Source organism: Pseudomonas sp. 313, assembly GCF_000316965.1.
GTDB lineage: Bacteria > Pseudomonadota > Gammaproteobacteria > Pseudomonadales > Pseudomonadaceae > Chryseomonas > Chryseomonas benzopyrenica.
On record NZ_ANBZ01000009.1, the window covers coordinates 1 to 46,378 of the forward strand.

Here is a 46,378-nt window from a genome sequence, read left to right on the forward strand (position 1 = left end):
ATTGGCGCTGAGTAGCGGTTGTTACACCGGATATCCATTTAAGCGAAACTTTTAAAAACAGCCCTATGTGTTAACAGCCGTTGGTGTACGTCCGCTTTTGGCCGCTAGCCGCTCTTTACCAGCGGCAGCTTCGGGCCCATCGCTATCTGACCAGTAGCTGCCCTTCGGCGAGGACAGCAAACGACCAGAAGCAGGCAGTAGTTAAATACCGCTAGAAGACCGCTTTTGGCCGTAGCCCCACAAGAGCCATGACGTCACCAGCTCCCGCCGTCGTTGGCACGCCGTCAGAATCTTTCATTTGATCACGATCATCATCCCGTACTCGTCCTCTAGGGTCACTAGAGTCACGTCGCTGGATGTATCTGACTGCTACCGGCCAACGACCCAGCCAGCAATCCGGGGCGGCTGGGCATGGCGCCTTCCTCGAGCTAATGCCGTACTCAGCTCGATCAGTCGTTCACGATATCGATATCCCTTGTTTCGGCAGAGAGGTAGACGCAGGTTGCGGAGATCACTGCGAGACTTATGGTCAGTATCGAAATAGCGTAGGGCGAGCCGTAATGGTTTAGTAGGTACGCCCCGAGGATAGGTGCGGTTCCGCCGCCGATAATGCCCCCAACGTTGGTCGCCATTGCAAAACCTGTAAACCGAGCACTAGGACCGAATGCCTCACCGGTAAATGACGGTACCGCACCGTAGACCAGTCCGTATCCCGTCATGAACAGGCACGAGCCTAGGACCATTGGTAGAAACTGGCCCATGGAGAATAGGTACCAGAAGGGAAAGGCGACCAGCGCTGTGAACGCGAAGCCAATAAGCATCGTGGTACGTCTGCCTATTCGATCCGCCAAAGCGCCGGCGCAAGGCACGACCACCAGGTGGGTGCAGACCGCGACCATAGCGACCGATAGCACGAAGGCGTTGGATAGCCCTAGTTCCCGCTGGCCGTAACTCAGCGCGAAGACGGTGAACAGGTAGAACGTGGAGAAGTGGCAGATGTTGGCGCCGGCGACCAGCAGCAGTTGCTTGGGATAGCGCTTGAAGAGGCGCATAGCGGGTGACTGGCTAGGGGTCACGTTCGCCGAACGCTTCGCGGCGGTCTCCAGGAATACTGGAGATTCGGGCACCTTCGAACGAACGAAGACCCCAACGATCAGTAGTACGAGGCTGGCGACAAACGGAATGCGCCATCCCCAGGAGTAAAAATCCTCCTTGGATAACGCGCTGCTGACGATCAGGAGCAAACCAGCCGAGGCGATGAATCCGAACACCGGGCCAATATTGTTGATCGCGGCGTACAGTCCACGTTTTCGCCTGGGCGCATGTTCGAGAAGCATGAGCACGGCGCCACTGTATTCGCCTGCGAAAGCAAAGCCTTGGATGAAGCGCAGGACACACAGCATGATCGGCGCCCAGATACCGACGCTTGCATAGGTCGGCAAAAGGCCGATACCTACGGTGCTCAACCCCATGACTATCAGCGTGAGGTAAAGCAACTTCTTCCGACCGATACGATCGCCGAAATGCCCGAGCACTAGGGAGCCTAGGGGTCTGGCGATAAAAGAAATGGCAAAGGACGCAAGGGAGGCCAGCCGCGAGACAGCCTCATCATGCCCAGGAAAAAACAGGGGAGCGAAGATCAGAGCCGCGGCAGTTCCATAGAGGTAAAGATCATAAGTTTCGAGCGCCGTACCGAAAAGGCTGCCGGCGACCACATTCTTCATGGACTTCTGCTTTTCCGCGTCCACGTGTTCAAGGGGGGTTTCACTTATGCTGGATATAGAGGTCTGCATGGTTTCACCTGTTGTTATTGTAGATGTGCCAGTGCTGTACTTGACGTTGCTCGATTACTAGCCTCTTAAAGCCCTGACGAAATAATCCCGGTCTCCCATTTGCCCGCCTTTCAGAGCGATTTCCAAGGACTTCAGATAGGGCTTTTCCGAATGCATCTGGCACAACGGTGCGCCGGGCGAGAGATAGGACTTGATAACCAATGCATCTGGATTTAGGACCTTGGTTATTTGGCTGGAGGTATCCCCTCCAGAAATCACGAGCCGCTTCAGCGGATAGGCTTCGAGAATGGCCAAGACCACATGACCCAACTCGAACGCCAGTCGTTTGCCGCCGTAAGTTCTTGCGTTGTCACGATTGAGGCCTTCGGCGACCATGGCTTCGATCATCTGCTCGATGCGTGGATCGGCCGTACCCTTGGCGGTATGCATGACGACAGATTTTCCCGCTGCGAGATAAGCGAGTGCAGCTGTCACCAGTTCCTGGAGTATGGCGCCACGCCGGGCGTCGCTTATGAGTCCTGTAGTGTCTACTGGCAACTCGACGAAGCCATCGGCGAGCGCTGTATCGATCTGAGCCTGGCTCAGCGGTGAGGCGCTACCCGACACCACGAGCACCTGTGCAACAGGATGCAACGGAGCGACTTGGGCTTGGTGGTTACACGTCCGGCCGCCTGCGTGCCAGTGTTGTGTCAGTCCGTACTCCACACCGGACGAGCCCACCACGAACACGGAAGTGCTGCCGATGGCGAGTTCGGTAAGGGCCCGACCCGCTGCGGTTAGGTGTTCGTCAGTGACGCCGTCGAACAATACTGCATCATGCTCACGACCCACCTCACGGGCCAGAGCGGCAAGATCCTCCGTTTCTTCAATATGCCGGATGGTTACCTTGGCAATGTCTAGGTTCGCCTGCTGGCCGATGTGCACACTGAGGTCGGCTTCCTGCATCGGCGTGATCGGATGAGCCCGCATGATCGGATGACGGTCGATCCGGTGAACCTGGTGATCCGTCTTGGACAGGGCGAACAGATTGCCGAAGGCACAGTACCGACCTAACTTGGGATTGCCAGCAATGATGGGAATGCCGGTGACGTCGAAGATCGCCGATGCCAGGCCGATCACGTGGCCGATGCTGCCAACGCTTGGCGCGCTGTCAAACGTCGAGCACACTTTGTAGTGCACCACTGACGGTGACAGCTGTTTGATCGCGTGGAACACCGCGGGTAGGGCGTCGTCCATTTCTGCGTTGGACATCGCACGGCTATCACCGGCGATGCCAATGGCATCAAAGCCGCCAAGCTCCGCGATCAGTTGTGACGACGGTGGCTGGAGGAACAGCGCGCACTTGAGTCCGGCCCCGGTCAGCACTTCCAGAGCATCCGTCGAGCCAGTGAAGTCGTCGCCATAGAAGACAAGCGGAAGTTTCGAATTGGCATCCTCAGCCATCTTCAGGCCCCCCCGAATTTCTTTAGCGCGGCACTCAAGGCTGGACGGCCTTCGGCGTACTGATGCAAAGGCACATGCTGCACTGCAGCCTCCCAGCCCTCGCGCATGCTCTGCACGCCAGCCTCGATACCTTGCGGGTGACCGATGATGCCTCCGCCCGCCAGATGCATGAGGTCGACCGACTTGAGTGCGTTGTAAAGAATCGGGGCCTGCGCAGCCCACTGGCCGGAAGAAAACACGGGCAGCAACGGCTGTATGCCGGCGAAGGAGCGCAAACAACTCTGTGCCGATGAAATAACGGACTCGTCCGGCTCCCAGAACTTGCTCTGGACTCCGTTGACATGCAGATGGTCGATGCCCGCTAGGCGCCATACCTTTTGGTAGACGTCGAAGGAAAAACCCAGGTTAGGGCTTCGCGTGAAAGCGCCCCACCCATTTCGATGGCCATGGATAGGCAATTGGGAATGCTTGCGGATGTGTTCGACGGCAGAGTGGCCAACCCAGTTCAGGCACAGCATCACGCAGGTGCCACCCGCCTCACGCACGGCATCGTGCCGCCGCAGCATTTCGTCCACACCGCCTGAGATATTGATGGCATACATAGGCATCCTGCCTAGCCGATCAGCATGACGGTGTAGCACCTGCATGACAGCGCTGAGCCGGGCATCGAAAGACGCATAGGTCGGGTCAATTAACAGCTCATCATCCTTGAAGAACTCGATACCACCTGCGCAGAGGGCATCGACCGTCTCAGCAGTCTGCTCAGGGGTCAAGCCGATGCTGGGCTTGATGATCGTGCCGATGATGGGCCGATCGTGTACGCCACAGAGGGCACGCGTACCTTCGATGCCAAATTGAGGCCCGAGGAACGTAGAAGCGAAGCGCTCGGGCAGTTTCAGATCCAAGACCCTGAGAGCGCTCACTTCGCCTAGCTCGAAGAGGTTTCCCGCTATGGTTGTCAGCAGCGCGGGAATGTTGGTGCCAATGTTGGCGATAGGGAATGCAATCGTGACCTCGCCACGATGGAAGTGATTTGACGGGTTGTGCCTTGTGAGATAAGCGCTGTGCAAGGAGGCTGTATCTACAGCTGGCAGCGTCTTGATGGATACGACCCGCGCACGGGAGCGCTCTTTCAACTCCGCAGACTCACCTGGAACGGAGATGAAGGTGCCACTCGATTGTTCGCCGGCGATAATCTCCCCGACTTTCTCGATCGGAAAGTTACTTTCAACAAAGAAGCGAGCGCTGAACTCTTCCCTGCCTGATGGATAACCGGACATAAAGTATTCCTCGAGCTAATTATTGTTGTCGATCTTCAGCAAAAAGCGTCTGCAGATGTACTTTCAATATACATTGACCACTCACCTGGCCAATCGATATGATTTCCTAAGCGTGCGACAAAAACTCACACTCAGCGCGGGTTGCCGTTAAAAGCGGCGCGCCCAGTCGGCTAGCGAGGTACCAAGCGATGCCCTCTACCCCACGGCCATCCCTAAATGCTTTGAGAGCCTTCGAGATGACTGCTCGAAAGGGCACGTTCAGCGAGGCGGCCGAAGCCCTGTCGGTGACGCATGGCGCAATCAGTCGGCATATTCGGAGCCTGGAGGACTCACTTGGCGTGGTGTTGCTGACGCGCAATGCGCATGGCACCACGCTCACTTCAGAAGGCGCCAAGCTTGCAGCCGGCCTCAGGCGCGGATTCGCATTGATCCAGGAAAGTGTGGAGCAGGTGCGGCCTCAACCGCTGGAGCTTTCTTGCTCTGCCTCAATCATGATGCACTGGCTACTACCTCGGCTGGCAAAGTTGCACAGTCGCTTTCCCACGATGGAGCTTGGGCTCAAAACTGGACATGGTCCTATCGACTTCATTCAGGAAGGCGTCAGCGTCGCGATTCGACTAGATAGCATCCAGCCACCCGCAGGTACCGTTCCCATCCCGCTCACACGTGAATGGATAGGAGTGATCTGCTCGCCGGAGTATCAGGCTGCCTCTGGAGTGAACGACGTCGGCCAGCTAGGCCGGGAACGCTTGCTGGCCACCAAGACTCGGCCACACGCGTGGAGTGATTGGTATGCGGCGGTGGCGCGCCCACCGATAGAAACGCTCGGTATGGAGTACTTCGAGCATTTTTACCTGCTGATACAGGCGGCGAAGGTTGGACTCGGAATGGCCTGCGTTCCCAGAATGCTGGTGCAGTCCGAACTCGACAAAGGGGAACTTGTGGCGCCTTTTGGCTTTGCCGAGGGTCCAGCCCACTTGGTTCTCTGGGTATCTCCAAGCGCTATGCAGCGGCCTGATACCGCGAACCTCGCACAATGGCTTCGAGAAGAAATGGCAAGCAGTTGAGGCGCGATCTGAGTGTGATAGCGCCTCGGAACTAAGGGATTAGATATCACCTGCGCCCCAAGCCAGGAAGCCACCGTCCACAGGCAGGACGATGCCATTCACATAAGCTGCTACGTCAGATGCTAAATAGCTGACCGCTCCAGCCATCTCCTGAGTGGTGCCGTAGCGCTTAGCCGGAATGGCGTTGCTATAAGCCTTGCGGAAACTGTCGCTGTGGAGCTCTCGAGTCATGGGGGTATCAACTGGCCCAGGCGCGATCGCGTTAGCAGTGATGCCATAGTCAATCAATTCGACGGCCATTTGACGAGTCAGCGCGATCACCGCGCCTTTGGATGTGCCATAGGCCGTACGACCTTTGCCGACGGCACGCAGGCCGGCTACTGAAGCGATATTGATGATCCTGCCAAAGCTATGCTTGCGCATGAGGCGAGCGGCCATTTGGCAGCATAGGAAGGTGCCGGTGACGTTGATGAGCAAGGTCTTGTTGAAGACCTCGAGATCGAAGTCGAGAAACGGCATTGTCTTCGCGATCCCGGCAGAATTAACCAAGACGTCGCATCGGCCTAGTTCACGCTCGATCCAGTCGAAGCACTCGGTTATGGATGACGGTGAGCTGACATCAACCTGGCAGGCGAAGGCAGAAAAGCCCTGGTCTTTGAGGTGGTCTGCGAAGCGCTCAGCCTCATCAATTTTGATATCACAGATGACGATCTGATGACCGTCTTTCGCAAGGGCCAGCGCAGCTGCAGCGCCGATACCCATGGCCCCACCTGTGACGACGGCAACTTTTTGATCGGTGGCTTGCATTGATTTTTTCTCTTGTTCTAAACGCCTGGGTGGCTGAGCTTTGGAGATTAGGAAATAGCTCGCTAGAGATGCAATCGATTAAATCTCCCGCTCAAGTGATAAAATTTCACAATCACGAAAGGGCAAGTCGAGTCAGTAATTACAGCCGGCAAAGCAAATGGGGAAGTCATCGGTTCAGCAGGTCCATATCCTTTTGCCTCATCTGGAAGTAGATGCTTTTTGAGCCGGTATCGTGAGAGAGGGAGTGCTCCGAAAGTAATCGTCCGACAGTCAGTAGTTTAATCAACGAAAATCTCGACTCCGGGTGTCGAGCCCCTGCAGCAGCTCGCTGATGTCCTCAAGTCGGCCGGCTACGACGTGCAGTAACCCGTCGCGCGTCTCCACGGCCCCATCCACCCATAGCAGCTGTGACGCCACCAGATCCCACCGCTGGCGCTCCGCCAAGGTACGCCACACCACCACGCTCACCATCCCAAACTCGTCCTTCAGCGTCACGAAGGTCATGCTGGTAACGGCGCCTGAGCGCCGCGTCCCCAGATTTAATTAGCCCGGCTATCCGGGCTGGCTGGCCATGGCAGCGTTCTTTCAAGTCACGAGAGATTATTAGGCGGTGAGCCACAAGCTAAGGTCGTAGTAACGTAAGAGACAACGGCCTAAGGTGTTACCCAGCGAGGCATAGTCGTAATAAGTGTCTACGCCCACGGTAGGTGCGACCAGTTCCTGGAACTCCTCTGCAACGATGGGGGCCCTCAGCAATGAGCGGCGGCTGCGGTTCGTTAGCTGCCCTACGCCAACGGCTGCTTTGGGTCGTTAGCGGTCAGTCATGAATGACTGCTTTCGTCCCTGAGCCGTGGGTGCAACCGCTTACGTCAGATGCAAACGACTGGCCAGCACCTATGAAAATTGTTCCGGTAGAGGACAATTTCCCATCAAGCTACCAGCTGTAATGAATGGCTACGATGCAACCTACCCAATAGCTTTTCCAGGTTGCCGGAGCGTCCATCCATCAACCACATTGGTCCAACCCTGCCACATCGCAGGACGCTGATACCGCCACGACCTTAATATAAACGGCGCGCACGCCCCTTCGCTGACGAGCTAGCTACTTCTCGATCCAGTCGGAGTTGTAACCCACCGCGTGCAAAAGCTGCTGACCGTGCGGCGCAAGTCGTGGAGACTGCCAGGATTCACCCTCATCAAAAAGCCAGAAGCCCGTAATTACGCGGGCTTCTGGCTTTTTCTGCTAGACGTACCGGTCTATCCCGGACGCGGGATCACTCCCACTCAATCGTCGCCGGCGGCTTGCTCGAGACGTCGTAGGTGACGCGGGAGATGCCGTCAATTTCGTTGATGATGCGGTTGGAGACCTTTTCCAGCAGCTCGTAGGGCAGATGGGCCCAGCGGGCCGTCATGAAGTCGATGGTTTCCACCGCGCGCAGGGCGACGACCCAGGCGTAGCGGCGGCCGTCGCCGACCACGCCGACGGATTTCACCGGCTGGAAGACGACGAAGGCCTGGCTGACCTTGTGGTACCAGTCGGCCTTGCGCAGTTCGCTGATGAAGATGTCGTCGGCGCGGCGCAGCAGGTCGGCGTATTCCTTCTTCACTTCGCCGAGGATGCGCACGCCCAGGCCCGGGCCGGGGAAGGGATGGCGGTAAACCATGTCGTAGGGCAGGCCCAGTTCCAGGCCGATCTTGCGCACCTCGTCCTTGAACAGTTCACGCAGCGGCTCGACCAGCTTGAGGTTCATCTCCTCGGGCAGGCCGCCAACGTTGTGGTGGGACTTGATGACGTGGGCCTTGCCGGTCTTGGCGCCGGCCGACTCGATGACGTCGGGGTAGATGGTGCCCTGGGCCAGGAACTTGATGTTGTCGAGCTTGCTGGCTTCGGCGTCGAAGACGTCGATGAAGGTGCGGCCGATGATCTTGCGCTTCTTCTCCGGGTCGGCTTCGCCTTCCAGGTTGGTCAGGAAGCGCTGCTCGGAGTTGGAGCGGATCACCTTGACGCCCATGTTCTCGGCGAACATGGCCATCACCTGGTCACCCTCGTGCAGGCGCAGGAGGCCGTTGTCGACGAAGACGCAGGTCAGCTGCTCGCCGATGGCCTTGTGCAGCAGGGCCGCGACCACGGAAGAGTCGACACCGCCGGAGAGGCCCAGCAGCACGTTGGCGCTGCCGACCTGGGCGCGCACCTGGGCGATGGCGTCCTCGACGATGTTGGCCGGGGTCCAGAGGGCTTCGCAGCCGCAGATGTCCTTCAAAAAGCGCGAGAGGATGCGACCGCCCTGCTTGGTATGGGTCACCTCGGGGTGGAACTGCACGCCATACCAGCCGCGCTCGTCGTCCCCCATGGCGGCGATGGCGCAGCTGGGGGTGCTGGCGACGATGTGGAAGCCGTCCGGCAGCTTGCCGACCTTGTCGCCATGGCTCATCCAGACGTCCAGGCCGAGCACGCCGTCATCGTCGATGTGATCCTGGATGCCTTCGAGCAGGCGGCTCTTGCCGACCACGTCGACCTTGGCATAGCCGAATTCACGGATGTTGGAGCCTTCGACCTTGCCGCCGAGTTGCTCGGCCATGGTCTGCATGCCGTAGCAGATGCCGAACAGCGGTACGCCCAGGTCGAATACCGCCTTGGGCGCGCGGGGGCTGCCGGCCTCATGGACCGACTCGGGCCCGCCGGCGAGGATGATGCCGCGCGGAGCGAAGGCGCGGATGTCGGCGTCGTCCATGTCGAAGGGGTGCAGCTCGCAATAGACGCCCAGTTCGCGCACGCGGCGAGCGATGAGCTGGGTGTACTGGGAGCCGAAGTCGAGGATGAGGATGCGGTGGGCGTGGATGTCTTGGGACATGGCCAGGTCTCGATAGCGCTAGGTTCAGACGATTCGGGGCTGTAAGACAGCCCCGAATCGCAACGTAAGAACTAAGAGCCTGTTAGAAGTCCGCTGCGCGTCGGCCAAACCGCGTTGAAAATGGCTTCGGAATGCTCATTTACCCTTTGTAAACTCCGCTTCCTCAGCCATTTTCGCCTTGTTTGTCACTAGCTCGCGGCGCTTTTAACAGGCTCTTGAATCAGGAATCAGCTAACGCGGTAGTTAGGCGCTTCCTTGGTGATCTGCACGTCGTGGACGTGGGATTCGGCCATGCCGGCGCCGGTGATGCGCACGAATTGTGGCTTGGTGCGCATCTGCTCGACGGTGGCGCAACCGGTGTAGCCCATGGAGGCACGCAGACCGCCCATCAGCTGGTGGATGATCGCCGCCAGCGGGCCCTTGTAGGGAACGCGGCCTTCGATGCCCTCGGGGACCAGCTTCTCGGCGCCGGAGGCGGAGTCCTGGAAGTAGCGGTCGCTGGAGCCCTGGGTCTGGGACATGGCGCCCAGGGAGCCCATGCCGCGGTAGGACTTGTAGGAGCGGCCCTGGAACAGCTCGACCTCGCCCGGAGCCTCTTCGGTACCGGCGAACATGGAGCCCATCATCACGCAGTAGCCACCGGCGACGATGGCCTTGGACAGGTCACCGGAGAAGCGGATGCCGCCGTCGGCGATCAGCGGAACGCCGGTGCCTTCAAGGGCGGCGGCGACGTTGGCGATGGCGGAGATCTGCGGAACGCCGACACCGGCGACGATGCGGGTGGTGCAGATGGAGCCCGGGCCAATGCCGACCTTGACCGCGTCGGCGCCGGCGTCAGCCAGGGCCTTGGCGGCTTCGGCGGTGGCGATGTTGCCGCCGATCACCTGCACCTGAGGGTAGGTCTGCTTGACCCAGCGCACGCGCTCGATCACGCCCTTGGAGTGACCGTGGGCGGTATCGACCACGATGACATCCACACCAGCGGCGACCAGGGCGGCCACGCGCTCGGGGGTCTCGGCACCGGTACCGACGGCGGCGCCGACGCGCAGGCTACCGGCGTCGTCCTTGCTGGCGTTGGGGTAGGCCTTGGCCTTCTCGATGTCCTTGACGGTCATCATGCCCTTGAGGGCGAAGGCTTCGTCGACGATCAGCACCTTCTCGATGCGGTGCTTGTGCAGCAGCTCGCGGACTTCCTGCTTGTCGGCGCCTTCGCGCACGGTGACCAGGCGATCCTTGGGGGTCATGACTTCGCGCACCGGCACGTCGAGACGGGTCTCGAAGCGCACGTCGCGGGAGGTGACGATACCCACCAGGTCACGGCCAGAGATCACCGGTACACCGGAGATGTTGTGCAGGCGGGTCAGGTCGAACAGATCGCGCACGCTGGCGTCGGCGTCGATGGTGATGGGGTCCTTCACCACGCCGGCCTCGAAGCGCTTGACCTTGCGGACTTCCGCGGCCTGCTGCTCGACGGTCATGTTCTTGTGGATGATGCCGATGCCGCCTTCCTGGGCCATGGCGATGGCCAGACGGGACTCGGTCACGGTGTCCATGGCGGCGGACACCAGGGGAATGTTCAGCTCGATGCCACGGGTCAGGCGGGTCTTGAGACTGACGTCTTTCGGCAGGACATCCGAATAGCCGGGGATGAGGAGAACATCGTCGAACGTCAGGGCTTCTTGGCTGATGCGCAGCATGGCGGGCGCTCCCGGGCGGGAAAATTTAGGAGCGCGACATTATACCTGCGCTTGGGGATGGGCGGCAACGCACCCGAGCATCAACGGTAAGAGGATTCGATTTACGTGAGAATGACTATCACTTTAGAATCGCCGCCACTTTTCCCGCCCTCCCGAGAACGCCCTTGAACACGCCGCCCAGAGCCCTTCGCCGTTTCGCGCCCTTCGCCTTCAGCACCCTGGCCCTGGCGACCAGTTCGGATCTGCTGGCAGCGGAAAACGCCAGTCTCGCCCCCATGGACATTTCCGCCACAGCCAGCGAGGCGGACGACAGCTATCGGGCGGCTACCGCTTCCACGGCGAGCAAGAGCGACGTGCCGATCAAGGAAGAGGCGCAGTCGGTGCAGACCGTGACTCCGCAACTGATCCAGGACTACGAGGTGCGGACCCTGGACGACGCCTCTAAATTTGTCAGCGGCGTGGCCCAGAGCAACACCCTGGCCGGGACCAAGGATGCCTTCGTCAAACGCGGCTTCGGCAGCAACAACGACGGCTCCATCTTTCGCGATGGGGTGCGCTCGAATCTGTCGCACAACTTCGATGCCACCGCCGAGCGCGTGGAAGTCTTGAAGGGCCCCGCCTCGCTGCTCTATGGCGCCCTGGAGCCTGGCGGCCTGATCAACGTGGTCAGCAAGCAGCCGCAGTACCAACAGCGCACCACCCTGAGCGGCTCGGCCTATAGCGAAGGCGGCGGCAATCTCGGCGTCGACACCACCGGCCCCCTGGGTGACAGCGGCTTCGCCTATCGGCTGATCGCCGAGCGCCAGAGCGAGGACTATTGGCGCAACTATGGGGTGGATCAGCACAGTCTGGTGGCGCCGTCGCTGTCCTGGACCGGCGAGCGCGCCAGCCTGACCCTGGCCTATTCCTATAACGATTACAGCGGCCCGGTGGATCGGGGGACGGTGTTCGTCAATGGGCATCCCAGCAGCGCCAGCTACGACAAGCGCCTCGACGAGAAATGGTCCGAGAGCAAAGGCATCACCGAGACGGCTAGTGCTCGCTACGAGTACCAACTCAGTGACGATTGGAAGACACGGCTGATCTACGCCTGGAACAACGACCGCTACAGCCTGGACTTCGCCCAGCCGGTCTCCTTGGCCGCGAATGGCAATCTGCTGCGGACGGCCAATGGCGCCCATTACGATTACGAGACGACGTACGCCAGTTGGGACTTCATCGGCCGGCAGGATCTGCTGGGCCAACGCCATGATCTGCTGGTGGGCCTCGATCACGAGGATAACGACCAGTACCGTGGCAACACCTACCGCAACAACAATGCCTCGCGCCGCAACATCAATATCAATGCGCCGGTGTACGGCGGCCTGGCAGCACCCAGCCTCCTGAGCACGACCCAGAGCGATCAGGACAGCAGCCTGGAATCCACTTCGCTGTACTTCAAGGACAACTGGCACCTGAACGATCGCTGGATCCTGGTGCTGGGCGGCCGCTACCAGAGTTTCAAGCAGTACAGCGATCAAGGCCTGGGCCGGGATTACGTCGTCAATCTGGACAAGCGCGATCACGCGGCCCTGCCGCTGGCCGGTGTGGTGTTCCAGGCCACCGATACCTTGTCGCTATATGGTAACTACAGTCGATCCTTCGTGCCGAACACCACCGTCGACGACCGCGGCAACACCTTCGATCCCGAAGAAGGCCGCAGCTTCGAGGTGGGTGCCAAATACGACCTGACGCCTGGTCTGAATCTGAACGTGGCGCTGTACGACATCCAGAAGAAGAATGTGGTGACCACCAGCAACGTGGCGGGTGTGAGCGTGAGCGAAGCCGCCGGTAAAGTCGGCTCGCGGGGCCTCGAAGTGGACCTCACCGGCCATCTGGCCGAGCGCTGGGACATGATTGCCACCTATGCCTACGATCACACCGAGGTGCTCGATGATCCCACCAACGAGGGCAATCGCCTGACCCAGGCACCCGAGCACAGCGGCAGTCTCTATCTGACCCATCACCTGCTGGTACCGTCCAACCTGGGTGGCTGGCACGTCGGCGGCGGCGCTCGCTACGTCGGCGAGCGCGCCGGCGATGCGGCCAACAGCTTCTACATGAGCAGCTACACCGTGGCCGACGCCTTCCTGCGTTGGGACCTGCCGGTGACCGGCTACCAGACTCGGCTGCAGCTGAACGTGGATAACCTGTTCGACAAGGAATACTACCCGTCGAGCGCCAACAGCCCGCTGCAGGTGGCCGTGGGTGAGCCGCGGACGGCGCGGCTGAGTGCCACGGTGAGCTTCTAAGCCAAGCGGTCTGCCCTCTCCCCAACCCTCTCCCAGGGGGAGAGGGGGCGGATCGCTACGTGCAACCCGGCGGAAAACGCTTCGCGGTTTTCCACGCTACGCCCAAGGTTGCATCACCTGCAGGAGCGGCCCATGGCCGCGATCCGCTAGCAGCCTGCGCTCACACCAAAGGGAGAGGGAACGGCCCGGCGTCCTTAGCGGGTGCCAGCCCTGCGCTGATGCTCTATCCTAGCCGCCCCGCTCGGGGCCTCGGCCCGCCTGGCGGGCCTCTTTCCGTCTGCAGTCAGTCCCCGTCATGCTCGATCGCCGCTCCCTTCTGCACTTCGCCGCTGGTACCGCGCTGCTCGCCGGACTGCCGGGTCGGGTCTATGCACGCGCGTCGGCGACCGATGGCGAGTTCCCGCGGCAGGTGGAGCATGTGGTGGGCAGCACCCTTATCCCACGCCAACCCCAGCGGGTGGCCGTGATCTCCACCGGCCAGCTGGACGCCGCTCTGAGCCTGGGCGTGATCCCAGCGGGCACCACCCGGGTGGACAATCGCGAACTGGCCCCCGGCTATCTGCGCAGCGCCCTTGCCAGCCGCGCCGGCGAGCTGGACGCCATGGTCGATCTGGGCAGTCGCCAGGCGCCGGATCTGGAAGCCCTAGCGCGCCAGGCGCCGGATCTGATCGTGCTCAATCGCACCGTGCTCAAGGCCGGTGGCCTGGAGCTGTTTTCGCGCATCGCCCCCACAGTGGTGGCGCGCGGCACCGGTGGCAACTGGCGGCCGGACTTCCTCGTGCTGGCTGATGCCCTGGGGCGGCGCCAACAGGCCGAGCGCCTGCTGGCGGAGCTGGATCGGGATCTCGCCGGCCTGGCGCAGCGCTTCGGCGCCCAGCCGCCCTCCGCCTCCCTGTTGTTTTCCAGCGGCGCCCGGCTGCGCCTGATGGGCGTGGATTCCTTTGCCGGCGGGCTGCTGCAGGCGATGGGCATGACCCGCCCAGCGGCGCAGCGCTTCAAGGGCACCTCGCGGGATGTCAGCGCCGAGTTGCTGGATCTGGCCGATGCGGACTGGCTGTTCTATGCCGAACAGGGCACCGCCCTGGCCAGCCTGGCGCGGCAACCGCTGTGGCCGCGGCTGACTGCGGTGCGTCAGTCCCGGGCCGTTCGCGTGGATACCGACGCCTTCTATCTCAACGCCGGGCCCCTCGCCGCCCGCCAAGTGATCGGCACAGTCGCCGGCGCCCTGGGGATGACATGACCCCGCCGGCCCGCCCCGCGCCTCTTGCGCAACGGGCATCCGCCGCCCGGGGTGGCCTGGTGCTGGTCCTGCTGCTGATCGTCCTGGCGCTGGCGGTGGTGGCGAGTCTGGGCATAGGCGCACGGTCGCTGTCGGCGGCGCAGATCCTGCACCTGCTCGTCGCGCCCGATGACTCCACCGAGGCTGTGGTGCTCTGGCAGCTGCGTCTGCCACGCACCCTGCTCGGACTGCTGGTGGGTGCGGCCCTGGGCCTGGCCGGTGCCCTGATGCAGGCGCTGACGCGCAATCCTCTGGCCGACCCCGGACTGCTGGGCATCAACGCCGGGGCGGCCTTCGCCGTGGTGGCCGGGCTGTCGCTGCTGGGGCTGGACGATGCCCCGACGCGCCTGGCCTGTGCCCTGCTGGGCGCGGCCCTGGCCGCCGGCCTGGTCTATCTGCTCGGTGGCAGTGCCCCGGCCCGCGGTCAGCCCATACGGTTGATCCTGGCCGGCATCGCCCTGAGCGCCAGCCTCAACGCCTGCACCGGCATCATCACCCTGTTCGACAGCGCGGTGTTCGACAGTTATCGCTTCTGGGCGGTAGGCGCCCTGAGCGGCCAGACTCCCGGTGGTGTCCTCGGCATCCTGCCGCTGCTGCTGATCGGCCTGGCGCTGGGCCTGCCCTTGGGCAGCCGCCTCAATGCCCTGGCCCTGGGCGACGACCTGGGTCGTGCCCTCGGCGCCCGCCCCGGGCAACTGCGGCTGTTGGCCTTCGTCGCCATCGTGCTGCTGTGCGGCGCCGCCACTGCGGTGGCCGGACCCATCGGCTTTCTCGGCCTGGTGGTGCCCCACGCCTTGCGCCTGCTGGTGGGCGCCGACTGGCGCTGGATCATGGCGCTGGCGCCCCTGGCCGGAGCCAATCTGCTGTTGCTGGCCGATACCCTGGGCCGCCGCGTGGCCCTGCCGGGCGAACTGGAGGCGGGAATCGTCTGCGCCCTGCTCGGCACCCCGGTGCTCCTCGCGCTGATCATCCGTTCCGCCCGGCGGGTGCGCCCTTGAGTCGCCATCGCTTCGCCCCCCGCCGCTCGGCGCGCTTCAAGGCCTGCCTGTTGCTGCTCCTGCTGGCGGCCATCGGTATCTGTGCCCTGACCCTCAGCGGCGGCGCCTTCGCTCCGGCGCCGCACCGGGTGGCGGCCACCCTGCTCGGTCGGGGCGACGCCCTGGCCAGTCTGATCCTGCTGGAGCTGCGCCTGCCGCGACTACTGGCGGCCTTTGGCGTCGGCGCGGCCCTGGGTGCCAGCGGTGCCATCTTCCAGCGGCTGGCGCGCAATCCCCTGGCCAGTCCGGATCTGGTGGGCTTCACCGTCGGCTCGGCCAGCGGTGCGCTGATCACCCTGCTCTGGCTGCAACTGGGCGGCGCGGCGCTGATGCTGGGCGCCCTCAGCGGCGGTCTCCTGGCCGCGGTACTGGTGGCCGGACTCGCCGCCCTGGCCGGTATCCGCGGCGAGCGGATGATCCTGCTGGGCATCGCCATCAGCGCCCTGCTCGCCTCGCTCAACGAATACCTGCTGACCCGCGCCGAGCTGGACGAAGCCCAGGAGGCCCGGCTCTGGCTGTTCGGTAGCCTGGACATGCTGACCTGGAGCCGCACCCTGACCCTGCTCGCCGGCTGCCTGTTGCTGCTGCCGCTGGCCGCCTGGCTGGCGCGCCGGCTGCGCCTGCTGGAGCTGGGCGACGACCTGGCCCGCGCCCTGGGCCTGGCCGTGCTGCCCAGCCAGAATCTGCTGTTGGCCGTCGCCGTGGCCCTGGCCGCCCTGGCCATCGCCACCGCCGGCCCCATCGGCTTCGTCGCCCTGGCGGCGCCCCAACTGGCCCGTCGCCTAACCCGCAGCGCCGATCTGGGTATCCTCGCCCCCGCCCTGCTCGGCGCCTGCCTCACCGCCCTGGCCGATCTGCTGGCCCAGCGGTTGCTGGCGCCCTTCCAGATTCCGGTCGGGTTGCTCACCGGCGCCCTGGGCGGCCTCTATCTGATCTTCCTGCTGAGCCGCGAATGGCGGCGGACCTCATGAGCCAAGACGCCCCCTCCAGCCGCCTCGCCGCTCACGGCCTTACCGTGGGCTACGGCGGCCAGCCGATCTGCGCCGACCTCGATGTGCGGCTGCCCGATGGCCGCTTCACCGTCATCATCGGTCCCAATGGCTGCGGCAAGTCGACCCTGCTGCGCAGCCTGGCGCGGCTGATCCGCCCCAGTGCCGGCGAGGTACGCCTGGACGGCCGGCTGATCCAGGAGCTGCCGACCCGTGAGGTGGCGCGGCGCATCGGCCTGCTGCCGCAAAGCGCGGTGGCGCCGGACGACATCCTGGTCAGCGACCTGGTGGCCCGCGGGCGCCATCCCCATCGCCAGGCCTTCTCCGGCTGGACGGATGCCGACGAGCGCGCGGTGCAGCACGCCCTGGAAGCCACCAATACCCTGGAACTGGCCGAGCGGGCGGTGGACAGCCTGTCCGGCGGCCAGCGCCAACGGGTGTGGATCGCCCTGGCACTGGCCCAGGAGACCCCGCTGCTGCTGCTCGACGAGCCCACCACCTACCTGGACATCGCCCACCAGGTGGAGCTGATGGAGTTGCTCTGCCGGCTCAATCGCGAGGGTGGTCGCACGCTGGTGGCAGTGCTGCACGACCTCAACCAGGCCTGTCGCTACGCCGACCACATCATCGCCCTGCGCACCGGGCGCATCCTCGCCGAGGGGCCATCGGCGGAAATCGTCACGCCCGAGCTGATCGAGGCGCTGTACGGCCTCAAATGCGCGGTGATCGAGAATCCCCTGGCGGGCACGCCGCTGGTGATTCCTTATTAGGCTCTGAACGTTGGGTTTTGACGGTGAAGCGGTCTCAGCGGCGCCCGAGCTTGTCGGAGGACCTTGCAGGTGCTCCACTGGCGGTTCAGAACAACAACGGAGCCCGCCATGCATATCGTCATCCCCGACGACTACCAGCACGTCGTCGAAACCCTGGATTGCTATCCCCTGCTCCAGCGCGCCGGGCACCAGGTGACGCTCTATCACGATGCCGAGCGCGATCCCCAGGTGCTGGTGGAGCGCTTCCGCGATGCCGATGCCCTGGTGCTGACCCGCGAGCGCACCCGTATCGACGCCGAGCTGCTGGCGCACCTGCCGCGGCTCAAGCTGATCAGCCAGACCGGCAAGGCCACCGCCCATCTCGACGTGGCCGCCTGCACTCACCAGGGCGTGGCGGTCTGCGAAGGCAGCGGCTCGCCGGTCTCCACCGCCGAGTTGACCTGGACCCTGATCCTCATGGCCCGCCGCCGGCTCAAGCCGGCCATCGACGCCCTCTATGCCGGGCGCTGGCAGGTCAATCTGGGCGAGCGGCTGGATGGACAGATCCTCGGTATTTGGGGCTATGGCAGGATCGGCCAGCGCCTGGCGCGCTACGGCCAGGCCTTCGGCATGCCGGTGCTGGTCTGGGGCAGCGAGGCCTCGCGCGCCCGTGCCGAAGCCGACGGCCACCGCGCGGCGGCCAGCCAGGAGGCCTTTTTCGCCGAGGCCGATGTCATCAGCCTGCACCTCAGATACAGCGAGCGCAGCCGCGGCTGCGTGCGCGCCGAGGACCTGGCGCGGATGAAGAAGAGCGCCCTGCTGGTCAACACCGCCCGCGCCGGCCTGATCGAACCCGGCGCCCTGCTCACGGCGCTGGAACGGGGTCATCCCGGCCAGGCGGCGCTGGATGTCTTCGAGCAGGAACCCGTGGCACCGGATGACCCCTTGCTCGCCCACCCCAAGGTGCTCTGCACGCCGCATCTGGGCTATGTGGAAAAGCACAGTTACGAGCTCTATTTCGGCGAGGCCTTCGCCAACCTGGTGGGCTTTTTCGCGGGTGAACCGACGGGTGTCGCCAACCCGGAGGTATTGGGGCGGTAGCTTCGATACACACGCCAAGGCGGCGTTTTCACCACCTTGGCTTAGTCGCATCCGTTGGGCTTCGACGATGGAGCCGTCTCAGCACCAACCTACGGCAGCCGTTCCCTTACCGCGGCGGCGAAGGCGGCCGGGGCTTCCTGGGGGATATTGTGGCCGCAGCTGGGTAGCACCTCGTAGCGCAAAGGCCCACGGAAATGCCGGGCTACAATGGCTTCGCCCTGTACCTTCGTCACGCCGTCGTCGGCGCCGGCCAATACCGTGGTGGGCACGCTGATGGGCGGCTGCGCGGCGAGCCGGCGCTCGGTCTCGGCATAGGCTGGATCGTCCGGCGCCAGGCCGTAGCGGTGGCGATAGGAGTGGATCACGGTGTCGACGAAATCGGGATTGTCGAAGGCCGCGGCGGTAAGCGCGTAGGTGGCGTCGCTGAAGCGCCAGCTGGGCGACCACAGTGACCAAAGCAGTCGACAGAAGTCGCGGCGATGTTCCGCGAGGCCGGCCCGACCTCGCTCACCGTGGAAGTAGTACTGGTACCAATAGCGCAGTTCCGCCTCCGGGGAACCGGGCTGGGTAGCGGCAGTGGCGATGTCCTGGATCGGATAGCCGTCGCCCAGCACCAGCCCCGCGACCCGCTCGGGCCAGAGGGCGGCGACGATACCGGCGGCGCGACCGCCCCAGTCATAGCCAGCCAGGGTCGCCCGCTCCAGGCCCAGGGCATCGAGAAGCGCCAGGACGTCATGGGCCAGGGCGGCCTGCTGGCCGGAGCGCGGGGTGTCGGCGCTCAGGTAGCGGGTGGCGCCGTAGCCACGCAGAAAGGGCACATAGACGCGGCAGCCAGCGGCGACCAGTTCATCGGTCACCTCGGCGTAGGCGTGGATGTCGTAGGGAAAGCCGTGCAGCAACAGGACCGGCGGGCCATTTTCCGGTCCTTGGACCTGATAGGTCACGTCCAAGACGCCTGCCTGAAGGGAGGTCAGCATGGAGGGTTCTCCGCTGTTGGTGTTCTAGAGCGGAGAGCCATGAGGGATGGGGAGTTCCCGCCGTTGAAGCATCGCGCGGAAAACGCCGGCGGTTTTCCTCGCTACGACGTTCGAGCGCATCGCAGCCATGGCCGCGATCAGCGACGTAGGTTGGCGCTGAGCGCAGCGAAGCCCAACAGTCCAGGGTTTGGTCTAACGTTGGGCTTCGACGATAGAGCTGTCTCAGCCCAACCTACGAGTCTTCCGCCCAGGATGACTTGACTACCCCGCCAGATACCGTCCGATCAGGGTCACGCCGGAGACCAGCACCAGCCAGGTCACCAGGCGGGTGAAGCGTTCGCGGGACAGGCGCCGCTGCAGGTGGCGACCGATCCAGCCGCCGAGCAGCATGGCGGGCAGCAGGCAGACGGCCAGCAACAGCAGGCTGCCGTCGCTGTAGGCGCCGGCGATCAGCAGCAGGACGATGCGAATGGAGGCACTGCAGCCGATGAGAAAGCTCTGGGTGCCGCGGATGGCGTTCTTGTCTTCCAGGCGGCCATTGAGATAGAGCGCATAGAGAAAGCCGCCGCTGCCGAACAGGGCGCCGCACAGGCCCCCGACGCCGCCCGCCGGGATCGACCAGGCCGGCGCCAGTTGGCGAAAGCCCTTGGGCGTGAGCAGGCTGTAGGTGGAATAGGCGACCACGAAGAGCCCCAGCCAGAGCATCAGCAGCCGGGCATCGGTGCGCATCAGCAGGTAGGTGCCCAGAGCGGCGCCGAGCAGCAGCATGGGCAGCAATCGCTTGAGTTCGCGCCCGGCGATGGCGCGGCGATCCGGCAGCCAGTTGTGGAAGGACGCGAGGAAATCCAGCATCACCAGCAAGGGCACGATGCGCGATAGCGGCATCCAGCTGGTGAGCAAGGGACCGGCGACCAGGGCACTGCCGAAACCGGCCACGCCGAAGATCAGATAGGCCAGGACCACGATGGCTTCGATGAACAGCCAGTCGAGAGGGCTAAAGGCGGGAACGAAGGCAGCGAGGGTTTCGAGCATGGGAGCGCATCCTGCGACAGGAAAGCGCATTCTGCGCCCCGGGAATGGCCTATGAAAACCGCCGGCTGCCCGCGTTCACGGGAACCGGCGATCCAGAGCGACTCAGGGAATCAGGCGCTGGGCTCTGAGGCGGGTGAAGAGGTCGAGAAAGCTCGCGCGGGTGTCGCGATAGCCGAAGAAGCCCAGGTCGCGGCTCTTGGTCATGTCGTTGAGGCACTCGATCTCGCGGCCCAGGTCGGCGTCGCTGTGCCACCAAGAGGCAAGCTTGTCGACATCGGCCTCCACCAGGCCATGTTCCTCGGCCAGCTTGCGCCACTGCGCCGGGGCCGTGTCCTTCATCCGTGCTTCCAGCGGCATGGGCTGCTCGGGATAGGGTGCCGGCTCCAGGTCGAAGAAGGCAGCGATCTCGCTCCACAGCCAGCGCCAGCGGAAGACGTCGCCATTGACGGTGTTGAAGGCCTGGTTGCGCGCCGCCGGCGCCAGGGCCGCCCACTCCAGCTGCTCGGCGAGCAGGCCGGCGTCGGTGACGTCGGTCAGGCTGTCCCACTGGGTACGGGAGCCGGGAAAGACGAAGGGTTGGCCGGTGGCCTTGCACAGCGAGGCGTAGACCGCCAGGGTCAGGCCCATGTTCATGGCGTTGGTGCCCTTGGCCTGGCCGATCATGCTGTGGGAGCGGTGCACGCTCCAGCCGAAGCCGTGCCGCTCGGCGGCGGCGAAGAGGATGTCTTCCAGGGTGTAGTAGAAGTTGGCACCGGGCTGGCGCGGCTCGCTTTCGCGGAAGGGCGTCTCGGCCTTGCCGCTGCCGTATTCCTCGAAGGAGCCCAAGTAATGCTTGGTACCGGTGACCAGCGCCAGATGCTGCAGCGGCGCGCCGTCCAGGGCCTGGCAGAGGTTGTTCATCATGGCGCCATTGGCCTCGACGTTTTCCTTCTCGGTGTCACGGCGGGTCCAGGTGCAGAAGAACACGTGGCTGATCGGCAGGCCGGCCAAGGCCTGGCGGGTGGACTCGGCGTCGAGCAGGTCGGCGGCCACCGGGATGACGCCTTCCTGGGCCACGGGTTTGCGGGCCAGACCATAGACGGTCCAACCCGAGGCCACCAGGGTATGAGCCAGGTTGTAGCCGGAAATGCCGGTGACGCCGACGATAAGAGCGGTGCCCTTGCGCATGAAACCTCCAGATAGGGAAGAAAAGGGGCCTGCGGCAGTGCAGGCGCTGTAGATAAGGGAGTGCCTTGTCTCAGGGTTGATTCCAGCCTATTGGAGAATTAACGGCGTATCCTGGGTATAAATTCCTATTTAATAGGAATCAGATTCCATAATAGGAAGCCAGCCTTGTATTCCTCTGAACGTCTCAAGGGCCTCGACGTCTTCGTCACCGTGGCCGATCTCGGCAGCTTCACCGCGGCCGGCGAGCGCCTCAACCTCACCGGTTCGGCCATCGGCAAGAGCGTGGCGCGACTGGAAAGCCGACTGGGCGTGCGGCTGTTCCAGCGCACCACCCGCCGTCTGCGCCTGACCGAGGCCGGCGCCAGTTTCTATCGCACCTGCACCGGGGTGCTGGCCGAGCTGGAACAGGCCGAGCTGGGGCTGACCGCGCAGGACGGCGAGCCCCATGGCCGGGTGCGCATCGACCTGCCCGCCTCCTATGGCCGCCTGCACGTACTGCCGCTGATCCTGGAGCTGCTGCATCGTTACCCCCTGCTGCAACCGGATCTGTCGCTGTCGGATCGCTTCGTCGATCCGGTCCACGAGGGCATCGACATCCTGGTGCGCATCGGCGGCTCCGATGCCTGGCCAGCCAGCCTGGGGCATCGCTTCCTGGGCACCCAGCGCCAGGTCTTTTGCGCCGCCCCGGCCTATCTCGCCCAGCATGGCCGACCCCAGACCCCAGCCGACCTGGTCGAGCACCAGTGCATCGGCTTTCGCCAGGCCGACGGCCTGATCAGCCCCTGGCAGTTCCGCGGCGAGCAGCCGGGCGACAGCGAACGCTGGATCTTCCAGCCACGCCTGGTGGTAGGCGATGGCGAAGGCGAGGTGCTGGCCGCCCTGGCCGGCCATGGCATCGCCCAGTTGCCGACCTGGCTGATCGGCACGCACCTGGCCAGTGGCGCCCTGGTCGATGTGCTGCCCGAACATGGCGTCGAGGGCTCGCCGATCAACCTGGTATGGCCACGCAGTCGCGAGACCCTGCCACGGGTCCGGCTGCTGCTCGATCACCTGGCCACCCGGCTGTTGCCCACCGTGGCGCCCAGGCTGTCCCGCTAGGCACGACCGGTCGACGGCGGGCCGTGGCAAGGGCGGGAACATCTGCTCTGGCACCCCGGTCGTAAGACCTCGTGCCCTGCCCGCCCATGAGTTCCATCGATGGGCGGCATGACCGATATCGAGACGATCGATTGGTGCCGCCGTGCCTGGCTGCGCAGGATCGACGGTTTGCTAGCTGGCCAGGCCCGCCTGGCCGCCCCGCTCCACCCTGCAGTTCCACCATCTAGATGAGGTATCTCATGAGCCAAGCCCAAGGCTACGCTGCCCAGTCCGCCGACCAGCCCCTGGCGCCCTTCTCCTTCAAGCGGCGCGAACCCGGCGCCCACGACGTGCAGATCGACATCCTCTTCTGCGGCGTCTGCCATTCCGACCTGCACACCGCGCGCAACGAGTGGAACAACACCCTCTATCCGTCCGTGCCCGGCCACGAGATCGTCGGTACCGTCACCGCGGTCGGTGCCCACGTGAAGAACTTCAAGGTCGGCGACAGCGTCGGCGTCGGCTGCATGGTCGACAGCTGCCAGCACTGCGCGCCCTGTGATGCCGGCGAAGAGTCCTATTGCGAGAACGGCTTCACCGGCACCTACAACGGCAACCTCTACGGTGGCAGCGAAAACACCCAGGGCGGCTACTCCGACCACATCGTGGTCAACGAGAAGTTCGTGCTCAAGGTGAGCCACACCGAGAACCTGGCCGCCGTGGCGCCGCTGCTCTGCGCCGGCATCACCACCTACTCGCCGCTGGCCCACTGGAAGGTCGGCCCGGGCAAGAAGGTCGGCATCGTCGGTCTGGGTGGCCTTGGCCACATGGGCGTGAAGATCGCCCACGCCATGGGTGCCCACGTGGTGCTCTTCACCACCAGCGCCAACAAGAAGGACGACGCCCTGCGTCTGGGCGCCGACGAGGTGGTGGTGTCGAAGAACGAAGACGAGATGGCCGCGCACGCCAACAGCTTCGACTTCATCCTCAATACCGTGGCCGCGCCGCACAACCTGGACGCCTTCCTCACCCTGCTCAAGTGGGACGGCACCATGACCCTGGTCGGCGTACCCGCCGAGCCGCACCCGGCGCCCAGCGTCTTCAACCTGGTGATGAAGCGCCGCCAGCTGGCCGGCTCGCTCATCGGCGGCATCCGCGAGACCCAGGAGATGCTGGACTTCTGCGCCAAGCACGGCATCGTTTCGGACATCGAGCAGATCGCCATCCAGGACATCAACGACGCCTATGAGCGCATGCTCAAGAGCGATGTGAAGTATCGCTTCGTGATCGACATGCAGAGCCTCAAGCAGGGCCAGACCGCGGCCTGATCCCGCGCTCCGCTCCGCTGACAACGCCCGCGCCCGTCGCGGGCGTTGTCATTTCCGGTAACGCATTTTTGCTGTGACCTGCGGTCTTAGCGATAGCAAAGATCAGGAGGCAAGCGCCATGCAGTGGGACAAGGGACAACGTAGCGACAACGTGCAACAGGCCAGCGGCGGACGCGGCATGAAGATCGGCGGCGGCCTGGGCCTGGGTGGCGTGGCCCTGGTGGTGGTGTTCGGCCTGCTCAGCGGCCAGAGTCCGACGCAGATCCTCGGCAACCTGATCAGCCTCAGCGGCCAGAGCGCGCCCAGCCAGCAGGAGACCACCGCCCCCGCCGACAATCGCCAGGTGGACTTCGTCCGCGTGGTGCTGGGTGAGACCGAAAACACCTGGACGCGCATCTTCCAGGCCCATGGCGAGCAGTACCAGCCGCCCAAGCTGGTGCTGTTCAACGGCCAGGTGCAATCCGGTTGCGGTGGCGCCACCGCGGCCAGCGGCCCCTTCTATTGCCCGGTGGACAGCAAGGTCTACCTGGACCTGACCTTCTTCCAGGAACTGCAGCAGCGCTTCGGCGCCGACGGCGACTTCGCCCGCGCCTACGTCATCGCCCACGAGGTCGGCCACCACGTGCAGAACCTCACCGGCACCACCAACAAGATGGAAGCGGCGCGCCGTCGCGGTATCCCCACCGAAGGCGCCACCGGGTTGTCGGTGCGGTTGGAGTTGCAGGCCGACTGCTATGCCGGGGTCTGGGCCAACGACGCCCAGAAGCGCTTGAACTGGCTGGAGCCGGGTGACCTGGAGAAGGCGCTGAACGCCGCCAACGCCATTGGCGATGACCGCTTGCAACGCCAGTCCCAGGGTCGCGTGGTACCGGATTCCTTCACCCACGGCAGCTCCGCGCAGCGGGTCAAGTGGTTCCGTACCGGCTTCGACAGTGGCAAGGTGGAGAGCTGCGATACCTTCGCCGCCAAGGCACTCTAACGTCACCGGGAGCCTCCCATGCGTCGCCTGCTCGCGCTGTGCCTGGCCTTGGCCTGGGGCCCCGCCCTGGCGGCGCCTCATGAGGGGGTCGCCCGTATCGTCGGCGACCGCTTGCCAATCGGTCAGGCGCAGGCCGCGTTGCAGCTATCCACCGACTGGAATCAGCCGCACCCGGAAATTCGCCGCGCGCTGGTGATCGTCCATGGTCGCCTGCGCAACGCCGCCACCTATTTCCGTTCCGGCGAGACGGCCACGGCGGCGGCCGGCGCCGCGGCAGACACCCTGGTGATCGCTCCGCAGTTCCTCAACGAAAAGGACGTCCACCGGCATCGGCTGCCGGACGACCTGCTGCGCTGGCAGGGCAATGCCTGGATGGGCGGCGAGCCCGCCCTGGGCCCGCAACCCTTGAGCAGTTTCGCCGTGTTCGACGCCCTGCTCGCCCGCCTGGCGGACCGCCAGCGCCTGCCCAATCTGCAGGAGGTGGTGATCGCCGGGCATTCCGGCGGTGGCCAGGTGGTGCAGCGCTACGCCGTGCTCGGCCACGGCGAGCGCGCCCTCGCCGCCACGGGCATCCGCCTGAGATACGTGGTGGCCAATCCGTCGTCCTATGCCTATTTCGATGCGCGTCGCCCGGATGCCCAGGGCCAACCCGTGCCCTTCGCCGGCGCGGCCAGTTGCCCGGATTTCGACACCTGGAAATACGGCATGCAGGGCCTGCCGGCCTATGCCGAAGGACGCCCGGCGGCCAGCCTGGAGCAGCACTATGCGGAGCTCGACGTCACCTACCTGCTGGGCGCCGAGGACACCGACCCCAACCATCCGGCGCTGGACAAGGGTTGCGCCGCCGAGGCCCAGGGCCCCTATCGCCTGGCCCGCGGACTGAACTACTACCGTTACCTGCAGGGCCGTCATCCGGAGCTGCGCCAGCCGCTGGTGGAGGTGCCGGGCGTCGGTCACAACGGCGATGCCCTTTTCACCTCGCCCGAGGGTCGTCGGGCGCTGTTCGGCGCTGGCGGCTAGCGCTCAACCTTCCAGGGTTTCGGGCTTGCCCAGCAGCTCCTGTACCCGGTCGACCAGGACCTCCAGGGTGAAGGGCTTGCCCAGCACGGCCATCCGCTCGCCGACCAGGGGCACGGGTGGCGCGTTGCCCGCCGCATAACCGGTGATAAAGAGGATCGGCAACTGCGGTCTGAGGGTACGGGCCGCATTGGCCAGCAAGCGGCCGTTCAGTCCCGGTAGCCCGACATCGGTGATCAACAGGTCGAAGCCTTCGCCTTCGCGCAGCGCTGCCAGGGCCGCTTCGGCATCGACGGCGTCGCGATACCGCCAGCCCAGTTCGACGAACAGCTGCACCAGCAACGCGCGGATGACCGCGTCGTCTTCCACCAGCAGCACCCGGACGCTGGGTAGCGCACGGCCGGTCGTGGCGCTGGAGAGCGCAAGCGGCGCGCGGATCGGCGGGGCCGGATGACGCGGCAGCAGCAGGCTCACCCGGCAGCCCTGTCCTGGCGCACTGGTCACGCTCACCTGGCCACGGGACTGCCGCACGAAACCATAGATCATGGACAGCCCCAGCCCGGACCCCTGGCCCACGGGCTTGGTGGTAAAGAAGGGTTCGAACACCCGCTCCAGCACCTCCGGAGGCATGCCCACGCCGTCGTCAGCGACCTCGATCAGCAGGTAGTCACCCGCTGGCAGCGCCGGGTCGGCGTCGCGCTGCACCCAATTGCGCGCGCTGATGGTCAGGGTGCCCCCTGCGGGCATGGCATCGCGGCTGTTGATGGCCAGATTGAGCAGGGCGTTTTCCAGCTGGTGCGGATCGGCGTCGACCGGCCAGATCTCGGCGTCCAGTTCGAGCTGGCAGTGGATCTGCGGCCCCAGGCTGTGCCGCAGCAACTCCTGGAAGTCGCCGATCAGCCGGGCAACGTCGACCGCCTGGGGATTGAGCGTCTGGCGCCGGGAGAAGGCCAGCAGCCGATGGGTGAGACTGGCACCCCGCCCTACCGACTGGGTGGCGGTGTCGAGCAGGTTGCCGACCCCGGCCAGGACCTCCGGCGCCAGGCGGCGGCGCAGGAGATCCAGGCTGGCCTGGATGCCGGCCAGCAAGTTGTTGAAGTCATGGGCGATGCCGCCGGTGAGCTGCCCCACGGCTTCCATCTTCTGCGCCTGGCGCAGCAGCTCCTCGGCCTGGGCGCGACTCTGCATCTCTTCGCGCAGCTGGCGATTGGTCTCTTCCAGCTCGGCGGTACGCGCCTGCACCTGGACCTCCAGGGTGGCGCGCTCGCGGCGCAAAGCCTCCTCGGCCTCGCGACGGTCATCGATGTCTTCGCTGGTGCCGTACCAGCGGATCACGGCGCCCGCCGCATCGCGGCGCGGATAGGCACGGGTACGCAGCCAGCAATGGCTGCCATCCGCCACCCGCACCCGGTGTTCGCGGTCGTAGGCCTGACCGGCGCTGCACGCCACGTCCCAGGCCTGCCGGGTCGCCTGGCGATCGTCCGGATGCACCACCGTCCAAAAGCTATCGGCTTCCAGCATCGGCTGGCCGGTCAGCTGCTGCCAGCGCGGCGAAAAGACCATGTGCTGACCGCTGGGATCGCAGGTCCAGGTGTATTGGGGATTGAGTTCCACCAGGTGCCGATAGTGGTCTTCGCTCTCGCGCAGCTGCAGATCCGCCTGATGGCGCTCGATGGCCAGGGCGGCGGTCTCGGTGACCAGGCGGAAGGCGTCGCGCTCGGCGGCCAGCGGGCGCCGCGGCTCGAGGAAATAGTTGGCGAAGGTGCCCAGCAACCGACCGTCCAGGGCCAACAGTGGCATCGACCAGCAGGCCCGCAGGCCATAGCGCAGCGCCAGGTCGCGCGCGCCGGCCCACAGCGGATCGCCGGCGATGTCCTCGACATAGACGGCTTCCCGGCGGTAGGCGGCGGTGCCACAGGAACCCGCCAGCGGGCCGATCTCCAGCCGCCCGAGATCGCGGCTGTAGGCGTCCGGCAGACTCGGCGCGATGCCGTCCTGCAGATAACGGCCATCCTCGCTGAGCAACAGGATGCAGGCGTGCAGGCGGACCTGGGCCAGGACCTCCACCCGTTGCAGCAGCGTGTGCAGCACCTGGGTCAGGGGCAGGCCGGTGGCAAGGCTTTCCAGCGTCTGGCGCTCGTACTGGCGCAGATCGCCGGAGGCTGGCTGATCGCTCGAAGGCGTGTGGAGGCTCATACGGCTGGCCCGACCTGAATCCGAAGCCGGCATCTTAGCCAGCGGCCAGGCAAACAACAGACTATTTACGCCTAACGGACAAATTTCCAGCGTCAGAGCGCCGCCAGGATCTCCGCACAGGTTTCGAAGCGCTGGTCACGCGCCGCGGGCCAGGGATCGCCGGGCTGATTGACCTGCAAGGTGCGACACCCCACCGCCCGCCCACACTCCAGGTCGTAGCGGTGATCACCGACCATCACCAGGCTGGCGGGCGCCACCTGCCAGCGTTCGGCCAGCCGCAGCAGACCGCCCGGATCGGGTTTGGGCGCCGCTTCGTCGCGGCCCAGTACGGCAGGCGGATCGAAGCAGTCCTCCAGGCCAATGGCGGCCAGGGTCAGCAGTGCCAGGTCGCGAGCATTGCGGGTGAGGATGCCCAGGTGGCAGCCGCGCTCATGCAGCGCGCGCACCAGCCCCACCGCGCCCGGCGCCGGGCGGGCGGCCACCGCCAGTTCGCGCTCGTGCTCGAACAGCCAGGCGTGCTTGGCCTCGCGCTCGGTGGCGGGCAGCTCGGCCAGGTGGTGGAGGATGTCGGCCTGCTCGGGAATGCCCAGGTGTCGGCGAATGGCGGCGAAGTCGTGTACCGCCAGGGTCAGGGTGCCATCCATATCGAACACCCAGTGGCTGAGGTGGCGCAGCGTCATGCAGAGATCCTTTGGCGAGGGTGACCTTCGGGCACTTTGGGGGAACCCCCGTCACCCGTGATCCGTCTGGTGGAGACAACCTTCTGCAGGAGTCTACCCATGACGACGACCGTTCGGGCGCTACTTTTCGATGTCTTCGGCACCGTGGTGGATTGGCGCGGCAGTCTGGTCACCGGTCTGCAGGGACTGTCCGCCAAGCACGGCGTCCAGGGCGACTGGGAGCGGCTGGCCGATGCCTGGCGCGCCGAAGCCTATGAGGCCATCCTGCCGCAGATCGCCGCCCGCAGCCTGCCCTGGTTGCCCCTCGACGAGGTCCATCGTCTGGCGTTGGACGAATTGCTGCCACGCCACGGCCTGGTCGGCCTGACCACCGCCGAGGTGGCCTGGATCAATCGCCTCTGGCACCAGCTGACGCCCTGGCCCGATGCCGTACCGGGTCTCACGCGGCTGCGCCAGGGTTATCCGGTCTGCGCCCTGTCCAATGGCAATGTCAGCCTGCTGCTGGACATGGCCCGCCACGCCGGGCTGCCCTGGGACATGCTGTTCGGCGCCGATCTTTTCAAGCGCTACAAACCGGCCGCGGAGGTCTACCTGGGCGCCTGCGCCCTGCTCGATTTGCAACCGGAACAGGTGATGCTCTGCGCCGCCCACAATGGCGACCTGCAGGCGGCCAAGGAGCTGGGCCTGGCCACCGCCTTCATCCAGCGCCCACGGGAAAAGGGTCCGGCGGGTGGCGAGGTGTCCAGCGGCGGCTGGGATCTGGAAGCGAGCGACCTGCAGGACCTCGCCGACCAGTTGGGCATGGCGGCCATCGAGCGAGATCCGGCGGAGCCCGAGCCCGGCGATTGAGCACGGCCCGGGCGCTTCGGTATCCTGCCGGATACCTTTCGCCAGGGCACCGCCATGAGTTTTCTCGACAAGCTGCGCAAGAAACGTGAACGCCAGGCGCTGGCCGCCCTGCCCCGCCTGCACCAGCGCACGGCGTGCCTGCGCCGCGAGCTGCCCGACTATGAGATCGGTGCCGGCACCTACGGCGCGCCCAGGGTGTTCGATCTCAAGGAAGGCGCCACCCTGCGCCTGGGACGCTACACCTCCATCGCCGAGGGCGTGCGCATCCTGCTCGGCGGCCTCCACCGGCTGGACTGGGTGACCACCTACCCCTTCCCTGCCTTCGTCGACGACCTGGCCCACATCACCGACTACGGCGGTACGCGCGGCGATGTGGTGATCGGCAGCGACTGCTGGATCTGCACCGATGCGCTGATCCTCTCCGGCGTCACCATCGGCCATGGCGCCGTGGTGGCCGCCGGCGCCGTGGTCACCCGCGACGTACCGCCCTATGCGGTGGTGGGCGGCAATCCGGCGCGCTTCATCCGCTGGCGCTTTCCCGAAGCCACCTGCCAGGCGCTGCTCGACATCGCCTGGTGGGACTGGCCCGAAGCCGAGATCCTCGCCGCCGGCGAACACCTGTGCAGTGCCGATATCGAGGGCTTCATCGCCTACGCGCGGGCGCGCCATCCGGCGCCCTGAAGCCGTCGCCTGGAACTCGGAACCGCTCCCAGGGTTCACCTTCATTAGTCACTCCGTTGAAGGTTCTCCATGGAAGCGCTCGATCTGTTGCAATGGCCGGCCATGGCCATCACCCTGCTCGCCGCCTGGCTGGTGGCCTCTCAGCGTCAGGGCCGGCGCAATCTGGGCTTCTGGGTGTTCCTGCTCAGCAACGGCCTGTGGATCGCCTGGGGCCTGCAGGCCGAGGCCTATGCCCTGATCGTGCTGCAGCTGGGCCTGGCGGCGATGAATCTGCGCGGGGTGCGTCGCAACGCCGGCGAAGCACCGGCTGCTGCGGTCGCGGAGGCCTCGGGCAGGGCATAATGACCGGCCCTGCGTCAGACGGCCCCCGCCCATGCAGTACAGCGTCACCCCCATCGGCCACGTCCGCTCCTGCTTCAAGGAGAAATTCGCCATTCCCCGGCAACCCGCGCTGGCCCCGGCCGCCCGTGGCGTGCTGGAACTGCTGCCACCCTTCGACCGGCCCGAAGCGGTCGCGGGCCTGGAAGGCGTCAGCCATGTCTGGCTGCTGTTCCTGTTCCACCAGGCCCTGGAAAGCCAGCCGCGGCTGCGGGTGCGGCCACCACGGCTGGGTGGCAATCGCTACCTGGGCGTCTTCGCCACCCGCGCCACCCACAGACCCAATGGCATCGGCCAGTCGGTGGTACGCCTCGACGGCCTGGAACCGGGACGGCTGCTGCTCTCGGGGATCGATCTGCTCGACGGCACCCCGGTACTGGACATCAAACCCTATGTGCCCTATGCCGACAGCCCCCCGGGCGCCCACAACGCCATCGCGGAGGCCCCCCCGCCGGCCCTCGCGGTCAGCTGGACAGACACGGCGCGGGTCCAGGCCGAGACTCATAGCCAGCGCCTGGGCGAGCCCCTTGCCGAACTGATCGAGCAGTGCCTGGCCCAGGATCCACGCCCGGCCTACCAGACGCCGACGCCCGAGCGGCGCTACGGGGTGCGGCTGTGGGATGTGGAGGTGCACTGGCACTATCCAACCGCGACCTCCATCCAGGTGCTGGACGTCACCGCCGCGGTCTGACACAGCCCCGTTTGCATTCCGGCGCCCGCGCCCCCAACAATGACAGTGCCGGATCGCATGAAGTGGTCCGCACCCGGCTACGGCCGCCGTTCGGCCGTATCACCGATAGGGAAGCATCTATGGCTCCAAGCAGACAGGTCATCAACGCTCAGGTCAGCCCCAAGGGCAGCCTGGAGACCCTTTCCCAGCGCGAGGTCCAGCAGCTCAGCGCCGCCGGCTCGGGCAACCTCTACCAGCTCTTTCGCCAGTGCGCCCTGGCCATCCTCAACACCGGCGCCCACAGCGACAACGCCAAGACCATCCTCGAGGCCTACCAGGACTTCGAGATCCGCATCCATCAGCAGGACCGCGGCGTGCGCCTGGAGCTGGTCAACGCCCCGGCCGATGCCTTCGTCGACGGCGAGATGATCGCCAGCACCCGCGAGATGCTGTTCAGCGCCCTGCGTGACATCGTCTACACCGAGAGCGAGCAGAGCAGCCTGCGCATCGATCTGGAGAGCTCCGAGGGCATCACCGACTACGTCTTCCACCTGCTGCGCAATGCCCGCACCCTGCGCGCCGGCGTGGAGCCGAAGATGGTGGTCTGCTGGGGCGGTCACTCCATCAGCACCGAGGAATACAAGTACACCAAGAAGGTCGGCCACGAACTCGGCCTGCGCAACCTGGACATCTGCACCGGCTGCGGCCCGGGCGTGATGAAAGGCCCGATGAAGGGCGCCACCATCGCCCATGCCAAGCAGCGCCTCCAGGGCGGTCGCTACCTGGGCCTCACCGAGCCGGGGATCATCGCCGCCGAGGCACCCAATCCCATCGTCAACGAACTGGTGATCCTGCCCGACATCGAGAAGCGCCTGGAAGCCTTCGTCCGCGTCGGCCACGGCATCATCATCTTCCCGGGTGGCGCCGGCACGGCAGAGGAATTCCTCTACCTGCTGGGCATCCTCATGCACCCGGACAACACAGGCATCCCCTTTCCGGTGGTGCTCACCGGACCGCAGAGCGCCGCCCCCTACCTCGAACAGTTGCACGCCTTCATCGGCGCGACCCTGGGCGAAGCTGCCCAGCGGCACTACCAGATCGTGGTCAACGATCCGGTCGAGGTGGCCCGGCAGATGGCCCAGGGCCTCAAGGCGGTCAAGCAATTCCGCCGCGACCGCCACGATGCCTTCCACTTCAACTGGCTGCTGCGCATCGAAGAAGGCTTCCAGCGGCCCTTCGATCCCACCCACGAGAACATGGCCGCCCTGCAGCTGACCCATGCCGTGCCGCCCCATGAACTGGCCGCCAACCTGCGCCGCGCTTTTTCCGGCATCGTCGCCGGCAACGTCAAGGCCAAGGGCATTCAGCTGATCGAGGAACGCGGGCCCTACGAGATCCATGGCGATCCCGACATCATGCGGCCACTGGATCGGCTGCTGCAGGCCTTCGTCGAGCAGCACCGCATGAAGCTACCCGGCGGCGCGGCCTACGAGCCCTGCTACCGCGTGGTGAGCTGATCCGTTCGACCGGCCGTTCTGGCCGGTCTTCCCTCTCATGGGACCGTTCATCCCTCCTCCTATCGACGAACGGTCGCATTACTGGCGATATGCTATCGATAAGTCGCTAGCCAGCTATCTAGAGCGCTTCTTCTGGCGATTTTCCACTGCGTTTCCAGATGCGCTCGTCTGAGAAAAAAATCTCGCGCACTAACTGTCGAGGCGCCTGCTAAAGCCCCTCTTCACCACGCCGATAGGGCAAGGCAAGCTAAACTCAACGCGCAGGCTGCCGCTGTGAAATCCCCCGGACCGGAGATCCCGCCGGGCCGTCTTCACCCAGTCGCGCCAGACTTCCTGCCGAGGCCATGGAATGAACAACTGGCTGGGACTCGACTTTCTCGTCGCTCCTCTCGACCACACCCAGATCCACCTTCACGGTCAGCACGACGGCTGGCTGGTCGCCCTCGCCTATCTGGTCGCGGTCAGCGCCTGCTACGTGACCCTGGTATTCGCCGAGCGCATCGGCCAGACCCGCACCCTGGCGCGGCGGCGGGCCTGGAGTCTGATGGGCGCCCTGAGCTTCGGCTTCGGCGTCTGGGGCATGCACTTCATCGCCATGCTGGCCTTCACCGTGCCCACCCGGGTGCACTACGACCTCTTCATCACCATCGCCTCGCTGCTGATCGTGGTGCTGGCCGGACTCATGGCCATGCCCGCCCTCAGCCAGCCCGACCTCACCCTGGGGCAGCGCCTCAAGGCCGGTATCGTGCTGAGCGTGGGCATCGTGCTCATGCACTACACCGGCATGGCCGCGGTGCACACCGAGGCCGTGGTGCTCTATCGCCCTCTGCCCTTCCTGCTGTCGATCGGCATCGCCGTGGGGGCGAGCTTCGCCGCCCTGCAACTGATCCAGATCTTTCGCCGCCACTACACCGGCATCTATCGCTGGCTGCGCATCGCCACCGCCCTGGTGATGGGCCTGGCCATCGCCGCCATGCACTTCACCGGCATGTGGTCCATGGTGCTGGTCGCACCGGCCCAGACCGAAAGCACCCTGCAAGGCGCCAGCAATTCCTGGCAGCTGGGGGTGGGCATCGCCATCATCGCCCTGCTGCTGGGGGTGGGCGGCCTGGGCGCGGCCTGGGCTGATCGCCAGCTGCAGCGCAAGGAAAACGACCTGGAGCGGGTCAATTCCCTGGTCGGCCAGCTCGACGAGGCGCGCGCCTCGCTGCAGCAGGCCGCGCACTATGACCCCCTCACCGACCTGCACAATCGCCGCGCCTTCAACCAGGCCTTCGCCGAGATCCTCGAGCGCCACGCCCAGCAGGGGCGCAGCCTGGGGGTGATGTTTCTCGACATCGATCACTTCAAGCGCATCAACGACAGCCTCGGCCACGACGCCGGCGACCAGTTGCTGGTGGCCATGGCCAAGATCATTCGCGAGGCGGTACGCGAAGGGGATCTGGTGGCCCGCTTCGGTGGCGACGAATTCTGCATCCTGGCCAGCCTCGCCGGCCCCGAGGAGGCCCGGCACCTGGCCCAGCGCATCCTGGAACGCCTGCGCAATCCGGTCACCATCGGCAACCGCACCCTGGTGATGACCACCAGCATCGGCATCAGCCTCTATCCCCGCGACGGCGGCTGCTGCGAGGAGCTGCTCAAGAGCGCGGATCTTGCGCTCTATCTGTCCAAGGGCAATGGCCGCAACACCTTCAGCTTCTTCGACGAGACCCTGCGCGAGAAGATCTCGCTGCAACTGGAGCTGGAAGCCGAATTGCGCGAAGCCCTGACCGAGGAGCGTGGTCTGCAGCTCTACTATCAGCCGATCCTGGACGTCGCCAGCGGTCAGCTGGACAAGGCCGAAGCCCTGATCCGCTGGGACCATCCCCGCCTCGGCATGCTGGCGCCCAACTGCTTTCTCGGCGTGGCCGAGGCCAACGGCTTCATCGAGGACCTGGACGCCTGGGTGCTCAGACGTGCCTGCCACGACCTGGCCGAGCTGACCGCCGCCGGCCTCACGGAGCTGCGCATCGCGGTCAACTGCTCGGCGCTGAGCCTGAGCAACGACGCCCTGCCCGGGCAGATCGCCTGGCGGCTGGACGACCACCGGCTGTCGCCGCGGCGCCTGGAACTGGAGGTGACCGAGAATGCCCTGGTCAAGAACGTGCAGCCCACCGCCGAGCTCCTGCAACGCATCCGCGACCTGGGCGTGACGGTGTCCATCGACGACTTCGGCACCGGCTATTCCTCGCTGGCCTATCTCAAGCGCCTGCCGATCGATACCGTGAAGATCGACCGCTCCTTCGTCACCGGGCTGGCCGAGGGCAACGCCGATCACCAGATCGTCCAGGCCATCATCGGCATGGCCCGACCGCTCAAGCTCAAGGTCACCGCCGAGGGCGTCGAACACCTGGAGCAGCTGCGGCTGCTGTGCGCCCTGGGCTGCGACTTCATCCAGGGCTATCACATCAGCCGACCGGTGCCCCTGGCCCAGGTGCCCGAGGTGATCGCTCGCTATGCCAGCGGAGTCTGCCCGCTGCAGGCCCAGGCGGAGGCGGATGCCGACGCCCTGGCGCTGGCCAGGGCGCTCGGCTAGCCGCGCCGATAGCGCAGCCAGACGCTGCCGTCGTCCTGGGCTTCGGCCGTATCCAGCTTGAGGTACAGCGGCTGCTGCCAGGCCTGCTCGGCGATCTCGAAGGAGGCCGGATGGGCGCCGCGGCCGTCCACCAGGGGGATGATCAGTACGCTGATCTCGTCCACCAGACCGGCGGCGACAAAGGAGCCGCTGACGTGGGGGCCGCCCTCCACCACCAGTCGCTCGATGCCCAGCTCGGCGTTGAGCAATTCCAGCACCGCCGCCAGATCCAGTTCGTCCTTGCCGCCGAAGACGTAGGAGGCGCCGATGTCTTGCAGGTGCACCAGATAGTCGTCGCTGACGCCTTCGGTCAGCACCGCCACCACGTGGGAATCCAGGGCTTCGTTCTTTTTCCAGGCCACCTTGCCCTGGGGATCGATGGCGATGGCGTACTTGCTGGCGTCACGCTTGGCGAAATGATGGGTGCGCGGGATGGGCGCCTGGGCGACGCCGGTGGGATAGCCTTCGCCGTGGGCGATCTCTTCCATGGTCACCCGGCCGCAGGCCCAGGCATCGAAGGCGAAGCGCTCGGCCAGGCGCTCGTAGGTGGCATCGGCCTGTTTCTTGACGGCGCGATCCCAGCCATCGGTGAGGGCGTGACCGTCGACCGACGACATCATATGGCAGATCACATAGGGCTTCATGGGGACTCCCGGCAGTGGCGTGTCGCCATGACACGCCTTGCAGCAACCGACCGGTCCGGCGCCGGGGGAGTTCAGCCCGCCGGGCCGCGGAAACGAAAAACCCGCCGGAGGGCGGGTTTTCGATGAGCCTGCTCGCGTTACTTCTCGACGAAGGCGCGCTCGATCAGGTAGTCGCCCGGATCGCCCATGCGCGGCGAGATGGTCAGGCCGAATTCGTTCAGCACGGCACTGGTCTCGTCCAGCATGCTCGGGCTGCCGCAGATCATGGCGCGGTCGTCCTGCGGATTGATCGGCGGCAGGCCGATGTCCTCGAACAGCTTGCCGCTGCGCATCAGGTCGGTCTGACGCCCCTGGTTGCGGAATTCCTCGCGGGTGACCAGGGGGTAGTAGATCAGCTTCTCGCGCACCAGATCGCCGATGAACTCGTGCTCCGGCAGGGTCTTGGTGATGAAGTCGGCATAGGCCAGCTCGTTCACGTAGCGCACGCCGTGGACCAGGATCACCTTCTCGAAGCGCTCGTAGGTTTCCGGATCCTGGATGGTACTCAGGAAGGGCGCCATGCCGGTGCCGGTGCTCAGCAGATAGAGGTGCTTGGCGGGCTTGAGGTCGCTGAGGATCAGGGTGCCGGTGGGCTTGCGGCTGACCATCAGGTTGTCGCCTTCCTTGAGGTGCTGCAGGCGCGAGGTCAGGGGGCCGTCCGGCACCTTGATGCTGAAGAACTCCAGGTGCTCTTCGTAGTTGGGGCTGGCGATGCTGTAGGCGCGCATCAGCGGACGACCGCCTTCGGTTTCCAGGCCGATCATCACGAACTGACCGTTCTCGAAACGCAGGCCCGCGTTGCGGGTGGTCTTGAAGCTGAACAGGGTGTCGTTCCAGTGATGAACGCTCAGGACGCGCTCGGTGTACAGGTTGCTCATCGATGACTCCAGGAAAAATCGGTACAGCCCGGGGCTGGATAGAAATTGCGCGACAGTTTATAGAGGGGGAAAATATCCGTGAAATGAATAATTCGAATATAGGTTATCCAAAAGGCAGATATGAGATTCACGTTGCGTCAACTCGAGGTCTTCGTCGCCGTGGCGCGCCAGGAAAGCGTTTCCCGGGCGGCCGAGGCGCTCAGTCTGTCGCAGTCGGCCACCAGCACCGCCCTGGGCGAGCTGGAACGGCAATTCGACTGCCGGGTATTCGACCGCGCGGGCAAGCGTTTGACGCTCAACGCCCTGGGCCGGCAATTGCTGCCCAAGGCGGTGGCCCTGCTCGACCGCAGCGCCGAGGTGGAAAATCTGCTGCGCGGCAAGACCGGCTTCGGCTCCCTGGAGGTCGGCGCCACCCTCACCATCGGCAACTACCTGGCCACCCTGCTGCTGGGCGACTTCATGCAGCGCCATCCCGATTGCCGGGTGCGGTTGCACGTCCACAACACTGCCAGCGTGGTGCAGCGCATCGCCAACCATGACATCGACCTCGGTCTGATCGAAGGCGATTGCCAGCATCCGGATCTGGAGGTGCAGCCCTGGATCGAAGACGAATTGGTGGTGTTCTGCGCGCCTGGACACGCCCTGGCCGGGAAGCAGGCCACCCAGGCCGAGCTGGAAGCCCAGGCCTGGATCCTCCGCGAACAGGGCTCCGGCACCCGCCTGACCTTCGACCAGGCCATGCGGCACCATGCCCAGCCACTGGACGTGCGCCTGGAGCTGGAACACACCGAGGCCATCCTGCGCGCGGTGGAGTCGGGGCTGGGCATCGGCTGCCTGTCACGGCTGGCGCTGCGTGATGCCTTCGCCCGCGGCACCCTGGTGCCCATCGCGACCCCGACCCTGGATCTGCGTCGCCAGTTCTGCTTCATCTGGCACAAGCAGAAGTACCAGACCGGGGCCATGGTCGAATTCCTCGACCTCTGTCGCCAGCTGACCCTGGGCCTCGCCCGCAGCGATCAGATCGACACCGCGCGGCCCCGGCCCGGACGCTAGTCACTGGCCCTGGTAGATCCGGCGATTCTCCAGTTCCCGCTGCTCGTGGCGGCGGTGCGCGCGCAGCGCCAGCAGCGCCAGGACGCCGATCACCAGGCGATAGCCCTGGGAATAGAGATCCAGTTCGGCGGTGGCCGACTCGCCCAGTACACCGCTGATCAGCCGCACCACGAACAGCGTCAGCTGCACGAAGGCCACCAGCAGCAGACCGGCCGACAGCCATTCCGCCCGCCGGAAGGCCAGCACGGCAAACAGCGCCAAGGCGAATTGCATGCCGCCATACCAGACCCGCGCTTCGGCCACCGACGCCGAATCCATCAGCACCATGCCGCGGGCATTGGCCATCTCGTAGGGGTAGAACCAGTGCGCCAGGGCGAGTCCAAACCAGACCAGGGCCTGCAGACCCAACACCAGACGTGCGAAGCGAAGCTCGGACATTCCCCGTTTCTCCTTGGGGCCAGAGGTGGATGACAGCCGCTCCAGTGTAGCCAGCCAAACGACCTGGCGCAGGTAGCGATCCGCACTGCCGATGCAGACCGCCGCAGCCGGGTTAGGGTTCGCCGGAAAGGCTGGGGTAAGCTGCAGAGACCTTTCGTTTTCGGCTCGGATCGCGAGCCCGCTGCCCAGGTGACCGCCATGCCCGCCCCCCTGCCCGCCCAGCCGCCGCTGGTGCTGTCCATCCAGTCCCATGTCGCCTATGGCCACGTCGGCAACGCCGCCGCCACCCTGCCGCTGCAACTGCTCGGCCTGCAGCCGGTGGTGGTCAACACGGTGCAGTTCTCCAATCACACCGGCTACGGCGAGTTCAAGGGCCAGGTCTTTCCGCCCGAACACATCCACGACGTGCTCGACGGCCTGCGCGCCCGCGGCGTGCTGGAGCGCTGCGTAGCGGTGCTCTCCGGCTACCTGGGCGATGCCGCCATCGGCGAGGTGATCCTGGGCGTGGTCCAGGAGATCCGTCGCCAGCGCAGCGATCTGCACTACCTCTGCGATCCGGTGATGGGCGATGTCGGTCGCGGCATCTTCGTGCGTCCCGGCATCCCCGACTTCCTGCGCCGCCGCGCCATCGAACAGGCCAGCCTGATTACCCCCAACCAGTACGAATTCGAATTGCTGCACGGGCAGCCGCTGGCGGATACCGCCGACGCCGTGAGCGCCGCCCGCCTGCTGCTGGGGCGCCCGGGCCAACCAGGGCCGGCGACCATCGTCATCACCAGCCTACGCACCCCGGACCTGCCCGCCGACGTCCTCAGTACCCTGGTGGTGGAAAGCCAGGATGCCTGGCTGGTGCAGACGCCCTACCTGGACCTGCAACCGCTGCCCAACGGCATGGGTGACGTCTTCTCGGCGGTGCTGCTCGGCCAGTTGCTGAACGGCCAGTCCACGCCCGCCGCGGCGTCCCATGCGGTCAGCGCCCTCTACGCGCTGGTCGCCCGCACCGGCGCCGGTAGCCGTGACCTGCCCCTGATCGCCGCCCGCGAGCAGATCGTGCGACCAGGCGAGCTGTTCGAGGCACAGCGGCTTGCGTAGGTTGGGGTTGAGCGTCAGCGAAGCCCAACGGTGCCACGTTCGAGTTTGCCTGTTGGGCTTCGACGATGGAGCCGTCTCAGCCAACCTACGGGTGTCCCCTTCCTGCGCCATACCGCTCCCTCTCCCCCTGGGAGAGGGTTGGGGTGAGGGATGCCCACCCGCGAAGCCCTCACGACGACTGCATATGCCGCTCGCGCTGCTCCTGGCGTTCCTTGGCTTCCACGCTGAGGGTGGCGGTGGGTCTCAGCAGCAATCGCGCCAGGCCGATGGGTTCGCCGGTTTCCTCGCACCACCCATACTCATCACGGGCCAGGCGCTCCAGGGCCTCGTCGATCTTGTCCAGCAGCTTCTTCTCCCGTTCCAGCTGGCGCAGTTGCCATTGCCGCTGCTGCTCGGCGTTACCGACATCGGCGGGATCGCCATGGGCGTCCATGCCGCGCAGATCCTCCACCTGCTCGTCGATCAGCCGCTGCAGCTCGCCACGCTGACCGAGCAGCAACTGGCGGAAGAAATCACGCTGGGCCTCGTTCATATAGGCCGACTCGGGTTGGGCCAAGAGTTCTTCAGGGGTCATGCGACAGCGCTCCTCAGCATAAACGTTATATTATAACACTAAGAGAGCCCTCTAGCTTGGGCCTTGTACCTCACGACGCCATCACAAAAATTCCGTAGTGCCTCAGCCAAAACCACTACACAAAGGCAAAAGCCTGTGAGAAAGTAGTTTCACAACCTGTATGACAACCTTACAACCACAACAGCAGGTCTCCATGTTCGCCAAGGTCCCCGCCAATGTCCTGAGCGATAACGTCGCTCAGCAACTGCTGGACAAGATCGAAGCCGGTGTTTTCGCCCCCGGCAGCAAGATCCCCAGCGAAGCCCTGCTCTCCGAAGCCTTCGGCGTCAGCCGTACCGTAGTGCGCGAAGCCATCTCGCGGCTGAAGAACGAAGGGGTGTTGCAGCCCCAGCAAGGGCGCGGCATCTTCGTCACCACCCACGCCAGCATCCGCCCGTTGCGCATCGACGCCGACGAAGCCAGCCTGCCCGGCAGCGTCTTCCACCTGCTGGCCCTGCGCCGCGCCGTCGAGGCGGAAATCGCCTCCGAGGCCGCCATCAACCGCAGCGAGGCCGATCTGGTGGCCATCGACGAGGCCCTCGCGGCCATCGACGAAGACGTCGCCGATGGCCATGACGGGGTACGCGCCGACGTGGCCTTCCATCGCACTATCGCCCAGGCCGCCGGCAACCCCTACTTCATCAAGACCCTGGAATTCGTCAGCCAGTACCTGGAGACGGCCACGCGCATCACCCGCACCAACGAGGCGCGGCGCGAGGATTTCTCCCGTCAGGTGCACGAAGAACACCAGGCCATCGTCGCCGCCATCCGCCTCGGCGATCCCCTGGCCGCCGCCAACGCCGCCCGCCAGCACATCTACAACGCCGCCCGCCGCCTGCGGCAGGCCGGCTTCGCCTGACCTTTTTTACGGAGAACAACAAGATGCAAGACAACGTCGGTGTCATCGGCCTCGGGGCCATGGGTCTGGGCGTCGCCCGTTCGCTGCTGCGCGCGGGTTTCGCCGTGCATGCTTGTGACGTGCGCGCCAGCGTGCTGGAAAGCTTCGCCAGCGAAGGCGGCGTAGCCTGCACCTCGCCTGCGGCCCTGGCCGACAGCTGCGACATCCTTATCACCGTGGTGGTCAATGCCGAGCAGACCGAAGCCGTGCTGTTCGGTGAAGGCGGCGCCGCCTCTGCCCTGCGGCCGGGCAGCCTGGTGATCGCCTGCGCCACCGTGGCCCCGGCCTACGCCGTCGAGCTGGGCGAGCGCCTGGCCGAGCGTGGCATCCTGCTGCTGGACGCCCCGCTCTCCGGGGGCGCCGCCAAGGCCGCCAGTGGCGAGATGACCATGATGACCTCCGGCACCACGGAGGCCTATGCCAAGGGCGAGGCGGTCCTGGCCGCCATGGCCGGCAAGGTCTATCGCCTGGGTGACGCGCCCGGCCAGGGTTCCAAGGTCAAGATCATCAACCAGCTCTTGGCCGGGGTGCACATCGCCGCCTCCGCCGAGGCCATGGCCCTGGGCCTGCGCGAAGGCGTCGACCCGGACGCCCTCTACGAGGTCATCACCCACAGCGCCGGCAATTCCTGGATGTTCGAGAATCGCGTGCCGCACATCCTCAAGGCCGACTACACCCCGCTGTCCGCCGTGGACATCTTCGTGAAGGACCTGGGCCTGGTGCTGGATACCGCGCGCACCTCGAAATTCCCGCTGCCGCTGTCGGCCACCGCCCACCAGATGTTCATGCAGGCCTCCACCGCAGGCTTCGGTCGTGAAGACGACTCGGCGGTGATCAAGATCTTCCCGGGCATCGAGTTGCCCAAGGCCGCGGAGTGAAACCCATGAGCCAGACCGAGACCCGCCCGCTGCTGGGCTGCATCGCCGACGACTTCACCGGCGCCACCGATCTCGCCAACATGCTGGTGCGCGGCGGCATGCGCACCGTGCAGGTGATCGGCGTGCCCACGGCCGATGCCGAACTGGACGCCGCCGACGCCGTGGTAGTGGCGCTGAAATCCCGCACCACGCCGGCCGCCGAGGCGGTGAGCGAATCCCTGGCCGCCCTCGCCTGGCTGCGCCAGCGCGGCTGCCGGCAATTCTTCTTCAAGTACTGCTCGACCTTCGACTCCACCGCGGAAGGCAACATCGGCCCGGTGGCCGAGGCCCTGCAGGAGGCGCTGGACTGCGACTTCACCCTGGCCTGCCCGGCTTTCCCGGAGACCGGACGCACCCTGTTCCGCGGCCACCTGTTCGTGCAGGACCAGCTGCTCAGCGAATCCGGCATGCAGCACCACCCGCTGACGCCCATGGTCGATGCCAACCTGGTGCGGGTGCTGCAGGCCCAGAGTCGCGGCAAGGTAGGGCTGCTGCGCTACGACCAGGTCGCCCAGGGCCCCGAAGCCGTACGCCAGGCCATCGCCGAACTCCGGACTTCGGGTCATCGCCTGGCCATCGCCGATGCCCTGTCCGATGCCGATCTGCACACCCTGGGCGCGGCCTGTGCCGAGCTGCCCCTGGTCACCGGCGGTTCGGGCATCGCCCAGGGCCTGCCGGAGAATTTCCGCCGCGCCGGCCTGCTGCAGGCGCACGACGCCGCCGCCCTGGAGCTGCCCGCCGGTGGCGAAGCCGTGCTGGCCGGCAGCGCCTCCCAGGCCACCAATGGCCAGGTCGCCGCCTGGCTGGAAGCCGGTCGCCCGGCACTACGCCTCGACCCACTGGCGCTGGCCCAGGGTGACGAGTCCATCGACGCCGCCCTCGCCTGGGCGCGCGAGCTGGGCCAGGCCGTGCTGATCTATGCCACCAGTCCCGCCGACGAGGTCAGGGCCATCCAGCGCGAGCTGGGCGTGGCCCGCGCCGGTGAACTGGTGGAACGCGCCCTCGGCCTGATCGCCCGCGGCCTGTTCGACAGCGGCGTACGCCGTCTGGTAGTGGCCGGTGGCGAGACCTCCGGCGCCGTGGTCCAGGCCCTGGGCGTGCAAAGCCTGCGCATCGGCGCCCAGATCGATCCGGGCGTGCCGGCCACCCTCGGCCAGGTCGCGGGCGAACCCCTGGCCCTGGCGCTCAAGTCCGGCAACTTCGGCAGCCGCGACTTCTTCGCCAAGGCCCTGCGCCAGCTGGCAGGAGAGCAGGCATGAGCGTCGAAGCCCGTCTGCGCGAAGAGATCTGCACCGTCGGCGCCAGCCTCTATGCCCGCGGCTACACCGTGGGCAGCGCCGGCAACATCAGCGCCCGCCTGGAAGACGGCTGGCTGATCACCCCCACCGACGCCTGCCTGGGTCGCCTGGATCCGGCGGCCATCGCCAAGGTCGGCCTGGATGGCGACTGGGTCTCCGGCGACAAGCCATCCAAGACCCTGGCCCTGCATCGCCAGGTCTACGACCGCAATCCCGGCGTGGGCGGCGTGGTGCACACCCACTCCACCCACCTGGTGGCCCTGACCCTGGCCGGGGTCTGGCGCCCGGACGACATCCTGCCGCCGATCACCCCCTACCAGGTGATGAAGGTCGGCCATATCCCGCTGATCCCCTATGCCCGTCCCGGCGCCGCCAGCGTCGCCGAGCAGGTGGCGCAACTGGCCAACCGGGTTCGCGGCGTGATGCTCGAACGCCTCGGCCCGGTGGTCTGGGAGAGCAGCGTGAGCAAGGCCAGCTTCGCCCTGGAGGAGTTGGAAGAAACCGCGCGGCTGTGGCTGCTCAGCGAGCCGCGCCCGGCGCCGCTCGATGCCGCCGCCCTGGCCGAACTGGCGGAGACCTTCGGCGCCGTCTGGTGACCTGAAGCCCGCGCTACCGCAACACCCCCACGATGGCCCTCGCCGGCCGTCGCGGGACCGGCTTGCCCTGGAAAAACAACAATAGCGAGGAAAGTGCCATGTCCCACGTCGTCAGCCTCACCTGCCCGGAGTCCCGCTCATGAGTCCGTTGCTGCTGGTCCTCATCGCCGCGGCGGGCATCGCCCTGCTGCTGTTCCTGGTTCTCAAGTACAAATTCCAGCCCTTCGTGGCGCTGATGCTGGTGAGCATCCTGGTGGCCCTGGCCGCTGGCGTGGAACCGTCCAAGCTGGTCGCCACCATCGAAGGCGGCATGGGCAAGATCCTCGGCCACATCGCCATCATCATCGCCCTGGGCGCCATGATCGGCCGCATCATCGAACTCTCCGGCGGCGCCGAGGCCCTGGCCAAGACGCTGATCGAGCGCTTCGGCAACAGACGCACGCCGCTGGCCCTGACCCTGGCCGGCTTCCTGGTCGGCATCCCGGTGTTCTTCGAAGTCGGCGTGATCGTGCTGATGCCGCTGGCCTATGGCATCGCCCGCACCGCGCGCAAGCCGCTGATCGTCTTCGCCCTGCCGATGTGCGCCACCATGCTCACCGTGCACGCCATGCTGCCGCCCCACCCGGGCGCCGTGGCCGCCGCCGGCCAGCTGGGCGCCGACCTGGGTCGGGTGCTGCTGTTCGGCCTGCCGATCACCGCCGTGCTGGCCCTGATCGGCTGGTGGGTGGCCGGGCGCATGACCCGCCGTCACTACCCCATGACCGATGACATCCGCAGCGACGTCTATGGCCCGCAGATCACCGACACCCACCTGCAGCAGTGGGGCCGCGGCCAGGACATGGCCCCTGGCCTGCCCAGCCTCGGAGCCGCCGCGGTCAAGGTCGACGAGACCCCGGCCGGCCTCGCCGCCGGTCTGCCGCCCGCACCAGCCCCCGGCTTCGGCCTGGTGGTGACCCTGATCCTGTTGCCCATCGTGCTGATCCTGCTGGGCACCCTGGCCACCAGCTGGCTACCGGCCGGCAACCTGCTGCGCGACATCCTCACCGTGGTCGGCGCGCCCCTGGTGGCCCTGCTGATCGACACCCTGCTGTGCGCCTATGTGCTGGGCTTCCGCCGCGGCTGGTCGCGTGAGCAGGTCTCGGACGTCATCGGCTCGGCGCTGCCCGGCGTGGCCATGGTCATCCTCATCGCCGGCGCCGGCGGCGTCTTCGGCAAGGTGCTGGTGGACACCGGCATCGGCGCGGTGGTCTCGGACCTGCTGCGCGCCACCGGCCTGCCGGTGCTAGCGCTGGGCTTCGTGCTGACCCTGCTGCTGCGCGCGGTCCAGGGTTCCACCACCGTGGCCCTGGTCACCACCGCCGGCATCCTCGGTCCGCTGATCGCTACCCTGGACCTCTCGGCCAACCACATGGCCCTGCTCTGCCTGGCCATGGGCGCCGGTGGTCTGGCCGTGTCGCACATCAACGACGCCGGCTACTGGATCTTCACCAAGCTGGTCGGCCTGAGCGTCGCCGACGGCTTGCGTACCTGGACCGTCCTGACCACCCTGCTGGGCTGCCTGGGCTTCGCCATCACTCTGCTGCTCTGGCCCTTCGTCTAATCTGGGAGACAAGCCATGCCCCGTTTCGCCGCCAACCTCAGCATGCTCTACCCCGAGCATGCCTTCCTCGACCGCTTCGCCGCCGCCGCGGCGGATGGCTTCCAGGCCGTGGAATACCTCTTTCCCTATGAGCACTCCGCCGCCGAGATCAGGACCCGGCTGGACGCCGCCGGCCTGACCCAGGTGCTGTTCAACGCCCCGCCCGGCGACTGGGCCGCCGGCGAACGCGGCCTGGCCGCCCTGCCCGGTCGCGAGGCCGAATGCCGCGCCGGCATCGACCGCGCCCTGGACTACGCCGCCGTGCTGGGCAATCGCCTGATGCACGTGATGGCTGGACTGCTGCCCGCGGGGGTCGACCGGGCCCGCGCCCGCGACACCTACCTGGGCAACCTGGCCCATGCCGCGGAACAGGCGGCCAAGGCCGGGGTGACGATCCTCATCGAGCCGATCAACCCGCGCGACATGCCCGGCTACTTCCTCAATCGCCAGGACGACGCCCAGGCCATCCGCCAGGCCATAGGCGCCAGCAACCTCAAGGTGCAGTTCGACTGCTACCACTGCCAGATCGTCGAGGGCGATGTCAGCAAGACCTTCGAGCGCGACTTCGCCGGCATCGGCCACGTGCAGATCGCCGGCGTGCCCGACCGCCACGAACCGGATCTGGGGGAGCTCTACTACCCCTATCTGTTCGAGCGCTTCGATGCCCTCGGCTACGACGGCTGGATCGGCTGCGAGTACCGCCCCCGCGGCGACACCTCCGCCGGA

General features: G+C 65.7%; 41 protein-coding genes. 25 read left to right on the forward strand and 16 right to left on the reverse strand.

Annotation, left to right across the window (positions count from 1 at the left end; genetic code table 11):
- Positions 1–449: 449 nt before the first annotated feature.
- The 3 genes from C722_RS0100235 to C722_RS0100245 are packed head-to-tail and all read right to left on the reverse strand — an operon-like array spanning position 450 to position 4,516.
- Entirely contained in the window at positions 450–1,793 is a 1,344-nt protein-coding gene (locus C722_RS0100235; RefSeq protein ID WP_017638602.1) for an MFS transporter, read from the reverse strand.
- Positions 1,794–1,850: 57 nt separating this feature from the next.
- A complete protein-coding gene (locus tag C722_RS0100240) occupies positions 1,851–3,236 on the reverse strand; it encodes a four-carbon acid sugar kinase family protein (protein WP_017638603.1) in 1,386 nt (461 codons plus the stop codon).
- Between the two features lie 2 nt (positions 3,237–3,238).
- The gene (locus C722_RS0100245) at positions 3,239–4,516 is read right to left on the reverse strand and encodes a ribulose-bisphosphate carboxylase large subunit family protein (protein ID WP_017638604.1); all 1,278 of its coding nucleotides are present in this window, start codon (positions 4,514–4,516) and stop codon (positions 3,239–3,241) included.
- A gap of 188 nt (positions 4,517–4,704) precedes the next feature.
- Here C722_RS0100245 and C722_RS0100250 point away from each other — a divergent pair, with 188 nt between their 5' ends.
- Positions 4,705–5,583, forward strand: a complete 879-nt coding sequence (locus C722_RS0100250) for a LysR substrate-binding domain-containing protein (RefSeq protein WP_026083551.1) — start codon at positions 4,705–4,707, stop codon at positions 5,581–5,583.
- Between the two features lie 39 nt (positions 5,584–5,622).
- On the opposite strand, the gene C722_RS0100255 is transcribed toward C722_RS0100250, so the two are convergent.
- From C722_RS0100255 to guaB, 4 genes are all read right to left on the reverse strand, one after another.
- The gene (locus tag C722_RS0100255; RefSeq protein ID WP_017638606.1) at positions 5,623–6,390 is read right to left on the reverse strand and encodes an SDR family NAD(P)-dependent oxidoreductase; all 768 of its coding nucleotides are present in this window, start codon (positions 6,388–6,390) and stop codon (positions 5,623–5,625) included.
- A 282-nt stretch (positions 6,391–6,672) separates the two neighbouring features.
- Entirely contained in the window at positions 6,673–6,894 is a 222-nt protein-coding gene (locus C722_RS26600) for an OB-fold nucleic acid binding domain-containing protein (RefSeq protein WP_017638607.1), read from the reverse strand.
- Between the two features lie 770 nt (positions 6,895–7,664).
- On the reverse strand, positions 7,665–9,242 hold the full coding sequence (gene guaA, locus C722_RS0100265; RefSeq protein ID WP_017638608.1) for a glutamine-hydrolyzing GMP synthase: 1,578 nt from the start codon (positions 9,240–9,242) through the stop codon (positions 7,665–7,667).
- A 227-nt stretch (positions 9,243–9,469) separates the two neighbouring features.
- Positions 9,470–10,939, reverse strand: coding sequence for an IMP dehydrogenase (gene guaB / locus C722_RS0100270; RefSeq protein WP_017638609.1), 1,470 nt, complete (start codon positions 10,937–10,939; stop codon positions 9,470–9,472).
- Positions 10,940–11,103: 164 nt separating this feature from the next.
- Between guaB and C722_RS0100275 the strand changes: the two genes are divergently transcribed.
- From C722_RS0100275 to C722_RS0100300, 6 genes are all read left to right on the forward strand, one after another.
- Positions 11,104–13,230, forward strand: a complete 2,127-nt coding sequence (locus C722_RS0100275) for a TonB-dependent siderophore receptor (protein WP_017638610.1) — start codon at positions 11,104–11,106, stop codon at positions 13,228–13,230.
- A 295-nt stretch (positions 13,231–13,525) separates the two neighbouring features.
- A complete protein-coding gene (locus C722_RS0100280; protein WP_017638611.1) occupies positions 13,526–14,470 on the forward strand; it encodes an iron-siderophore ABC transporter substrate-binding protein in 945 nt (314 codons plus the stop codon).
- A gap of 59 nt (positions 14,471–14,529) precedes the next feature.
- Positions 14,530–15,507, forward strand: coding sequence for an iron chelate uptake ABC transporter family permease subunit (locus tag C722_RS0100285; protein ID WP_017638612.1), 978 nt, complete (start codon positions 14,530–14,532; stop codon positions 15,505–15,507).
- A complete protein-coding gene (locus C722_RS0100290) occupies positions 15,504–16,517 on the forward strand; it encodes an iron chelate uptake ABC transporter family permease subunit (RefSeq protein ID WP_017638613.1) in 1,014 nt (337 codons plus the stop codon). The genes C722_RS0100285 and C722_RS0100290 overlap by 4 nt, the downstream gene beginning before the upstream one ends.
- Positions 16,499–17,305, forward strand: a complete 807-nt coding sequence (locus C722_RS0100295) for an ABC transporter ATP-binding protein (protein ID WP_017638614.1) — start codon at positions 16,499–16,501, stop codon at positions 17,303–17,305. The genes C722_RS0100290 and C722_RS0100295 overlap by 19 nt, the downstream gene beginning before the upstream one ends.
- Before the next feature lie 108 nt (positions 17,306–17,413).
- Positions 17,414–18,385 (forward strand): D-2-hydroxyacid dehydrogenase family protein, encoded by a 972-nt coding sequence (locus C722_RS0100300; protein ID WP_017638615.1) that lies wholly within the window; start codon positions 17,414–17,416, stop codon positions 18,383–18,385.
- Positions 18,386–18,474: 89 nt separating this feature from the next.
- Here the strand turns inward: C722_RS0100300 and C722_RS0100305 are convergent, their stop codons facing one another.
- The 3 genes from C722_RS0100305 to C722_RS0100315 all read right to left on the reverse strand — a co-directional run bounded on the left by C722_RS0100305 (position 18,475) and on the right by C722_RS0100315 (position 21,561).
- Positions 18,475–19,362, reverse strand: a complete 888-nt coding sequence (locus C722_RS0100305) for an alpha/beta fold hydrolase (RefSeq protein ID WP_017638616.1) — start codon at positions 19,360–19,362, stop codon at positions 18,475–18,477.
- 261 nt (positions 19,363–19,623) lie between these two features.
- Entirely contained in the window at positions 19,624–20,394 is a 771-nt protein-coding gene (locus tag C722_RS0100310; RefSeq protein ID WP_017638617.1) for a sulfite exporter TauE/SafE family protein, read from the reverse strand.
- A 102-nt stretch (positions 20,395–20,496) separates the two neighbouring features.
- Entirely contained in the window at positions 20,497–21,561 is a 1,065-nt protein-coding gene (locus C722_RS0100315; RefSeq protein ID WP_017638618.1) for an SDR family oxidoreductase, read from the reverse strand.
- A gap of 165 nt (positions 21,562–21,726) precedes the next feature.
- Here C722_RS0100315 and C722_RS0100320 point away from each other — a divergent pair, with 165 nt between their 5' ends.
- The 4 genes from C722_RS0100320 to C722_RS0100335 all read left to right on the forward strand — a co-directional run bounded on the left by C722_RS0100320 (position 21,727) and on the right by C722_RS0100335 (position 25,965).
- Positions 21,727–22,659: a LysR family transcriptional regulator gene (locus C722_RS0100320; RefSeq protein WP_017638619.1), complete on the forward strand. Its 933-nt coding sequence runs from the start codon at positions 21,727–21,729 to the stop codon at positions 22,657–22,659.
- A 239-nt stretch (positions 22,660–22,898) separates the two neighbouring features.
- Entirely contained in the window at positions 22,899–23,966 is a 1,068-nt protein-coding gene (locus C722_RS0100325; protein WP_017638620.1) for an NAD(P)-dependent alcohol dehydrogenase, read from the forward strand.
- A 118-nt stretch (positions 23,967–24,084) separates the two neighbouring features.
- Positions 24,085–24,945, forward strand: a complete 861-nt coding sequence (locus tag C722_RS0100330) for a neutral zinc metallopeptidase (RefSeq protein WP_017638621.1) — start codon at positions 24,085–24,087, stop codon at positions 24,943–24,945.
- Between the two features lie 18 nt (positions 24,946–24,963).
- Complete coding sequence (locus C722_RS0100335) at positions 24,964–25,965, forward strand: hypothetical protein (RefSeq protein ID WP_017638622.1); 1,002 nt, start codon at positions 24,964–24,966, stop codon at positions 25,963–25,965.
- Positions 25,966–25,968: 3 nt separating this feature from the next.
- Here C722_RS0100335 and C722_RS0100340 read toward each other — a convergent pair whose 3' ends face one another.
- Together C722_RS0100340 and C722_RS0100345 are read right to left on the reverse strand one after the other, a co-directional pair.
- Positions 25,969–28,158 (reverse strand): ATP-binding protein, encoded by a 2,190-nt coding sequence (locus tag C722_RS0100340; protein ID WP_017638623.1) that lies wholly within the window; start codon positions 28,156–28,158, stop codon positions 25,969–25,971.
- A gap of 92 nt (positions 28,159–28,250) precedes the next feature.
- On the reverse strand, positions 28,251–28,838 hold the full coding sequence (locus tag C722_RS0100345; protein WP_017638624.1) for an HAD family hydrolase: 588 nt from the start codon (positions 28,836–28,838) through the stop codon (positions 28,251–28,253).
- Positions 28,839–28,937: 99 nt separating this feature from the next.
- Here C722_RS0100345 and C722_RS0100350 point away from each other — a divergent pair, with 99 nt between their 5' ends.
- The 6 genes from C722_RS0100350 to C722_RS0100375 all read left to right on the forward strand — a co-directional run bounded on the left by C722_RS0100350 (position 28,938) and on the right by C722_RS0100375 (position 35,508).
- On the forward strand, positions 28,938–29,687 hold the full coding sequence (locus tag C722_RS0100350; protein ID WP_017638625.1) for a haloacid dehalogenase type II: 750 nt from the start codon (positions 28,938–28,940) through the stop codon (positions 29,685–29,687).
- Between the two features lie 54 nt (positions 29,688–29,741).
- Positions 29,742–30,368 carry a CatB-related O-acetyltransferase gene (locus tag C722_RS0100355; protein ID WP_017638626.1) on the forward strand — a complete coding sequence of 209 codons (627 nt, stop codon included), beginning with the start codon at positions 29,742–29,744 and terminating at the stop codon, positions 30,366–30,368.
- Between the two features lie 69 nt (positions 30,369–30,437).
- On the forward strand, positions 30,438–30,710 hold the full coding sequence (locus C722_RS0100360; protein ID WP_017638627.1) for a hypothetical protein: 273 nt from the start codon (positions 30,438–30,440) through the stop codon (positions 30,708–30,710).
- A 31-nt stretch (positions 30,711–30,741) separates the two neighbouring features.
- A complete protein-coding gene (gene tsaA, locus C722_RS0100365) occupies positions 30,742–31,437 on the forward strand; it encodes a tRNA (N6-threonylcarbamoyladenosine(37)-N6)-methyltransferase TrmO (protein ID WP_017638628.1) in 696 nt (231 codons plus the stop codon).
- 119 nt (positions 31,438–31,556) lie between these two features.
- Positions 31,557–32,933: a nucleotide 5'-monophosphate nucleosidase PpnN gene (gene ppnN, locus C722_RS0100370; protein ID WP_017638629.1), complete on the forward strand. Its 1,377-nt coding sequence runs from the start codon at positions 31,557–31,559 to the stop codon at positions 32,931–32,933.
- Between the two features lie 349 nt (positions 32,934–33,282).
- Positions 33,283–35,508, forward strand: coding sequence for a bifunctional diguanylate cyclase/phosphodiesterase (locus C722_RS0100375; protein WP_017638630.1), 2,226 nt, complete (start codon positions 33,283–33,285; stop codon positions 35,506–35,508).
- Here C722_RS0100375 and C722_RS0100380 read toward each other — a convergent pair.
- Positions 35,505–36,191, reverse strand: coding sequence for a dihydrofolate reductase family protein (locus C722_RS0100380; protein ID WP_017638631.1), 687 nt, complete (start codon positions 36,189–36,191; stop codon positions 35,505–35,507). The genes C722_RS0100375 and C722_RS0100380 overlap by 4 nt on opposite strands.
- A 137-nt stretch (positions 36,192–36,328) precedes the next feature.
- Positions 36,329–37,108 carry a ferredoxin-NADP reductase gene (gene fpr / locus C722_RS0100385; protein WP_017638632.1) on the reverse strand — a complete coding sequence of 260 codons (780 nt, stop codon included), beginning with the start codon at positions 37,106–37,108 and terminating at the stop codon, positions 36,329–36,331.
- A 120-nt stretch (positions 37,109–37,228) separates the two neighbouring features.
- Between fpr and C722_RS0100390 the strand changes: the two genes are divergently transcribed.
- Positions 37,229–38,161 (forward strand): LysR family transcriptional regulator, encoded by a 933-nt coding sequence (locus C722_RS0100390; protein ID WP_017638633.1) that lies wholly within the window; start codon positions 37,229–37,231, stop codon positions 38,159–38,161.
- On the opposite strand, the gene C722_RS0100395 is transcribed toward C722_RS0100390, so the two are convergent.
- Positions 38,162–38,599 carry a DUF4345 family protein gene (locus C722_RS0100395; protein ID WP_017638634.1) on the reverse strand — a complete coding sequence of 146 codons (438 nt, stop codon included), beginning with the start codon at positions 38,597–38,599 and terminating at the stop codon, positions 38,162–38,164.
- A 198-nt stretch (positions 38,600–38,797) separates the two neighbouring features.
- On the opposite strand from C722_RS0100395, the gene pdxY reads away from it, so the two are divergent.
- Positions 38,798–39,691: a pyridoxal kinase PdxY gene (gene pdxY, locus C722_RS0100400; protein WP_017638635.1), complete on the forward strand. Its 894-nt coding sequence runs from the start codon at positions 38,798–38,800 to the stop codon at positions 39,689–39,691.
- Positions 39,692–39,860: 169 nt separating this feature from the next.
- On the opposite strand, the gene dksA is transcribed toward pdxY, so the two are convergent.
- Positions 39,861–40,265, reverse strand: a complete 405-nt coding sequence (gene dksA / locus C722_RS0100405) for an RNA polymerase-binding protein DksA (protein ID WP_017638636.1) — start codon at positions 40,263–40,265, stop codon at positions 39,861–39,863.
- Positions 40,266–40,458: 193 nt separating this feature from the next.
- Between dksA and C722_RS0100410 the strand changes: the two genes are divergently transcribed.
- The 6 genes from C722_RS0100410 to otnI all read left to right on the forward strand — a co-directional run.
- Complete coding sequence (locus C722_RS0100410) at positions 40,459–41,163, forward strand: FadR/GntR family transcriptional regulator (protein WP_017638637.1); 705 nt, start codon at positions 40,459–40,461, stop codon at positions 41,161–41,163.
- A gap of 23 nt (positions 41,164–41,186) precedes the next feature.
- Positions 41,187–42,080: an L-threonate dehydrogenase gene (gene ltnD / locus C722_RS0100415; RefSeq protein WP_017638638.1), complete on the forward strand. Its 894-nt coding sequence runs from the start codon at positions 41,187–41,189 to the stop codon at positions 42,078–42,080.
- A 5-nt stretch (positions 42,081–42,085) separates the two neighbouring features.
- Positions 42,086–43,378: a 3-oxo-tetronate kinase gene (gene otnK, locus C722_RS0100420; protein WP_017638639.1), complete on the forward strand. Its 1,293-nt coding sequence runs from the start codon at positions 42,086–42,088 to the stop codon at positions 43,376–43,378.
- Entirely contained in the window at positions 43,375–44,013 is a 639-nt protein-coding gene (locus C722_RS0100425; RefSeq protein WP_017638640.1) for an aldolase, read from the forward strand. Before otnK ends, C722_RS0100425 begins: the two co-directional genes overlap by 4 nt.
- 139 nt (positions 44,014–44,152) lie before the next feature.
- Positions 44,153–45,613, forward strand: a complete 1,461-nt coding sequence (locus C722_RS0100430) for a GntP family transporter (RefSeq protein WP_017638641.1) — start codon at positions 44,153–44,155, stop codon at positions 45,611–45,613.
- Positions 45,614–45,628: 15 nt separating this feature from the next.
- Positions 45,629–46,378, forward strand: a 750-nt coding sequence (gene otnI, locus C722_RS0100435) for a 2-oxo-tetronate isomerase (RefSeq protein ID WP_017638642.1), incomplete at its 3' end; no start/stop codon positions are given.

Excerpts from the sequence above, each read along its gene's own strand:
- C722_RS0100280 (WP_017638611.1), top strand. The coding sequence starts at position 13,526 with ATGCTCGATCGCCGCTCCCTTCTGCACTTCGCCGCTGGTACCGCGCTG.
- C722_RS0100315 (WP_017638618.1), bottom strand. The coding sequence starts at position 21,561 with ATGCGCAAGGGCACCGCTCTTATCGTCGGCGTCACCGGCATTTCCGGC.
- dksA (WP_017638636.1), bottom strand. The coding sequence starts at position 40,265 with ATGACCCCTGAAGAACTCTTGGCCCAACCCGAGTCGGCCTATATGAAC.
- C722_RS0100250 (WP_026083551.1), top strand. The coding sequence starts at position 4,705 with ATGCCCTCTACCCCACGGCCATCCCTAAATGCTTTGAGAGCCTTCGAG.
- C722_RS0100425 (WP_017638640.1), top strand. The coding sequence starts at position 43,375 with ATGAGCGTCGAAGCCCGTCTGCGCGAAGAGATCTGCACCGTCGGCGCC.
- tsaA (WP_017638628.1), top strand. The coding sequence starts at position 30,742 with ATGCAGTACAGCGTCACCCCCATCGGCCACGTCCGCTCCTGCTTCAAG.
- C722_RS0100430 (WP_017638641.1), top strand. The coding sequence starts at position 44,153 with ATGAGTCCGTTGCTGCTGGTCCTCATCGCCGCGGCGGGCATCGCCCTG.
- C722_RS0100235 (WP_017638602.1), bottom strand. The coding sequence starts at position 1,793 with ATGCAGACCTCTATATCCAGCATAAGTGAAACCCCCCTTGAACACGTG.
- C722_RS26600 (WP_017638607.1), bottom strand. The coding sequence starts at position 6,894 with ATGACCTTCGTGACGCTGAAGGACGAGTTTGGGATGGTGAGCGTGGTG.
- C722_RS0100395 (WP_017638634.1), bottom strand. The coding sequence starts at position 38,599 with ATGTCCGAGCTTCGCTTCGCACGTCTGGTGTTGGGTCTGCAGGCCCTG.
- C722_RS0100335 (WP_017638622.1), top strand. The coding sequence starts at position 24,964 with ATGCGTCGCCTGCTCGCGCTGTGCCTGGCCTTGGCCTGGGGCCCCGCC.
- C722_RS0100360 (WP_017638627.1), top strand. The coding sequence starts at position 30,438 with ATGGAAGCGCTCGATCTGTTGCAATGGCCGGCCATGGCCATCACCCTG.
- C722_RS0100245 (WP_017638604.1), bottom strand. The coding sequence starts at position 4,516 with ATGTCCGGTTATCCATCAGGCAGGGAAGAGTTCAGCGCTCGCTTCTTT.
- otnK (WP_017638639.1), top strand. The coding sequence starts at position 42,086 with ATGAGCCAGACCGAGACCCGCCCGCTGCTGGGCTGCATCGCCGACGAC.
- C722_RS0100295 (WP_017638614.1), top strand. The coding sequence starts at position 16,499 with ATGGCGGCGGACCTCATGAGCCAAGACGCCCCCTCCAGCCGCCTCGCC.
- C722_RS0100345 (WP_017638624.1), bottom strand. The coding sequence starts at position 28,838 with ATGACGCTGCGCCACCTCAGCCACTGGGTGTTCGATATGGATGGCACC.
- fpr (WP_017638632.1), bottom strand. The coding sequence starts at position 37,108 with ATGAGCAACCTGTACACCGAGCGCGTCCTGAGCGTTCATCACTGGAAC.
- C722_RS0100255 (WP_017638606.1), bottom strand. The coding sequence starts at position 6,390 with ATGCAAGCCACCGATCAAAAAGTTGCCGTCGTCACAGGTGGGGCCATG.
- guaA (WP_017638608.1), bottom strand. The coding sequence starts at position 9,242 with ATGTCCCAAGACATCCACGCCCACCGCATCCTCATCCTCGACTTCGGC.
- C722_RS0100355 (WP_017638626.1), top strand. The coding sequence starts at position 29,742 with ATGAGTTTTCTCGACAAGCTGCGCAAGAAACGTGAACGCCAGGCGCTG.
- C722_RS0100240 (WP_017638603.1), bottom strand. The coding sequence starts at position 3,236 with ATGGCTGAGGATGCCAATTCGAAACTTCCGCTTGTCTTCTATGGCGAC.
- C722_RS0100330 (WP_017638621.1), top strand. The coding sequence starts at position 24,085 with ATGCAGTGGGACAAGGGACAACGTAGCGACAACGTGCAACAGGCCAGC.
- C722_RS0100375 (WP_017638630.1), top strand. The coding sequence starts at position 33,283 with ATGAACAACTGGCTGGGACTCGACTTTCTCGTCGCTCCTCTCGACCAC.
- guaB (WP_017638609.1), bottom strand. The coding sequence starts at position 10,939 with ATGCTGCGCATCAGCCAAGAAGCCCTGACGTTCGACGATGTTCTCCTC.
- C722_RS0100380 (WP_017638631.1), bottom strand. The coding sequence starts at position 36,191 with ATGAAGCCCTATGTGATCTGCCATATGATGTCGTCGGTCGACGGTCAC.
- C722_RS0100325 (WP_017638620.1), top strand. The coding sequence starts at position 22,899 with ATGAGCCAAGCCCAAGGCTACGCTGCCCAGTCCGCCGACCAGCCCCTG.
- C722_RS0100340 (WP_017638623.1), bottom strand. The coding sequence starts at position 28,158 with ATGAGCCTCCACACGCCTTCGAGCGATCAGCCAGCCTCCGGCGATCTG.
- ltnD (WP_017638638.1), top strand. The coding sequence starts at position 41,187 with ATGCAAGACAACGTCGGTGTCATCGGCCTCGGGGCCATGGGTCTGGGC.
- C722_RS0100310 (WP_017638617.1), bottom strand. The coding sequence starts at position 20,394 with ATGCTCGAAACCCTCGCTGCCTTCGTTCCCGCCTTTAGCCCTCTCGAC.
- C722_RS0100305 (WP_017638616.1), bottom strand. The coding sequence starts at position 19,362 with ATGCTGACCTCCCTTCAGGCAGGCGTCTTGGACGTGACCTATCAGGTC.
- C722_RS0100390 (WP_017638633.1), top strand. The coding sequence starts at position 37,229 with ATGAGATTCACGTTGCGTCAACTCGAGGTCTTCGTCGCCGTGGCGCGC.
- C722_RS0100350 (WP_017638625.1), top strand. The coding sequence starts at position 28,938 with ATGACGACGACCGTTCGGGCGCTACTTTTCGATGTCTTCGGCACCGTG.
- C722_RS0100410 (WP_017638637.1), top strand. The coding sequence starts at position 40,459 with ATGTTCGCCAAGGTCCCCGCCAATGTCCTGAGCGATAACGTCGCTCAG.
- ppnN (WP_017638629.1), top strand. The coding sequence starts at position 31,557 with ATGGCTCCAAGCAGACAGGTCATCAACGCTCAGGTCAGCCCCAAGGGC.
- pdxY (WP_017638635.1), top strand. The coding sequence starts at position 38,798 with ATGCCCGCCCCCCTGCCCGCCCAGCCGCCGCTGGTGCTGTCCATCCAG.
- C722_RS0100300 (WP_017638615.1), top strand. The coding sequence starts at position 17,414 with ATGCATATCGTCATCCCCGACGACTACCAGCACGTCGTCGAAACCCTG.